Annotated in this window: 50 protein-coding genes and 1 other RNA gene (2 of these 51 only partly in view); 15 read left to right on the top strand and 36 right to left on the bottom strand. The window is 72.2% G+C overall.

Annotated elements, in window-relative coordinates; all coding sequences use genetic code 11:
• The 4 genes from EDF47_RS01295 to EDF47_RS01280 all read right to left on the bottom strand — a co-directional run.
• On the bottom strand, positions 1-1,276 hold the 5' portion of the coding sequence (locus EDF47_RS01295) for a glycosyltransferase family 2 protein (protein WP_133936652.1). It extends 326 nt beyond the left edge of the window; the window shows 1,276 of its 1,602 coding nt (coding positions 1-1,276); the start codon lies at positions 1,274-1,276; its stop codon lies off the left edge, out of view.
• Between the two features lie 503 nt (positions 1,277-1,779).
• Complete coding sequence (locus EDF47_RS01290; RefSeq protein WP_133936653.1) at positions 1,780-4,731, bottom strand: bifunctional [glutamine synthetase] adenylyltransferase/[glutamine synthetase]-adenylyl-L-tyrosine phosphorylase; 2,952 nt, start codon at positions 4,729-4,731, stop codon at positions 1,780-1,782.
• Positions 4,732-4,744: 13 nt separating this feature from the next.
• Positions 4,745-6,082 carry a type I glutamate--ammonia ligase gene (gene glnA / locus EDF47_RS01285; RefSeq protein WP_111087010.1) on the bottom strand — a complete coding sequence of 446 codons (1,338 nt, stop codon included), beginning with the start codon at positions 6,080-6,082 and terminating at the stop codon, positions 4,745-4,747.
• Positions 6,083-6,202: 120 nt separating this feature from the next.
• Positions 6,203-6,382: an SPOR domain-containing protein gene (locus tag EDF47_RS01280; protein WP_111087009.1), complete on the bottom strand. Its 180-nt coding sequence runs from the start codon at positions 6,380-6,382 to the stop codon at positions 6,203-6,205.
• A gap of 149 nt (positions 6,383-6,531) precedes the next feature.
• On the opposite strand from EDF47_RS01280, the gene map reads away from it, so the two are divergent.
• From map to rnpB, 3 genes are all read left to right on the top strand, one after another.
• Positions 6,532-7,395, top strand: a complete 864-nt coding sequence (gene map / locus EDF47_RS01275) for a type I methionyl aminopeptidase (protein WP_123292854.1) — start codon at positions 6,532-6,534, stop codon at positions 7,393-7,395.
• Between the two features lie 58 nt (positions 7,396-7,453).
• Complete coding sequence (gene ppgK / locus EDF47_RS01270; protein WP_111087008.1) at positions 7,454-8,203, top strand: polyphosphate--glucose phosphotransferase; 750 nt, start codon at positions 7,454-7,456, stop codon at positions 8,201-8,203.
• A 258-nt stretch (positions 8,204-8,461) separates the two neighbouring features.
• Positions 8,462-8,822, top strand: an RNA gene (rnpB, locus tag EDF47_RS01265) — RNase P RNA component class A.
• A 297-nt stretch (positions 8,823-9,119) separates the two neighbouring features.
• Here rnpB and EDF47_RS01260 read toward each other — a convergent pair.
• The 11 genes from EDF47_RS01260 to EDF47_RS01210 form a co-directional block, all read right to left on the bottom strand.
• Positions 9,120-9,854: a hypothetical protein gene (locus EDF47_RS01260; RefSeq protein WP_123340505.1), complete on the bottom strand. Its 735-nt coding sequence runs from the start codon at positions 9,852-9,854 to the stop codon at positions 9,120-9,122.
• A gap of 2 nt (positions 9,855-9,856) precedes the next feature.
• Positions 9,857-10,702: a Nif3-like dinuclear metal center hexameric protein gene (locus EDF47_RS01255; protein ID WP_131920338.1), complete on the bottom strand. Its 846-nt coding sequence runs from the start codon at positions 10,700-10,702 to the stop codon at positions 9,857-9,859.
• A gap of 71 nt (positions 10,703-10,773) precedes the next feature.
• Positions 10,774-11,874, bottom strand: coding sequence for a hypothetical protein (locus tag EDF47_RS01250; RefSeq protein WP_133936654.1), 1,101 nt, complete (start codon positions 11,872-11,874; stop codon positions 10,774-10,776).
• Between the two features lie 118 nt (positions 11,875-11,992).
• Positions 11,993-12,619, bottom strand: coding sequence for an alpha/beta hydrolase (locus EDF47_RS01245; RefSeq protein WP_133936655.1), 627 nt, complete (start codon positions 12,617-12,619; stop codon positions 11,993-11,995).
• A gap of 28 nt (positions 12,620-12,647) precedes the next feature.
• Positions 12,648-13,607 carry an AraC family transcriptional regulator gene (locus EDF47_RS01240; protein ID WP_133936656.1) on the bottom strand — a complete coding sequence of 320 codons (960 nt, stop codon included), beginning with the start codon at positions 13,605-13,607 and terminating at the stop codon, positions 12,648-12,650.
• Between the two features lie 113 nt (positions 13,608-13,720).
• Entirely contained in the window at positions 13,721-14,134 is a 414-nt protein-coding gene (locus tag EDF47_RS01235) for an ATP-binding protein (RefSeq protein WP_123292662.1), read from the bottom strand.
• Positions 14,134-14,469 (bottom strand): STAS domain-containing protein, encoded by a 336-nt coding sequence (locus EDF47_RS01230; protein WP_123292661.1) that lies wholly within the window; start codon positions 14,467-14,469, stop codon positions 14,134-14,136. The genes EDF47_RS01235 and EDF47_RS01230 overlap by 1 nt, the downstream gene beginning before the upstream one ends.
• A 60-nt stretch (positions 14,470-14,529) precedes the next feature.
• Entirely contained in the window at positions 14,530-15,738 is a 1,209-nt protein-coding gene (locus EDF47_RS01225) for a multidrug effflux MFS transporter (protein ID WP_235036022.1), read from the bottom strand.
• Positions 15,739-16,062: 324 nt separating this feature from the next.
• On the bottom strand, positions 16,063-18,720 hold the full coding sequence (locus EDF47_RS01220) for a phosphoenolpyruvate carboxylase (RefSeq protein ID WP_133936657.1): 2,658 nt from the start codon (positions 18,718-18,720) through the stop codon (positions 16,063-16,065).
• A gap of 292 nt (positions 18,721-19,012) precedes the next feature.
• Positions 19,013-19,306: a DUF2470 domain-containing protein gene (locus EDF47_RS01215; protein ID WP_133936658.1), complete on the bottom strand. Its 294-nt coding sequence runs from the start codon at positions 19,304-19,306 to the stop codon at positions 19,013-19,015.
• Positions 19,303-19,986, bottom strand: coding sequence for a biliverdin-producing heme oxygenase (locus tag EDF47_RS01210; protein WP_131920346.1), 684 nt, complete (start codon positions 19,984-19,986; stop codon positions 19,303-19,305). Before EDF47_RS01210 ends, EDF47_RS01215 begins: the two co-directional genes overlap by 4 nt.
• A 58-nt stretch (positions 19,987-20,044) precedes the next feature.
• Here EDF47_RS01210 and EDF47_RS01205 point away from each other — a divergent pair, with 58 nt between their 5' ends.
• Together EDF47_RS01205 and EDF47_RS01200 are read left to right on the top strand one after the other, a co-directional pair.
• Positions 20,045-20,890, top strand: coding sequence for a siderophore-interacting protein (locus tag EDF47_RS01205; protein WP_133936659.1), 846 nt, complete (start codon positions 20,045-20,047; stop codon positions 20,888-20,890).
• Positions 20,891-21,222: 332 nt separating this feature from the next.
• Positions 21,223-21,789 carry a GIY-YIG nuclease family protein gene (locus EDF47_RS01200; RefSeq protein WP_132100490.1) on the top strand — a complete coding sequence of 189 codons (567 nt, stop codon included), beginning with the start codon at positions 21,223-21,225 and terminating at the stop codon, positions 21,787-21,789.
• An 80-nt stretch (positions 21,790-21,869) separates the two neighbouring features.
• Here the strand turns inward: EDF47_RS01200 and EDF47_RS01195 are convergent, their stop codons facing one another.
• The 4 genes from EDF47_RS01195 to EDF47_RS01180 all read right to left on the bottom strand — a co-directional run bounded on the left by EDF47_RS01195 (position 21,870) and on the right by EDF47_RS01180 (position 26,217).
• Positions 21,870-23,420, bottom strand: coding sequence for a GMC family oxidoreductase (locus EDF47_RS01195; RefSeq protein WP_133936660.1), 1,551 nt, complete (start codon positions 23,418-23,420; stop codon positions 21,870-21,872).
• Positions 23,417-24,871, bottom strand: coding sequence for an alpha/beta hydrolase (locus EDF47_RS01190; protein WP_133936661.1), 1,455 nt, complete (start codon positions 24,869-24,871; stop codon positions 23,417-23,419). Before EDF47_RS01190 ends, EDF47_RS01195 begins: the two co-directional genes overlap by 4 nt.
• A 76-nt stretch (positions 24,872-24,947) precedes the next feature.
• Positions 24,948-25,916, bottom strand: coding sequence for a hypothetical protein (locus tag EDF47_RS01185; RefSeq protein ID WP_123292853.1), 969 nt, complete (start codon positions 25,914-25,916; stop codon positions 24,948-24,950).
• A gap of 49 nt (positions 25,917-25,965) precedes the next feature.
• Positions 25,966-26,217: a DUF4287 domain-containing protein gene (locus EDF47_RS01180; protein ID WP_123938199.1), complete on the bottom strand. Its 252-nt coding sequence runs from the start codon at positions 26,215-26,217 to the stop codon at positions 25,966-25,968.
• 131 nt (positions 26,218-26,348) lie between these two features.
• Between EDF47_RS01180 and EDF47_RS01175 the strand changes: the two genes are divergently transcribed.
• From EDF47_RS01175 to EDF47_RS01165, 3 genes are read left to right on the top strand one after another with little or no spacing between them, the layout of a single operon-like run.
• Complete coding sequence (locus EDF47_RS01175; protein ID WP_243833984.1) at positions 26,349-27,542, top strand: amino acid ABC transporter permease; 1,194 nt, start codon at positions 26,349-26,351, stop codon at positions 27,540-27,542.
• Positions 27,542-28,315 carry an amino acid ABC transporter ATP-binding protein gene (locus EDF47_RS01170; RefSeq protein WP_133936662.1) on the top strand — a complete coding sequence of 258 codons (774 nt, stop codon included), beginning with the start codon at positions 27,542-27,544 and terminating at the stop codon, positions 28,313-28,315. Before EDF47_RS01175 ends, EDF47_RS01170 begins: the two co-directional genes overlap by 1 nt.
• A 52-nt stretch (positions 28,316-28,367) precedes the next feature.
• A complete protein-coding gene (locus tag EDF47_RS01165; protein ID WP_133936663.1) occupies positions 28,368-29,393 on the top strand; it encodes an ABC transporter substrate-binding protein in 1,026 nt (341 codons plus the stop codon).
• A gap of 381 nt (positions 29,394-29,774) precedes the next feature.
• Here EDF47_RS01165 and EDF47_RS01160 read toward each other — a convergent pair whose 3' ends face one another.
• From EDF47_RS01160 to EDF47_RS01100, 13 genes are all read right to left on the bottom strand, one after another.
• Positions 29,775-30,962, bottom strand: a complete 1,188-nt coding sequence (locus EDF47_RS01160; protein WP_133936664.1) for an LLM class flavin-dependent oxidoreductase — start codon at positions 30,960-30,962, stop codon at positions 29,775-29,777.
• Positions 30,959-32,632, bottom strand: coding sequence for an ABC transporter substrate-binding protein (locus EDF47_RS01155; protein ID WP_133936665.1), 1,674 nt, complete (start codon positions 32,630-32,632; stop codon positions 30,959-30,961). Before EDF47_RS01155 ends, EDF47_RS01160 begins: the two co-directional genes overlap by 4 nt.
• Complete coding sequence (locus tag EDF47_RS01150) at positions 32,629-34,263, bottom strand: ABC transporter ATP-binding protein (protein ID WP_133936666.1); 1,635 nt, start codon at positions 34,261-34,263, stop codon at positions 32,629-32,631. Before EDF47_RS01150 ends, EDF47_RS01155 begins: the two co-directional genes overlap by 4 nt.
• On the bottom strand, positions 34,260-35,153 hold the full coding sequence (locus EDF47_RS01145) for an ABC transporter permease (RefSeq protein WP_131878790.1): 894 nt from the start codon (positions 35,151-35,153) through the stop codon (positions 34,260-34,262). The genes EDF47_RS01150 and EDF47_RS01145 overlap by 4 nt, the downstream gene beginning before the upstream one ends.
• Positions 35,150-36,220 (bottom strand): ABC transporter permease, encoded by a 1,071-nt coding sequence (locus EDF47_RS01140; protein ID WP_133936667.1) that lies wholly within the window; start codon positions 36,218-36,220, stop codon positions 35,150-35,152. Before EDF47_RS01140 ends, EDF47_RS01145 begins: the two co-directional genes overlap by 4 nt.
• Positions 36,217-37,239 (bottom strand): LLM class flavin-dependent oxidoreductase, encoded by a 1,023-nt coding sequence (locus EDF47_RS01135; protein WP_111085630.1) that lies wholly within the window; start codon positions 37,237-37,239, stop codon positions 36,217-36,219. Before EDF47_RS01135 ends, EDF47_RS01140 begins: the two co-directional genes overlap by 4 nt.
• Positions 37,236-38,672 (bottom strand): NtaA/DmoA family FMN-dependent monooxygenase, encoded by a 1,437-nt coding sequence (locus EDF47_RS01130; protein WP_133936668.1) that lies wholly within the window; start codon positions 38,670-38,672, stop codon positions 37,236-37,238. The genes EDF47_RS01135 and EDF47_RS01130 overlap by 4 nt, the downstream gene beginning before the upstream one ends.
• Positions 38,669-39,874, bottom strand: coding sequence for an LLM class flavin-dependent oxidoreductase (locus EDF47_RS01125; protein WP_133936669.1), 1,206 nt, complete (start codon positions 39,872-39,874; stop codon positions 38,669-38,671). Before EDF47_RS01125 ends, EDF47_RS01130 begins: the two co-directional genes overlap by 4 nt.
• Before the next feature lie 10 nt (positions 39,875-39,884).
• Entirely contained in the window at positions 39,885-40,271 is a 387-nt protein-coding gene (locus EDF47_RS01120; RefSeq protein WP_133936670.1) for a carboxymuconolactone decarboxylase family protein, read from the bottom strand.
• Positions 40,272-40,551: 280 nt separating this feature from the next.
• Entirely contained in the window at positions 40,552-41,829 is a 1,278-nt protein-coding gene (locus tag EDF47_RS01115) for an NtaA/DmoA family FMN-dependent monooxygenase (RefSeq protein ID WP_208320935.1), read from the bottom strand.
• Positions 41,826-42,662, bottom strand: a complete 837-nt coding sequence (locus EDF47_RS01110; protein WP_166673170.1) for an LLM class flavin-dependent oxidoreductase — start codon at positions 42,660-42,662, stop codon at positions 41,826-41,828. Before EDF47_RS01110 ends, EDF47_RS01115 begins: the two co-directional genes overlap by 4 nt.
• Positions 42,663-42,833: 171 nt before the next feature.
• Positions 42,834-44,054, bottom strand: coding sequence for an acyl-CoA dehydrogenase family protein (locus EDF47_RS01105; protein ID WP_133936672.1), 1,221 nt, complete (start codon positions 44,052-44,054; stop codon positions 42,834-42,836).
• A gap of 95 nt (positions 44,055-44,149) precedes the next feature.
• Entirely contained in the window at positions 44,150-45,634 is a 1,485-nt protein-coding gene (locus EDF47_RS01100) for a reverse transcriptase family protein (RefSeq protein ID WP_133936673.1), read from the bottom strand.
• Positions 45,635-45,696: 62 nt separating this feature from the next.
• Here EDF47_RS01100 and EDF47_RS01095 point away from each other — a divergent pair, with 62 nt between their 5' ends.
• A complete protein-coding gene (locus EDF47_RS01095; RefSeq protein WP_133936674.1) occupies positions 45,697-46,257 on the top strand; it encodes a histidine phosphatase family protein in 561 nt (186 codons plus the stop codon).
• Between the two features lie 180 nt (positions 46,258-46,437).
• Here the strand turns inward: EDF47_RS01095 and EDF47_RS01090 are convergent, their stop codons facing one another.
• Complete coding sequence (locus EDF47_RS01090) at positions 46,438-47,247, bottom strand: DUF1684 domain-containing protein (RefSeq protein ID WP_132100515.1); 810 nt, start codon at positions 47,245-47,247, stop codon at positions 46,438-46,440.
• A gap of 93 nt (positions 47,248-47,340) precedes the next feature.
• Positions 47,341-48,621: an ROK family transcriptional regulator gene (locus EDF47_RS01085; protein ID WP_166673169.1), complete on the bottom strand. Its 1,281-nt coding sequence runs from the start codon at positions 48,619-48,621 to the stop codon at positions 47,341-47,343.
• Positions 48,622-48,755: 134 nt separating this feature from the next.
• Between EDF47_RS01085 and EDF47_RS01080 the strand changes: the two genes are divergently transcribed.
• The 5 genes from EDF47_RS01080 to EDF47_RS01060 are packed head-to-tail and all read left to right on the top strand — an operon-like array spanning position 48,756 to position 54,206.
• The gene (locus tag EDF47_RS01080; RefSeq protein ID WP_111085648.1) at positions 48,756-49,754 is read left to right on the top strand and encodes a sugar ABC transporter permease; all 999 of its coding nucleotides are present in this window, start codon (positions 48,756-48,758) and stop codon (positions 49,752-49,754) included.
• 3 nt (positions 49,755-49,757) lie between these two features.
• The gene (locus tag EDF47_RS01075) at positions 49,758-50,702 is read left to right on the top strand and encodes a carbohydrate ABC transporter permease (protein ID WP_133936676.1); all 945 of its coding nucleotides are present in this window, start codon (positions 49,758-49,760) and stop codon (positions 50,700-50,702) included.
• Positions 50,699-52,090: an ABC transporter substrate-binding protein gene (locus tag EDF47_RS01070; RefSeq protein WP_166673168.1), complete on the top strand. Its 1,392-nt coding sequence runs from the start codon at positions 50,699-50,701 to the stop codon at positions 52,088-52,090. Before EDF47_RS01075 ends, EDF47_RS01070 begins: the two co-directional genes overlap by 4 nt.
• A gap of 44 nt (positions 52,091-52,134) precedes the next feature.
• Positions 52,135-53,139 (top strand): Gfo/Idh/MocA family oxidoreductase, encoded by a 1,005-nt coding sequence (locus EDF47_RS01065; protein WP_123292635.1) that lies wholly within the window; start codon positions 52,135-52,137, stop codon positions 53,137-53,139.
• 44 nt (positions 53,140-53,183) lie between these two features.
• On the top strand, positions 53,184-54,206 hold the full coding sequence (locus EDF47_RS01060; RefSeq protein WP_131878818.1) for a Gfo/Idh/MocA family oxidoreductase: 1,023 nt from the start codon (positions 53,184-53,186) through the stop codon (positions 54,204-54,206).
• A gap of 113 nt (positions 54,207-54,319) precedes the next feature.
• Here the strand turns inward: EDF47_RS01060 and EDF47_RS01055 are convergent, their stop codons facing one another.
• Positions 54,320-55,327 carry a transporter gene (locus tag EDF47_RS01055; protein WP_131878820.1) on the bottom strand — a complete coding sequence of 336 codons (1,008 nt, stop codon included), beginning with the start codon at positions 55,325-55,327 and terminating at the stop codon, positions 54,320-54,322.
• A 79-nt stretch (positions 55,328-55,406) separates the two neighbouring features.
• Here EDF47_RS01055 and EDF47_RS01050 point away from each other — a divergent pair, with 79 nt between their 5' ends.
• A complete protein-coding gene (locus EDF47_RS01050) occupies positions 55,407-56,633 on the top strand; it encodes a cobalamin-independent methionine synthase II family protein (RefSeq protein WP_131878822.1) in 1,227 nt (408 codons plus the stop codon).
• Between the two features lie 121 nt (positions 56,634-56,754).
• Here the strand turns inward: EDF47_RS01050 and EDF47_RS01045 are convergent, their stop codons facing one another.
• On the bottom strand, positions 56,755-57,356 hold the 3' portion of the coding sequence (locus EDF47_RS01045; RefSeq protein WP_165901398.1) for an SDR family NAD(P)-dependent oxidoreductase. It continues 361 nt past the right edge of the window; the window shows 602 of its 963 coding nt (coding positions 362-963); its start codon lies off the right edge, out of view — the gene reads right to left on this strand; it ends in the stop codon at positions 56,755-56,757.

The following is a 57,356-nucleotide window of genomic DNA, read 5'->3' as shown; positions in this document are numbered from 1 at the left end:
CGGCATCGGACGGGTCCTCCTGCATCGGACCGCCGGCGTAGGCACCGGCGCGGGTCCCCCAGCCGGACGCGTGCGCCAGGCGGAAGAAGCCGATGAGCCGGATCGGCATGAGGAAGAACGTCGACACGATGATGAACATCGGCAGGCGGAAGAAGTCACTCGGCTTCTCGGCCAGGTGGCGCATCTGCCGGATGGCCATGCTGAGCACCGACGAGACGACCATCAGGGCGGCGACGTAGACGAAGCCCGTCGAGAAGCCGTACTGCGACAGGATGCCCTGGTACAGGTTCTCGCCCTGCCCGGTGAAGGCCCGGTAGATCCAGCCGGCGATCACACCGAAGAGCATGAACGGCAGGATGATGTCGGTGATGAAGAACGCCGCGAGCACCGGGGCGTGGCCGAGCATCCACGGCAGCATGCGCAACGTGTTGTACTGCGAGCCACGGGCCCAGCGGAGCTGCTGCTTGAACAGCTTCTTCACCTGCAGCGGAGCGTCCGTATAGACCAGCGATGTGTACTGGTAGACCGTCCGGTACCCCTCCTTGAGCGTGAGGTTCGTGAGCGTGCGGTCGTCGGAGACCTCGAGGAACACACCCATGAACTTCTCGTGCATGAACTTGTCCATGACGCGCATCAGGATGCTCCGCCGGAAGGCGATCGTGCGCCCGGGCAGGCAGCCGATCTGCCCGAGGACGCTCTGCGCGGGCATCGAGTAGAGCGCCCGCGAGTTCTCGAGCCAGTCGGCCCAGCGGGTGATCCAGCTGCGCTCGGGTTCGAGGATGCGCTGTCGGGTCGTGACACCGCCGACGGACTCGTCGGCGAACGGCTTGAGGAGTTCCTCGAGCGCGCCGGGGGTCCAGACGGTGTCCGAGTCGACGAGCACCGTGATGTCGCCGTTGGACATCTCGGTGCCGACCTTGACGGCGTTGCGCTTGCCCGGGATGGGCGTGTGCGTCCAGCGGACGAGCGGGGCGAACTCGTCGCAGACGGCTTCGAGCGCCTCGTTGCGGGCGCCGTTGATGACGACGATGATCTCGCCGGGTCGCTGCTCGACCATGCGACCGATGACGTCGCGGAACAGGTCGAGCGGTTCGTCCACGACGGGGACGACGACGCTGGTGGTACCGACGAAGGTGCCGGTGAACGGGCGGTAGCGGGCGGAGATGACGACCTTGACCAACCAGAGCAACCAGATCACCGCGGAGTACACGGCGAACAGGTAGAACTCGGGGTGGCCTTCGACCATCTGCCTGATCTGCAGAATGAAGGTGAACACTGATCCCTGCTTCAACGTTCGAGGTGGAGATTCCGCGACGTTGGGGAATCAGGGTCGGTTCGGGTGACCCCATTGACGCAGAAACCTGAACCCCCGCGCAACGCGACCCCCGTCCGGGGGCGTTTCGAACGCGTTACGGGGTACACACTTGTCCTCATCTCGACCGGGACCGGTGGTCCCCCCTCGTGCTGACAGCACTCCTGCGGACCGCGTTCACCCTGCCACTCACCCTGGTGGGCGGCGATCGCTGCCGGGAGGCGCGGATCACCACCTCGGGAAACCCCTGTTCAGGCCAAGGTGACCGGGCGAGTCGGCGCGGACCTCTGGCACGTCTGCCGGCGGCCCGGCGCGTGGTGGTCACGGCGAAGTAACGACTGACCCGTCTGTCCGGATCGGGGTACAGTCCGAAACGAACGGGGGACGGTGCGCGACACGGGGAATTAACCTGCGACGACTCGTCATCTTCGCGTCCGGGGAGCACGCCCGGGCGTGTCGGTGCGGCGTCAGGCGCCGTAGAACTCGCGCTCGAAGACCTGCCGTGCACGTCGGGTGACGCCGAGGTAGTCCTCTTCCAGCTCGCTTGCCGAGCCGGGCGGGTACTCCATCAGCCGCGCGACGCCCTCGAGCTGGACGCGGTCGACGGGCAGGACGTCGGTGGTCTTCCCCGACCAGAGCACCAGCGCACTGCGCGTCCGCGAGGCGAAGCGCCAAGCAGCCCCGAGACGCTCGCCGTCGTCGGCACTGACGAACCCGGCGGCCACGGCGCCGTCGAGCGCCTCGAGCGTCGAGGTCGTGCGGAGCGCGGGGAACTCGAGGGCGTGCTGCAGCTGCAGGAGCTGGACGAACCACTCGACGTCGCTGAGCGATCCGCGACCGAGCTTCAGGTGGCGAGCCGGATCGGCCCCGCGTGGCAGCCGCTCGGACTCGACGCGGGCCTTGATGCGTCGGACCTCGCGCACCTCGTTCTCGTCGATCCGCTCCGGGTAGCGCGTCCGGTCGGCCAGGTGCTCGAAGTCCCGGAGCAGCTGGGCATCCCCCACGGCGCCACGGGCACGGAGCAGCGCCTGCGCCTCCCACGTCAGCGACCACCGGGCGTAGTAGGCGCCGTAGGACTCGAGCGTGCGCGCCACCGGACCGTTCTTCCCCTCGGGGCGCAGGTCGATGTCGAGGTCGAGCGGGTGGACGGTGTCCTCGGTGAGCCGGTTCAGCTCGCGCACGATGGTCTGTGCCGTCCGGGAGGCCACCTCGGTCGCCAAGTCCGGCGCGCGGTACACGTAGAGGACGTCGGCGTCGGAGCCGAAGCCGAGCTCACGCCCGCCGTAGCGGCCCATCGCGATGATCCCGAACTCGAAGTCCGCGGGGGCGTCCCGTCGGGCGAGCGCGAGGGCCCCGGCGAGCGTCGCCTCGGTCACGTCGCTGAGTGCAGCACCCAGGGCGTCCACGTCGAGGTGGCCGAGCACCGCAGCCATGCCGAGGCGCAGGGTCTCGCGGCGGCGCGCCGAGCGCAGCAGGCTGGCCGCACCGTCGACGTCGTTGCCGTGCCGCGCGGTCGTCGCGGTCATCTCGGCGAGCAACGAGTCCATCGGGCGGGCACGCAGGAGCGACTCGGGCTCGTCGAGCCAGGCGACGGCCTCCGGGAACCGCTCGAGCAGACCGGACAGGAACGCCGACTCCGACAGCACGGTGGTCAGCGAGTGCGCAGCCCCGGACGAGTCGCGGAGCATCCGGAGGAACCAGCTGGACTCCCCCAGGGTGTCGCTGAGCCTTCGGAACGCCAGCAGGGCCCGGTCCGGCGCCGGCCCCTCGGCCATCCACCGCAGGAGCACCGGCAGCAGGTTGCGCTGGATCGCCGCACGCCGGCTCGTGCCCTGTGTGAGCGCCCGGATGTGCCGCAGCGCACCGGGCGGGTCGACGAACCCGACGCCTGCGAGCCGGTCGACGACCTGGTCGTCGGTCAGCACGATCTCACCCTCGGTCGTGGCGACGGCGGACAGCAGCGGACGGTAGAACAGCCGCTCGTGCAGGCCGCGGACCTCGAGCTTGACCGCACGCCACCGGGTCTCGAGGGCCGAGGCCGAGGTGGCCAGACCGCTCGACCGGGCGAGGACGCGGAGTTCTTCCTCGTCGGTCGGCATCAGGTGCGTCCGCTGCAGTCGGCGGAGCTGGATACGGTGCTCGAGGACCCGGAGCAGCGCGTAGTCCGGACCGAAGTGGGCGGCCTCGGCGCGTCCGACGTACCCGGCCGCGGTCAGGGCGTCCATCGCCTCGAGGGTGGAACGGACGCGCACGGACTCGTCGTCACGACCGTGCACGAGCTGCAGGAGCTGCACGGTGAACTCGACGTCGCGCAGGCCGCCCGGACCGAGCTTGAGCTGCCGGTCGACCTCGCCGTCGGGGATGTGGTCGGTGACGCGCTCGCGCATCCGCTGCACCGACTCGACGAACCCGGGGCGCGCCGACGAGCTCCAGACGAACGGTGCGACGGCCTCGGCGTAGCGCGCGCCGAGGTCGGCCGAGCCGGCGATCGGCCGGGCCTTGAGGAGCGCCTGGAACTCCCACGACTTCGCCCAGCGCTCGTAGTACGCGACGTGCGAGTCGAGCGTGCGGACGAGGGCGCCGTCCTTGCCCTCCGGTCGCAGGTTCGCGTCGACCTCCCACAGACCGGGTTCGGCGGCCAGGTCGGTGATCGCGTGGGTCGCGGCGATCGCGATCCGCGTCGAGATGCGGACGGCACGGTCGGTGCCGATGTCGTCGGTGGCCTCGGTGACGAAGATGACGTCGACGTCGCTGACGTAGTTGAGCTCGCGTGCACCGGCCTTGCCCATCGCGATCACCGCGAGCGGGGTCGCAGCGACGTCGGCGGCCGGGAACGGCACCTCGCGCCGGGCGACGTCGACCGCGGCGTCGAGCGCTGCCCCGGCCAGGTCGGCCAGTCCGGCAGCGACGGCCGGGAACGCCTCGGTCGGCGACGAGTGCAGCACGTCGTACAGGGCGATCTGCGCGAGGTGCCGGCGGTACCGCACCCGCAGGCGCATCCGTGCGTCCTCGCCGGTGGCGCCGTCGATCGCCTCGAGCAGGGACGCCGTGTACCGCTCCTGCGACCACGGCGCGACGACGGGCTCGAGCAGCAGTGCGAGTTCGGCAGGACGACGGTGCAGGAACTCGCCGAGGCCGACCGAGGCGCCGAGCAGGCGGATCAGCCGCTCCGTCGCCGCCTCGTCCGTCAGGACGGGGCGGAGCTCATCCGGAGCACGCTCGAGCAGCCGTTCCAGCAGCCGCAGCGCGCCGTCGGGATCCGCGGTGATGCCCCAGAGCGCCGGGGTGCCGCTGACCGGCAGCGGCACGACGGAGCCGAACCGCGCCTCCAGGTCGGCAATCCGCTCCAGGCTCTCCGACAGCTCGGCGAAGCCCAGGCGGGCCAACTCGGAACGCGACGACGTCGTCCGACCGGTCATGTGGTGCGCTCGCTCAGAGGGCGCCGAGGTTGGTGTCGAGCTCGAACGGCGTGACCTGATCGCGGTAGCGCTTCCACTCCTGGCGCTTGTTGAGGAGCACGAAGTTGAACACGTGCTCGCCCAGCGTCTCGGCGACGAGCTCGGAGTCCTCCATCAGGCTGAGGGCGTGGTCGAGGCTCGACGGCAGCTGGCTGTACCCGAGGGCACGACGCTCGGCGTCGGTCAGGCTCCAGACGTCGTGCTCCGCCTCGGCCGGCAGCTCGTACTCTTCCTCGATGCCCTTGAGCCCCGCAGCGAGCAGCAGCGAGTACGCCAGGTACGGGTTCGCCGCCGAGTCGATGCCGCGGTACTCGATGCGCGAGGACTGCCCCTTGTTGGGCTTGTACAGCGGCACGCGCACGAGCGCCGAACGGTTGTTGTGGCCCCACGTCACGAAGGACGGGGCCTCGTCGCCGCCCCAGAGGCGCTTGTACGAGTTCACGAACTGGTTCGTCACCGCGGTGATCTCGGGTGCGTGCTTGAGCACACCGGCGATGAAGTGCTTGGCGGTTCGGGACAGCTGGTACTCGCCGCCGGCCTCGTAGAACGCGTTCTGGTCGCCCTCGAAGAGCGAGACGTGCGTGTGCATGCCCGAACCCGGCTGACCCGAGATCGGCTTCGGCATGAACGTCGCGTAGACGCCCTGCTCGATCGCGACCTCTTTCACGACCGTGCGGAAGGTCATGATGTTGTCCGCCATCGTCAGTGCGTCTGCGTAGCGGAGGTCGATCTCGTTCTGGCCAGGCCCGGCCTCGTGGTGGCTGAACTCCACCGAGATGCCGAGGTCCTCGAGCATCCGGACGGAACGGCGACGGAAGTCGTGGGCGCTGCCGCCGGGGACGTTGTCGAAGTAGCCGGCCTGGTCGACGGGCTGCGGCCCGCCGTCCTTCCACTCGCGGCTCTTGAGCAGGTAGAACTCGATCTCGGGGTGCGTGTAGAACGTGAAGCCACGCTCGCTCGCCCGGGCCAGCGTGCGCTTCAGCACGTTGCGCGGGTCGGCGACGGCGGGCTGGCCGTCCGGCGTCGTGATGTCGCAGAACATCCGCGCGGTCGGGTCGACCTCGCCGCGCCACGGCAGGATCTGGAACGTCGAGGGGTCCGGGTGCGCGAGCACGTCGGCCTCGTACGAGCGGGACAGGCCCTCGATCGCGGAACCGTCGAACCCGATGCCCTCGGCGAAGGCGCCCTCGACCTCGGCCGGGGCGATCGCCACCGACTTCAGCGTCCCGATGACGTCCGTGAACCAGAGTCGGATGAACTTGATGCCGCGCTCCTCGATGGTGCGGAGCACGAAGTCCGTCTGCTTGTCCATGCACGACCTTTCCGTGTATCGGGTGGCCGCGGGCGGGCCTCGTCCCAGGCTAGTGGTCCCGCGGCGTGCGCGGGGCCGTGCGACGCGTCAGTGGTCCGTCACCGTGCCGTCACCGGTGCGTCACTGGTCGTCGGCGTCCCACTTCTCGTTGTTCGCCGCGATCCGGTCGAGCGCGTGCTGCGCTTCCTCGCGCGTGTCGAACGGGCCGATGCGGTCGCGCTGCGGGGACTGCGGACCCTGCTCGACCTGGCCGGTCTTGTCGTTGAACCACCACTGGGACTCGATGCGTTCGTCGCTCATGTCGCCCACCGTACCCAGGTGACGGCCTGGAGGCCCGGTGCCGGCCCGGCGGACCGGCGCCGGGCCTCCAGACGGTCACGCCCACCCCGTCGGGCCGCACCGTGGGGCGGTTGCGCTCGGCGCGTCGCGCCGCGGCTAGAGTGGTCGGCATGCCCCGGGACGAACACGGACACCTGACCGCCGGCCGCGTCTCCCCGCTCCGGACCGTCCCGAAGGACATCGAACGCCCGGAGTACGTCGGCAAGGTCGAACCGCACGAGCACGGCCTCGGTGACACGTACTCCCCCGACGAGGTCGAGCGCATCCGCACCGCCGGCCGCATCGCGTCCCAGGCCATCGACGCCGTCGGCGCGGCGATCCGTCCCGGCGTGACCACCGACGAACTCGACCGCATCGGCCACGATTTCGTCGTCGCACACGGCGCCTACCCGTCGACGCTCGGGTACCGCGGGTACCCGAAGTCACTGTGCTCGAGCCTCAACGAGGTCATCTGCCACGGCATCCCGGACGACACCGTCCTGCAGGAGGGCGACCTCGTCAACATCGACATCACCGCCTACAAGGACGGGATGCACGGCGACACGAACCGCACGTTCATCGTCGGGCAGGCGTCGCAGGAGGTGTCGGACCTGGTGACGCGGACCGAAGAGGCGCTCCGACGCGGCATCAAGGCCGTCGCCCCCGGCCGGCAGGTGAACGTCATCGGCCGCGCCATCGAGGCGTACGCGAAGCGCTTCGGCTACGGAGTCGTCCGCGACTACACCGGCCACGGCGTCGGTCGTGCCTTCCACTCCGGCCTGATCATCCCGCACTACGACGCGCCGCAGTACGACGACGTCATCGAGCAGGGCATGGTGTTCACCATCGAGCCCATGTTGACCCTCGGCGGGATCGAGGCCGACATCTGGTCCGACGACTGGACGGTCTCGACGCGCGACAAGTCGTGGACCGCACAGTTCGAGCACACCCTCGTCGTCACCGAACGCGGCGCGGAGCTCCTCACCGTCTCCTGACCGGACACCCCTTCCTGACCGGGCACTCCGGCAGGCAACCGAAAGGCACGACAACCTCATGACCTCCCTCGCAGTCGGCGTCGACATCGGTGGTACGGGCATCAAGGGCGCGATCGTCGACGTCGCGTCCGGTGAACTGACCACGGACCGCATCAAGAAGGCCACCCCGGAAGGCGGGAAGCCCCACGACATCACCGCCGTCGTCGCCTCGATCCTCGACGAACTCGCACCCGCGGCCGACGTCCCCGTCGGCGTGTGCTTCCCCGCGATCGTGCGGGACGGCAAGACCATGTCGGCCGCGAACGTCTCGAAGAAGTGGATCGGCTTCGAGGCCGAAGCGCTGTTCGAGAAGGAGCTCGGCCGCGCGATCCACTTCGTCAACGACGCCGACGCCGCCGGGTTCGCCGAGCAGCAGTTCGGCGCGGCGAAGGGCAAGGACGGCCTGGTGATCGTCACGACGCTGGGCACCGGGATCGGCAGCGCGCTCATCAACGACGGCGTGCTCATCGTGAACTCGGAGCTCGGACACCTGGAGATCGACGGGCACGACGCCGAGTCGCGCGCGTCCTTCGCTGCCAAGGAGCGCGACGACCTGTCGTGGAAGCACTGGGCGAAGCGCCTGCAGACCTACTACTCGACGCTCGAGGCCCTGCTCTCCCCCGAGCTCTTCGTCGTCGGTGGCGGCGTGTCGAAGCAGTACGAGGAGTTCCTGCCGCTGCTCGACCTGCAGGCGGAGATCATCCCCGCGACGCTGCGCAACAACGCCGGCATCATCGGCGCCGCGACCCTGGCTGCCCGGAGCGCCTGACCCGGCGGTCGGACGGTCGGACGGTCGGACCTGCACTGGCCTGCACCGTGCGGCGCGGGAGGTGTTCGGTGCGGTTCGACGCGCCCGGCCGCTGGCGCCGAGGTTCCACGACTCGCCGTCTGCGGTGCGCCGAGGTTCGACGGAGCCCCCTCGTGCGCGCCGACATGCCGAGATTTCGGAACCTCGGGGCACGGGAACGGACACGGGCGCGGGTGGGGGCGGGCAGGGACGCGGGGCCGGTAGACTCGGACCTGCGAATGGGTCGGTGAGACGGTCGCGTCACTCCCCCGGGAGTGCCGAGGAACGTCCGGGCTCCACAGAGCAGGGCGGTGGGTAACACCCACCCGGAGCAATCCGCGAGACAGTGCCACAGAAAGCAGACCGCCGGCGGCAACGTCGGTAAGGGTGAAACGGTGGTGTAAGAGACCACCAGGGGTCCGGGTGACCGGATCCGCTCGGTAAACCTCGCCCGGAGCAAGGTCAGACAGAGGACGCTGAGGCTGCTCGCCGAGTCCTCGGGTAGACCGCTGGAGGCCGACGGCAACGTCGGTCCGAGAGAGATGGCCGTCACCGCCGTGCAAGCGGCGGGACAGAACCCGGCGTACGGCCGGCCCATTCGCCCCACTTGCAGCGCTCGCGATCCCGTGCGAGGTTGACCACTCCGTGCGCCGCAACAACGCCGCACCGAGCGTGCAAGCTCGCACCAGGCGAGAGACCCCGCACCGTGCACCGCCACACCCCGAGCCCGCGCCTGCGCCGACAGACCGGCACGGTGCGACGTTCGCGAACCCGTGCGAGGTTAACCACTCCGTGCGCCGCAACAAGCTCGCACCGAGCGTGCAAGCTCGCACCAGGCGACAGACGGGAGGCGCGGTGCCAGCTGGCACCGCGCCTGCCGTCGGCAGCGTGCGAGCGCCTACAGCCCCGACTCGGCGGTCCGCACCAGGATCGCGTCGCTGTCCGGGCACAGCACGACGTCGTCCGGCGCGGCCCGGCGGATGTCCTGCAGGTCCGAGTTGTTCAGCGCCACGCCCGAGGCCGTCGACACCCCACCCTGCAGCAGCGACGCACCGAAGCCGTAGCGAGCACGCTGCCGGTCGTAGAGCGCGAGCAGCTCGGCCGGCACCTTCGCGGCGACGTCGGCACGGGCCTGCTCGGCGGATGCACGGTCGGACGACAGCCGCGCGATCTCGGCGTCACGCTCGGCGACCAGGCCGGAGCGGGCGGCCTCGACGTCGGCGAGCTGCGCCTCGATGTCGCCGACCCGGGCGCGGAGGCCGTCGAGGTTCTCCATGACCTCGAGCTCGGCGGTCTCGAGGCCACCGATGCGCCGCTGCAGCGACTCCAGCTCGTTCTGCAGCCCGGTCGCGTCCTTCGAGTTCGACACGTTCTGCAGCATCGTGGTGTCGCGCTCGACGCGGGCCTGCGCGGTGGCGGTGTCGGACTCCAGGCGGGCGAGTTCGCGTTCGGCGTCCTCGACCAGGCCGGTCGCGGCGACGAGTTCGCTGCGCAGCCCGGCGGCCTTGGTGCCGAGTCCGGTGAGCTGGTCGCCCTTCTGCAGCGACGTGATGCGGTGCGCGATGCGGGTGACGTCGTTGTCGAGTCGTTGGACGTCGAGGAGGATGACCTGGTCCTCGGGTGCTGCCTTCATGGTCAGACTCCTTCAGTGGGGGTGGTGGGTTCGGCCGCCGGCAGGACGGCGAAGTCCCACGGGTCGGTGCGGAGGTCGCTCACGGTGACCCGGACACCTGCGGCCTGGCGCAGTTGCGCGGCCGCGACGTCGAGCCAGAGCCACTCGGTAGCCCAGTGCGAGGTGTCGATGAGGGCGGGACCGCCGCCGAGCAGCGCCTGTTCGCGGAACTCGGACGCCGGGTGGTGGCGGAGGTCGCTCGTGATGTACACGTCGGCAGCGAGGACGGCGGGGTGGCCGAGCAGCGAGTCCCCCGCGCCGGCGCACAGTGCCACGGTGCGGACGGGCTGGTCGAAGTCGCCGGACACCCGGACCCCGGTCGCGGTGGGCGGCAGCAGGTCGACGAGTTTCCGTGCCAGGGCGCCGAGGGTCGTGCCCTCGGCGAGGACCCCGACGCGGCCGATGCCCGTCGCGGGGTCGGCGCCCGCGTCGAGCGGACGCTGGTCGGTGAGGCCGATCCGGTCGGCGAGCACGGCCGAGGTACCGGTGGTGACGACGTCGGCGTTGGTGTGGGCCGCGATCAGGGCGCTGCCACCGCGCACGAGGGTCGCGAGGACGCTGCCCTTGTACGTCGACTCGGCGATCGTCGTGACGCCGCGGAGCAGGAGCGGGTGGTGCGTGAGCAGGAGCCCGGCACCGAGCTCGACCGCTTCACGTGCGGTCGCGGGGACGGCGTCGACGGCCAGGTGGACGTGCTCGACGGTGGCGTCCGGGTCCCCGGCGACCAGCCCGACGGCGTCCCACGACTCGGCTCCTGCGGCGGGCCACAGGTCTTCGATCACGGCCTGGAGTTCGCGGAGCGTCGGCATCCGGTCAGTCTACCGAGGCGACCGCGTCGGCACCGGCAGCCGGTCCGCGCGGGGTGATCCGGGCCTCCCGGTCAGCGGCGACCGAGCGCACGGAGCAGGCCGGCGACGAGTCGCGACCACCAGCCGGGCCGGGCCGGCTCGTCGGTACCGGTTTCGGTGTCGGTGTCGACTCTCGCCGGTGCGGCCGTCGCGACGACGGGCACGGCGATCACGTTCGGCAACACGACGGGCGTGCTCGCGGTCGTGCCCTGGTGAGCGGTGAGAGCGGCCGCGAACGCGGCACGGTCGATGACCGTCGGCCCGGTGGCGGGCTGGACGAGCGGAGTGGGTCGCGTGTTCGCGGACACCGGTGACACGGCCGGGAGGCCCAGCACCGGTCGCACGGGCTCGTCGCGTTCCGGGGCGACCAGCGCCACGGCCGGGGTCGCCGTGACGACGTCGGCTCCCGGTGCGGCTGCTGCCACCGGTGCGGGGCGGACCACGGCCACCGTGGGAGCGGGGGCGACGCCGGTCACGACGGCGACCGGAGCGGTCGCGGCACGGCGGGCGGCTGCACGGTCGCGACGGTCCGACTCGGCGGCGGCGTCCTCGAGCAGGTCCGCGAAGACGGTCTGGGCGAAGGCGCGGGCTGCGGTGACCTCGGGGTCGTCCGCGCCGTCGACGGTGGCCTCCCAGGCGGCGAGGCGGGCGAGGTCCTCGTCGCGGCGACGGACCTCGTCCTCGAGCAAGACGATCCGCTCGATGGTGCTGCGACCGGTGGACGACGAGACCTCGATCGCGAGGTCCTCGATGCGCAGGGCGAGACGCTCCGGCGGTTCGGGGAACGACGGTGCGCAGACGGCGGCGTGCCGGGCGCGGTCGCGGCGGAACGCTGGGGCTGCGGGCGCGGTGGTGGCTTCGGGCGCAGTGCTGGCTTCATGCGCGGTGCTGGCTTCAGGCGCGGTGCTGGCTTCGGGCGCGGCGACTGCTGCAGCCGCGCTGCTGGGGTCCGGCGTCCGGACGGCGGTGGCGTCGGCCACGGCGCCGGGGCGCTGCACCGGGCCGGTGACGGGCGGGACCACGAGGTCCGCCACGTACGGCGTGCGCGTCGCCGGGGCGTCGCGGAGCCACTCCTCGACCTCGCGACCGAACGGGTCAACGAGGGGGGTGCGTGCACCGGACTGGGTCTCCATGTCCGAAGGATAAATATCGCGCGCGCCGAAACTCGGGACATCCGCGGTGTGTCGCAGCAATCCCTGCCATATCGCCCCGAACGTGAACGGCGTGTCGCCCGTCGCCCCGGGGGTCGGGTCAGAGCGTCCGCTCGAACGCGCCGAGGAGCTCCCGACCGGCGGGCCAGGCGCCGACACCGCTGGCGACGTTGACGTGGCCGAGCGGGCCGACCCGGAGTACCGCGGCCCCCATCGTCTCCGCGAACGCCAGAGAACGGTCGGCGGTGCAGTACGGGTCGTCGTCGCTCACCACCAGGCGGGTCGGAACGCGGGCCGCTGCGGTGCCGGCCGGGATCGGGCGGGGCGCGGCGAACCCGGAGGCGGCCACGGGGAAGCCCGGTGCCGCGGGGTCCGGCGGCGCGACGAGGAAGGCGCCGGCGACGGCGGGACCGGCGGCGCCGGCGACGGCGGGACCGGCGGCGCCTGCGACGGCTGCGGCGTCTGCAGCGTCTGCGGCGGCGGCGACGAGCCAGTCGGCGACGGCGAGCACGCCCAGGCTGTGCGCGACGAGCACCGGCGGTTCGGCGCACGACGCGACCGCGCGGGAGATGGCGTCTCGCCAGTCCCCCGGGTCCGGCTCACCCCAGGACGCCGGTGCGATGCGGACGGCGTCGTTGCCGCGCTCCCGCTGCCAGACGGACTGCCAGTGCTCCGCGTCGGAGTTCCAGATCCCGGGCACGATCACCCACGGTCGAGGTCTGCTCACCCGGGCAGCGTAGCGAACCCGGACGGACCTAGCGCTGCAGGGTGTCGCGCGGGTACTCGGAGAAGCGCGCTGCGTACGCCGCCGAGAACCGGCCGAGGTGTGCGAAGCCCCACCGCATCGCCACGCTCGCCACGGTCAGGTCGCCCGTCGACGCACGGCGGAGCTCCTCGCGCACCCGATCGAGACGTATCCCGCGCAGCATCGCGTTCGGGGCTGTGCCGACCTGCCGCTGGAACGCCTGCTGCAGGCCACGGACGCTCAACCCGACGTGCTCGGCGACGTCGGTGGTCGAGATCGGCGTGTGGGCGAAGGCGTGCATGTACTCGACGGCCTCGCGGACACGGCCCGTGGCGCCCTGCGGCAGGGGGATGTCCGGGGCCAGCAGCTTGTGCGGGAAGGTCCGGAGCAGGGACTGGGCGGTGTCCCGTGCGACCTCGGCCAGGGCGAGCGAACTGACCGACGCCCGACCGAGCACGACCGCCGCGGCACGCTGGACCTGCACGTTCCAGCCCCGCAGGTCGGCCGTGCGCGGCGTCGCCGTGTGGTCGAAGACGAGTGGGCCCGGCTGCGCACCGTGGACCTCGGCCGCGACGCGCTCCAGGGCGGTGCGGTCGAACTGCACCAGGCTCTGCCGGACGTCCTGCAGGTCGAAGGCGAAGGGACGGCCGGTCGGGAACATCATCGGGGTTGCGGGCGCGAACGCGACCTCTTGCCGGCCGATGTCGACGCGCCCGCCGCCGTCCGTGGTCCACATGACGACGTACTCGTCGCGGACGTCCAGCTCACCCTGCATCCGCGCGTCGAACCGGGTCGACCGGAACGACATCACGTCGTCGCCGACGACGCGGAAACGGTACGCGAACGGACGCTCCGTGCGGGTCGCGGTGAAGCCCACACTGGCGTAGGCGTCCTCGTACATGTGCACGGCAGCGTCGAGATCGGCCCCCGACGTCTCGAAGCTGATCCTGGGATCCGGTTCGGCTGTCATCGCGCGAATCGTGACACGGCGGCCAGGAACCCCGGGAATCCCCCGCGGCACCTTGCGGATTGTGGCCCACGGAGTGCGCGAGACGGACGAAGCGACGGGTCACGTGGTGGCGGTCAGTGACGGGCGCGCAGGACCGTCCACCGGTTCTCGTCGGCGATCCGCTCGTACCGCAGGTCGTCCACGACCATCCGGACCAGGGCGAGTCCGCGGCCGCTCTCGGCGAGTCCGTCGGGCAACTCGGCCGACTCGGTGTCCACGGCGGCGGCGACGCCGTCGTCGGAGAGCAGTGCGGCGAACCGGTCCGCTCCGATCTCGAGGCGCAGGCGGCAGGAGACGCCCTCCGGGCGTGTCCCGTGCTCGATCACGTTCGAGGTCAGTTCGACGATCGCGAGTTCGAGGGCCATCCGGTCCTCGACGGAGACCGTGGGCTCGTGCTGCCACACGCCCGCCAGGAACTCGTGCACGGCGGACACGTCGTCCGGCGGGCACGACAACGCGAGCGTGTGCTCGGCAGCCGGGGCGGTCATCACCAGTCGGTGACCGCAGCGTCCCCGTCGGGGTACGTGCGGAGGATCTTGTCGATGTTGGAGAGCTGCAGGACCATCTGCACCTGCTCGGACGGCGCTGCGATGCGGAGGTCGCCGCCCGCCTGCCGCGCGGTCTTCAGGCTGCCGACCAGCGCGCCGAGCCCGGACGAGTCCATGAACTCGACACCGGAGAGCTCGACCACGACGCGGGCACGTCCGTTGTCGACGACCTTCGCGACCGCCTCGCGGAACTCGGGGGCGGACACCATGTTGAGGCGCCCGCTGCACTCGAGTACCGCGGTGTCGGGCTGCGCTTCGTGTACGACGATGTCCATGCCGGGTGGTCTCCTCTGATCGGTGCGCCTTGCAACCAGCAACCTACCGGCTCCGCCGCGTCAGGTCCCGCTGCGGTCCCGACGCGTCGCGGTGACCTGCACCACGACAGCTGCGGCCATGAGTGCTGCCATGACTCCGCCCATCGCCAGCGCGGTCCCGCCGAGCGCGCCGGCGAGCGGTGTCCCGAGGCCGCCGATCCCGAACGTCAGGCCGCCCTGCAGGGCCGCGGCCGTCCCCGGGTGCGCCGCCCCGACGTGCTGCGTCCGGGTCATCGCCGCGGGCAGCACGAAGCCCCACGCACCCGTGACGACCGCGAGGGCGCACCAGACCGGCACCGGACCGAGGTCGAGCAGCGCCGAGACGAGGACCGCCGCCGCGCCCGCGGTGCCGACGAGCAGTCCGACGGTGAGCAGGGAGTCCTCGGAGAACCGTCCGACGACCCGGCCGAACACCAGCGTGGTGACGATCATCATCGAGGCGTTCGTGGCGAAGACCAGCGTGTACATGCCCTCGGAGAAGCCGAACTGGGTCTGGAACACGAACGAGCTGGTCGCGATGTACGCGAAGAACCCCACGGTGGAGAGCACCCCGCTCAGCACGTAGGCACGGAACCGCGGGATCGCCAGCAGTTCGCGGATGCGTCGACCGTTCGCGGCGAAGCCCACGCCCCCGCGTCGCTCCGGCGGCAGGGTCTCGCGGAACCGCAGCACCACCATCGCGAAGAACAGCGCGCCGAGCACCGCGAGCACGACGAACATGATCCGCCACGTGCCGAACGTCAGCACGGCGCCTCCGGCCAGCGGTGCCACGACGGGGCCGATGGCGTTGATCGCGGCGAGCGTGCCGAAGACCTTCGCCATCCGCGTCCCGCTCGCCACGTCCGACACCATCGCCCGACCGGCGACCGCTCCGGCCGCTCCGCCGAGCCCCTGGGCGATGCGGGCGAGGACGAGCGTGACGACGTCCGGCGCGAGCGCGCACCCGACCGAGGCGAGCGCGAACACCGCGGTGCCGACGACGAGCATCGGCCGCCGACCGACCCCGTCGCTGACGGGTCCGACGAGCAACTGCCCGACCGCGAAGGCGACGAGGAACGCCGTGAGCGACAGCTGCACGGCACCGGGGGTCGTGCCGAGGTCGTGGGCGATCTGCGGCAGCGCCGGGATGTACATGTCGGTGGCGAACGGCGACACCCCGACGATCAGGGCCAGCGGCACGATCGGCGGCAGGGTGGTCGTGGTCGGTTTCCGGGTGCGCTCCGTCGTCACGACCGACACGCTACGCGCACCCGAATCGATTCGACGGGCCCTGCGCGCCGCTCACGTCCGCCGACTGGTCGCGAACCGTCGCGCGGCGACCGGGCAGCCGACGTCGCGTGACCGCTCGACGGTGCAGCCCTGGACGTGCGCGGTGGCGGACGGGAGGCCCGGGACAGCGCCGCCACGGGCCTCCCGTCCGCCACCGCGCGCGGTCACGGCACGCCGCTCACGTCCGCCGAGTGGTCGCGAACCGTCGCGCGGCGACAACGGAGCCGACGGTTCGTGACCACTCAGCGGTGCGGAGCCGGGCCGGCCGGGGCGGACCGTCCGGCGTCAGCCGGTGTTCTGCAGGCCGGCGGCGATCCCGTTCACGGTGAGCAGGAGCAGACGGTGGTCGGCGTCGGTCGGGTCGGTGCTGCCCGTCGTCCGGATGGACCGGAGCGCGCGGAGCTGCAGGTGCGACAGGGCGTCGACGTAGGGGCTGCGCAGGCGCACGGCCCGGGCCAGGACCGGACGGTCCTCGAGCACGTCGCTGCCACCCGAGATCCGGAGCACCCAGTCACGGGTCCGCGTCATCTCGTCGAGCACCTTGGCGGCGAGGTCGTCGCGATCCGCGAGCTCGAGGTACCGGCGGGCGATGTGCTCGTCGGTCTTCGCGAGCGACATCTCGACGTTCTTGATCATCGCGCCGAACAACGGCCACTCGGCGTACGCGGCCCGCAGGACGTCGACGTCGCCGACCGCCTGGAGCGCGGAGCCGAGCCCGTACCAACCGGCCAGGTTGATCCGCGCCTGGGTCCACGAGAACACCCACGGGATCGCCCGGAGGTCCTCGAGCGACTCGACCGACAGCCCGCGGCGGGCCGGGCGGGAGCCGAGCGGGAGCAGACCGATCTCCTCCATCGGGGTGACCCGTGCGAACCACGGAGCGAACCCGTCCGCCTTGACCAGGTCGTAGAACGCGACGCGCGAGACGTCGTCCAGCTGCTGCGCGAGGTCGGCGAACCGGGTGGCCGCAGCGGCCGTGCGCGCCTCGTTGGACGGCGACGACGCGAACAGGGTGGCCGAGGCCATCTGCTCGAGGTGACGGGCCGCGATGTCCTGGTCGCCGTACTGCGCGAAGATGACCTCGCCCTGTTCGGTGAGCTTCAGGCGACCGTCGATCGATCCCGGCGGCTGCGCGAGGACGGCCTCGTTGGCCGGCCCGCCGCCGCGGCCGAGCGAACCGCCGCGACCGTGGAACAGGGTGAGCTCGACCTCGTTGTCCCGCGCCCAGTCGGCGATGCGGGCCTGGGCGTCGTAGAGCGCCAGGTTCGCGGAGACCGGACCGACGTCCTTCGACGAGTCCGAGTAGCCGAGCATGACCTCGAGCCGACGGCCGGTGGCGGCCAGACGACGCTGGAACGTCTCGGTGCGGACGGCCTCGTCGAGGATGTCGACGCTGGCGTGCAGGTCGGCGAAGGTCTCGAAGAGCGGGATGACGTCGAGCACCGGGGCGGCCTCGGGTGAGCCGAGTGCGGCGACGGCGAGCTCGTGCACGTTCGCCAGGTCCGCCGCCGACTGCGTGAAGGACACGATGTACCGACTGGCGGCACGGACCCCGTAGCGGTCCTGCAGGTCGGCGATGGTCCGGAAGACCGCGAGGACCTCTTCGGTGGTCTCGCTCAGCGCGCCGCCGGCCCGGATCTCCGCCAGGGCCGTGCGGTGCACCTGCGAGTGCTGCCGGACCTCGAGCTCGGCCAGGTGGAACCCGAAGGTCTCGACCTGCCAGATGAGGTTCTGCAGCTCACCGTTCGCCGGCCGGATCGCGCCGGCGGCGACGAGCGACGCCTGGATCGTCCGGAGGTCGGCGAGCAGGGCGTCCGGGCCGTCGTAGGCGAGCGGCGTCGTGCCCTGGCGGGTGGCGTCGATGCGCGCGGCGGTGAACAGGAGCGCGCGGCGGTGGGTCTCGTTCGGGGCGCGGACACCGATGCGCTCGGCGATGCCCGGGTCGAGCGACTCCTGCGCCGCCACGAGCGCGGCGAGCCCGGCGTCGGCCGGGGTGTCGCTCGCGTCGAGGGTCAGGGCGCTACCGATGCGGGTGGTGGCACGGGTGAGCCCGATCAGGATGTGCTCGGCCGCGATCTCCGCAGCCTGGCGCGTGATGTCGGCGGTCACGTGCGGGTTGCCGTCGCGGTCGCCACCGATCCAGGTGCCGAACCGCACGAACGCGGGTGCCGTCACCGGTGCGCGACCGGCGTCGTCGCCCTGCAGCCGGTCGTCGAGCAGGCGGTAGACCTGCGGGACGATCTCGAACAGCGTCTGGTCGAAGACGCTCATGGCGGTCCGGACCTCGTCGAGCGGGGTCGGGCGGGTCGTGCGGAGCGGCGAGGTGCGCAGGAGCGTCGTGATCTCCTCGAGCAGCCGTCGCTCGTTCTCGGCACGTGCCGTGGCGTTCTTCGAGCGGTCGCGCTCGTCGATGAGGTCCGTGACGCGACGCACGCCCGTGGTGACCGCACGACGGCGGGCCTCGGTCGGGTGTGCGGTCAGCACCGGGTGGAACCGGAGCGTCCGGAGTCGCTCGGCCGCCTCGGCCTCGCCGACCTCGGCCACGAGTTCCGCGTAGGTCGCCGGGAACGAGTCGCCGGCCAGGCCGCCGTCGTCGCCGCGCTGCCGGAGCACCCGCACGCGGTGGTGCTCCTCGGCCAGGTTCGTGAGGTGGAAGTACGTCGTGAAGGCCTGCGCCACCGCTTCGGCGCGCTCGGCCGACATCGCGGACACGAGGGTCTGCGCGCGGGCAGCACCCTCGGCGTGGTCGCCCTCGTAGGCGTCGATCACGGCCGCACGCAGCGACTCCACGTCACGCAGCAGCTCGTCGCCGCCGTTCTCGCGCAGCACCCGGCCGAGCAGGTTGCCGAGGTAGCGCACGTCGGCGCGCAGGTCACTGTCGACCGCGCCGCTGACGTCGTCCCGAGCGCGCTCATGGCGCGCCGATCCGTCGATCGCCGTCATGGGGTCCTTTCGGGGTCGTCCGGGAACACCGTCCCGGCTCCGAGCAGCGTATCGGCCCGCGGCCACCCGTGACGTCGACCGTCCGGACGGACCAGCGGGCAGGGCGCCCGGAACGCGGACGCGCGCGCAGCGCGGGCATGCAGGGGGGACGCCGGGATCGCGACGCGTGGCGGGAGCACCCCTGCAGTTGCGACGCGGTCCGCGATCCCGGCGGGTCTGTGGTCGGCGCGGATCGGCTCGGTTCAGCTCGGATCAGCGTGGATCGGCTCGGTTCAGCGCCGTTCGGCTCGGTTCAGCCCGGTTCGGCGAGCTGGGCCTGCGCGGCGGAGTGGACCTCGACGATCTGCACCCGCGCCGAGCGGCGGTCGGTCAGCGGCGACGTCCAGGGCACGATGACCTGTTCCTCGTCGCCGTCGTCGAGCCGGGCGAGCCAGACACCGGCGATCGCGTCGATCTCGGTCATCGTCGCGGCCACCGCGGTCGCGGCCCCGTTCGCGCGGACGATCGCCAGGTTGTCGGCCGCGTGGTCGGCGTTCATGTGCCGGAGGACCGCTCGGCGCGCCTCGTCGTCGAACGGCTCGGTCACGCGGTCACCGCCACGTCACCGGCCCCGTCGGTCACCGGGCGACGCCGAGCATCGAGCCCCTCGAGCAGGCCGTTGTTGAGCGAGTACGCCAGTTCGACCTCGGCGATGACCCGCTCCTGCTCCTCGGCCGTCCACGGCGCCGCGTCGAGCTGCGCACGGTAGGTGTCCTTGAAGGCACTCGGGTCCGCGACCTGGTCGAAGATGTAGAACAGGACGCCGTTCGTGTCGAAGCCGAACTGGTCGGAGAGCATCCGCCCGATCATCTGCCCGCCGGACAGATCACCGAGGTACCGCGTGTAGTGGTGCGCGACGAAGCCGCCCGGCCACTCGGCCGCGACCTCGTTGAGCCGCCGCACGTACGCCGTCGTGGCGGGGAGCGGGCAGACCAGCTCGGACCAGTCCGGGCCGATCAGGTACTCGAGGTCGGCGCGGATCGCCGGCATCCGGGTCAGCTGCGAGGTGACGAACGGCGCCGCCACCGGGTGGTCCGCCATCCGCTCGGCCGCACGTTCGAGGGCGTCGTACACGAACGAGTACTGTCCGAGCAACGCCGCGTAGTCGGCGACGTCGCACTTCCCGCCGAGCAGGTCATGCATGAAGCCGTTCCCGGCCGAGGAACCGTGCGAGCGACGCGTGCGCTTGCGCAGCAGCTCGGAGAACGGGATGACGGTCGTGTCCATGAGGTAAGGCTAACCTTAGTTCGACAAACGTCAAGCAGGAGAGAGGACGCTCGTACCGATGAGCTCCAAGCCCAAACGCCCCCAGCACGTCTTCGTCGTCGACCGCACCGAGCGACTGTCGCCCCACATGGTGCGCGTCCACCTCGGTGGCCCGGCCTTCGACGACTTCGTGGGCACAGCCGACCCGGACAAGCTGGCCGCCACCGACAAGTACGTCAAGCTCCTGCTCGCCAAGCCGTCGCTCGGCCTCGAGCCCCCGTACGACCTCGAGGAACTGCGCGAGACGCTGCCGAAGCAGGACCGACCGGCCCGCCGGACCTACACGGTGCGGGCTGTCGACCACACCGCGAAGACGATCTCCGTCGACTTCGTCGTGCACGGCGACGACGGGCTCGCCGGGCCCTGGGCCGCAGCGGCGCAGCCCGGCGACAAGCTCGCGCTGTCCGGTCCCGGCGGTGGCTACGCGCCCGTCGACGACCCGGACGTCACCCACGTCCTGCTCGGCGACGACAGCGCCCTGCCGGCCATCGGCGCCGCGCTGGAGTCGATGTCCGACACGGCCACGGGCGTCGCCCTGGTCGAGGTCGCCGGCCCTGCCGACGAGCAGGAGATCGCGCACCCGGCCGGGGTCGACCTGCGGTGGCTGCACCGCGACGCCACCGGCGCCCAGCCGGGCACGCTCCTGCTGGACGCGGCCCGGGCGCTGCCCCGTGCCTCCCGGCCGGTCCAGGTGTTCGCACACGGCGAGCGGACCGCGATGAAGGCGATCCGTCGGCTGCTGCAGGACGGCTGGGGGCTGGAGAAGCGCGAGATGTCGCTGTCGGCCTACTGGGCGCTCGGCCGCGGTGAGGACCAGTTCCAGGAGGAGAAGCGCGAGCCGGTCGGCGTGATCTTCACCGACTGACGGGTCTCGGCCTGCACGGTTCTTCCCAGAGCGGTTGCGGTGGGAAGCGGGAACGGGCGTACCTGGTCGTTCCAACCGACCAGGTACGCCCGGTTTCGGCAGGTATGCACCGGTCCGGCTCGGGCGCGCCCCGGTCCCGGTAGGTACGCCCGGTTCTTCCCAGAGCGGTTGCGGTGGGAAGCGGAAACGGGCGTACCTGGTCGTTCCAACCGACCAGGTACGCCCGGTCTCGGCAGGTACGCACCGGTCCGGCACGGGTGCGCGGGTGCGCAGGTGCGCAAGGCGGTCGGGAGGCCCGGGGCGCGTCGGTGGGTCCGGCTAGCGTTCCGGGCATGGTCACCTCGTCGTGCTGCGTGCCGGGTTGCGCGGGTCCCGCTGCGGACGCGCTCGCGGGCGTGCCCCTGTGCGCGACGCACGTCACGCTGGTGACCGAGTTCGCGGCCGAGCACGTCGGCGTCGAGGACACCCTGCCGGGCCCGTGCCCGGTGTGCGGATCCCGTGTCGGGGTGCGGTTCCCGACGGGCTTCGTCTGCGCACGGTGCGAGTGGCGGTGGGGCGACGTGCCCGACGGCGACCTCGCTCCCCCGCGGGTCGACGTCGTGTACTACCTGCGGATGCGCGACGACTTCGGCGACCGGGTGAAGATCGGCACGACGATGAACCCGAGGCAGCGGCTGGCCGCGATCCCGCACCAGGACCTCCTGGCGTTCGAGCGGGGCGACCGGTCACTCGAACGTCGGCGGCACGCGCAGTTCGCGGCCACCCGGTACCCCGGCACCGAGTGGTTCCGGGCGACACCGGACCTGCTCGCGCACGTCGACGCCGTCGCCGCCGGTGTGGACGACCCGTGGGACGTGCACGCCCGGTGGACGAGCGAGGCACTCGCCCTGCGCGGCTGACCGAGCGGACCGGAACGCGTCCGCGCCAGCGGCCCGCCCACGTCGGCAGCCCGCCCACGTCGGCGGCCCGCCCAGGCCGGTCAGGCCGCGCGGAGCATCCGGTCGGCGGTGCGCAGGGACAGCGCCATGATCGTCAGCGCCGGGTTCGCGATGACGGCGCTCGGGAACACCGAGTTGTCGGCGATCCACAGGTTCGGGACGTCCCACGAGCGGCCGTCCGGGTCGACGACCGAGGTCTCGCGGTCCGCGCCCATGCGTGCCGTGCCGATGGTGTGTGCGGTGCGCTCGAGGACCCGGACGTCCTTGCCGCCGGCGGCCTCGACGATGGTCGTCATGGTGCGGACGGCGTGGCGGCGGATCGCGTCCTCGTTCGCGCCCGGGGTGAACGAGACCCGGGCTCGTGGCACGCCGTGCTCGTCGACCTCGTCCGCGAGGACCAGCCGGTTGTCGTCGTACGGCAGGCACTCGGCGTTGATGCCGACGCCCGCGGAGTGCGGGTAGTCCTGCAGCGCCCGCACGAGCTCCGCGCCGCGCAGGCCGCCGCCCCGGATGAGCGTGTTGGCGAAGGTCTGCGGCTGCACGCCGAGGCTCTGGATCAGGTACCCGCCGGCGAAGTCCGCGTCGGCGGGGCGGACGAAGTCCTCGGTGATGATCGACGACGGGTAGCCGCGGTAGGAGCGCATCGACTCGTCGAACCGTGCCCAGACCTGGGTGGCGCCGTGCGCGGTGAAGTTCCGGCCGACCTGGCCGTTGCTGTTCGCGAGCCCGGTGTGCAGCAGCAGGCGCGGGGTCTCGATGCCGCCGGCGGCGAGCACGAGGGCCCGGCAGCGCTGCCGGTACTCGCGGCCGTCGTGGGTGTACAGCACGGCGCTGACCTCGCCGGAAGCATCGAGCTCGATGCCGTGCACGAAGGAGTCCGGCCGGATCTCGGCGCCGAACGCCACCGCGGCGGGCAGGTAGGTGGTGTCCATCGAGACCTTCGCGCCGTTGCGGCAGCCCTGGTGGCACGAGCCGCAGGAGACGCAGGCGTGCCGCAGGCCGTGGTGCTCCTGGTGGCGGTCCTCGGTGGTCAGCCCGACGGGGGCATCGGTCGCGGTGATGCCGGCGGCCGCCGCCCCGCGCATCATCATGTCCGACGAGGCGTTGCGCGCCGGCGGACGCATCCGGTAGCGGCGCGACGGGTCCCACGGGTAGTGCTCGGGTCCGGCGACCCCGACGTCGTGTTCGACCTGCTCGATCCAGCCGGTGAGCTCGGCGTGGCTGATCGGCCAGTCCTCGCCGACACCGGACGCGGAGCGGAGCGACAGGTCGTGCGTGCTCGGACGCGGGGTGAACGCGCCCCAGTGCAGCGTCGAACCACCGACCCCGGTGCCGCTGTTGTTCGGACCGAACGCCGTCGGTGCGCCGCCGCCGCTCAGCCGCTCGTCCATCCAGTTGATGTCCCCGGGGGCGGCGACTTCGTCGGGCACGTGGTCGCCCGGCTCGGTGTTGCGACCGGCCTCGATGGCGACGACCCGTAGGCCACGTCGGGCCAGGGATGCCAGCAGGGGCGCTCCGCCGGCTCCGGTGCCGACGACCACCACGTCGACGACGTCGTCCGTGCCGTAGGTGCGCTGTCCGTCGAGTCTCATCGTGCTGCTTCCGTCGTCGTGGTGCCGTCGTGCGTGTTGTCGTGCGTGTCGTCGCGGGTGCGCTCGCGACGGTCGGGTGCCGCTGGCTCCCAGGCCTCGCGCTGGTCGGCGGCGAGCAACTCGAAGCCCTGCTTGCGGACGCCGTCGCCGCCGTTCGCGAAGCCGTCGAAGTCGATCGCCGCCATCGTCGCGGGGTGCGCGAGCCAGTGCTTCACGAGGTCGACGCTGGCGTCCTCGTACCAAGCGCGCAGCTGCGCTGCATCCATCTCGGTGTCCAGCACGGCGTCCACCACGGCGTCGCGTCCGGCATCGGGCACACCGTCGACGCCGTACCGACCGGCGGCCACGTCCTGCAGGGCGCCGTCGAGCACGCCGTCCTGCGCCGGCCCGGCGAGCACGTCGAGCGCTGCCCGGTACGCCTCGAGGTCGGTGGGCATGCCGTCGACGCGCCATCCGTCACCGAGCCCCGCGGCGAGCTGGTCGTCGACGCGCAGGGCGAGGTCCACCTGACCGTCGCCGGGCTGCGGCACGACGATGCGCGCGATCGCACGGAGGGTGTCGAGTTGCCGAGCAGTGAGCGCTCGCGGTTCGGCGGTCGGGTCATCGGGCAGCGCCCGAGCCGCCAACAGGGAGCGCATGCGCGCGCTGACCCGCGGCGAGGCGATCACCCGTGCCTGCTCGACGGGCACGACGGGAGCCCCGGTGAACCGACGGGTCCAGAAGTCGCGGATGCGGTCCGCCACCGCCTCGGGCTGCTCCCACGGCAGCAGGTGGGCAGCACCCTCGACGACGTGGAGCTCCGAGTCGGGCCAGTGCGGCAGCGTCAGGCGCCGCTGCGCCTCGGCGTCCAGATCGCCGTCCTCGGCACCGGCGAGCACGAGTGCCGGCACGGGGTTCGTGGCCGCGTCGGACCAGTCCTCGCGGCTGCCGCGCGTGAGCCACGCCGTCCACGCACCGGGATCGGCGCGCTCGACGTCCTGCACGGCCGTCGTGTGTCGCTCGGGCGCCAGGGTGGACGCGGTGTTCGCGTCGACGAACTCGGCGGCGTGCGCCGCGCTGATCGGGCCGTCCGCCGCCCAGGACAGCATCGCGGCGCGGCGGTCGTCGTCCATCGGTTCGGGCGCCAGCGGCGAGGCCGCGAGCAGCACCACGGCGCGCAACCCGAACAGGCCGTTCGCGCCGGCCATCGTCCGGTCCGCGACGACCGTGGCGACCTTGCCGCCCATGGAGTGACCGACCAGTACCCACTCGCTCGCGCCACTGGCGCCGATCGCGCGCTCGACGAGCACGGCCATCTCCTCGACGGTGGTGCCGGACGACGCCGGGCTGCGGCCGAAGCCGGGCAGGTCGATCCCGATGAGTTCGAGGTCGTCGCGGATCAGGGCGCGGCGGAGCAGGGCGAACTCCTCGGAGCTCGCCCCCAACGCGTGGAGGCAGAACGCAGGGGTCACCCCTCTTGCCTACCGGTCGCTCCGCGGTGGACCCAGGCGGGGTGTACCCCGTCGGCGGATCCTGTACCCCGATCGGTCACCGTGCGTACGCGTCCACGAAGAGGTCGCCGCGGATCTCCCGCAGGGTGTCGGCGAGCCGGTCGACGGTCCGGCCGGAGATGCCGGACACCTGCAGGTCGTACGGCCCGAGCGCCGGCAGGCGTCCGGTGCGGATGCGCACGACCTCCCAGCCGACGGCGCGGACGGCGCGGTCCTTCCTGCGGTCGGTGTCCTGCCGCGGGCCGACGTGCTCGAGGCCGTGGCGGCCGGTCGAGTCGTACTCGATCGCGACGCGCAGCTCGGGCAGGATGATGTCCGGCCAGACCTCGACGTGGTCGAAGAACGGCCGGTCGAGGCGGATCGCGGAGTGGTCGTAGGTGAACGCGAACCGGTCGGACAGCGCCGCGCGGAGCTCTGCCTCGACCGCGGAGGCCGTCGCCGGGGCGCAGACGCTCGTGAAGGACTCGCCCGAGGGCAGCCGCGGGGTCTTCGGGCAGATCGTGCGGGGCACCGGCTGACTCGGACGTCGCGGCGTGCCCGGCGCCGGTCGACGTGCGCGGGTGCGGCTCGAGGCGACAGCACCGGCCGGGGTCCCGCGGGAGGGCGCGGCCGGCAGGGTCTGGCGACCGGTGGCCCGGACCACCCGCTGCGGGACCGGCACCTGCGACGGCCAGTCGGACGGCAGGACCGGCCAGCGCTGGGGTTGCGCCTGCACCGCGCACTCCGGGCACCACACCGAGCGTCGGCGTTCACGACCCGGCCGGGAGCGCTGTTCGGACGGCGTGGCGACGAAGACGTGGCCGACGTCGCACTCCCACGTCAGCAGGACCTCGGCCGCCGGCGGGACCTGGGTCAGGACGACGCCGTGGTTCCAGTCCGGGTGGTACTGCCGGATGAGCACCGGGTACGGCGCCCAGTCGGCGCGGAACTGCCCGACGGCGTACGGCACCGCCTCGCCGCGCGACCACTGTCGGCGGCGCCACCACGCGTCGACGGGTTCGGCCACGTCCACACGCTAGGCACCGCCACCGACACTGCGGGAAACCGGGGTGCACTCAGCCCGCGAGGGCCTGCTTCGCGTACGCGACGAGCGCGTTCGCGTGGCCGTGGCCGAGCCCGTGCTCGGTCTTCAGCCAGGCGACGACCTGCATGTGCGGGTGGTCGTCGAGCTGCTCGGCGACCAGGTCGAGCCACTCCTGGACCGGGCGGCCGTACGTCTTCTCGATGCTCGGGAAGTACGACGCCGGCCCCTTCGCCGTGCTGCCGTCCGCCGGGGGCGCTGGAGCGGTCACGCGGTGCGCTGTCATGGCAGAACAGTACTGCGCACCGGCCGTCACGGAACGTCATGCGCGCGGCGACTGTGACGCAGCGTTCCGCCCCGTAGCGGTGTGTTTCACGGTGCGTTGTCCAGGCACCGCGACCCTTCTACGGTCGCGACATGACCGACACCAGAACGGGACTGCCCCGCGACGCGACCAGCGCCGTCGCCGGCACCGACGGGGTCGACGCGACCGGCGTCGACCACGCGGCCGGAACGCCGGGCGCACCACGGGCCTCCCGGCCGACCGTCGCGACCGACGCGAGCGACGCGCCCGACCCGGCCGACGCGACCGACACCTCCGTCGACGCCGCCGGACGCGCCGCGCTCGACCGACCCGTCTTCCCGCTGCGGCACCCGCTGCGCTGGATCGCCGCGGCCGTCGTGCTGGTGGTGCTCCTGAACTTCGTGGAGACACTGTTCACGAACGAGTCGTGGGGCTGGCCGGCCGTCGGGAAGTGGCTGTTCAGCCCGGCGATCCTGACCGGCCTGCAGCTCACGCTCCTCGCGACGGCGCTCAGTGCGGTCATCAGCTTCACCGGCGGCATCGTCGTCGCGATCGCCCGGCTCTCGCGCAACCCGGTGCTGTCCGGGTTGGCGTGGGGGTACGTCTGGCTGTTCCGCTCCGTGCCGCTCATCCTGGTGCTCGTCTTCCTGTACAACCTCGGGTCGCTGTACCCGACGATCGGCATCGGGATCCCGTTCGGGCCGCAGGTCGAGGTCACCACGGCCAACGTCCTCGGCGACCTGGCCATCGGGGTGATCGGCCTGAGCCTGAGTGAGATCGCCTACGCCTCCGAGATCGTCCGCGCCGGCGTGCTCGCCGTCGACCACGGCCAGCACGAGGCCGCGCAGGCCCTCGGACTCCCCCGACGACGCCAGTTCGTGCGGGTGATCCTGCCGCAGGCACTGCGGTCGATCGTGCCGGCGTTCGTGAACCAGGTCGTCGGGCTGCTCAAGGCGTCGTCGCTGCTGTTCTACGTGTCGCTGCTCGACCTGTTCGGGGTGGTGCAGAACCTGTCGAGCACCTACCCGACCGACATCATCCCGCTGCTCGTCGTCGCGACGCTCTGGTACCTCGCGCTCACCAGCGCGGTGTCGGTCGTGCAGTACTACGTCGAGCGGTGGACCGCCCGCGGCTCGGTCCGGGCGTTGCCGCCCACGCCGTTCCAGCGGGTGCGGGCCGCCGTGCGTCGCGGTTCCGGACGTGGGTCGGGACGGCCTGGAGGCCCGGATCGCCCCCGGCAGGCCGCCTCCGCCGCGCGCGTGGTCGCGTCCGGCCCCGCTTCGACCATCGACGACAGGACCATCTGATGAGCGCAGCGATCAGCATCCACGGAGCCGTCAAGGCGTTCGGCGACACGGTCGTGGTCGACGGCGTCGACCTGTCGCTGCCGTCCGGGAGCGTCACCGTGGTGCTCGGCCCGTCGGGGTCCGGGAAGTCCACGCTGCTGCGCGCGATCAACCACCTCGAACCGCTCGACCGCGGGGTCGTCACGGTCGGCGGCGAGACGATCGGCGTCCGGCTCCGGACCGGGCGCGACGGGGTCCCCCGCTACAAGGGGCTGCCCGAGCGCCTGATCCTGCGGCAGCGGTCACGGATCGGCTTCGTGTTCCAGCACTTCAACCTGTTCCCGCACCTGACCGCGCTCGAGAACGTGGCCGAGGGGCCGATCGCCGCCGGGGTCCCCCGTGCCGTGGCGCGCGACCGTGCGGCGGCCCTGCTCGAGCGCGTCGGACTCGGTGACCGTGGCGACACCCGGCCGCGGCAGCTCTCCGGCGGGCAGCAGCAGCGCGTGGCCATCGCGCGGGCACTGGCACTCGAGCCGTCGGTCGTCCTGCTCGACGAACCGACCTCGGCGCTCGACCCGGAGCTCGTCGGCGAGGTGCTCGGGGTCATCCGGGGGTTGGTGGACACGGGCACCACGCTCGTCATCGTCACCCACGAGATCGCCTTCGCCCGCGAGGTCGCCGACCACGTCGTGTTCCTCGACCACGGCCGCGTCGTCGAGCAGGGCTCCCCCGCCCAGGTGCTCGACGATCCGCAGCACGCTCGCACGCGGGACTTCCTGTCCCGCGTCCGCTGACGCCGTCCCCTCGACGTTCCTTCTTCCCCTTCCACCCGATCCCAGGAGAACCATGTCCCCCACCACCCCCGCACGCTGGCGGAACCGCGCCGGCGCCCTCGTCCTCGCCACCGGAGTCGTCGTCGCCCTCGCCGGGTGCGCCACGTCGGCGACGGCCGGCTCCGGCTCTGGCTCCGGCGCGTCGGACGGCACGGTCACGATCGGCGCCGCGTCGAACGGTGCCGCCACCGAGACCAAGGTCACCGTCGACGCGGACGAGAAGCTGCACGACGAACTCCCCGCGTCGATCAAGAAGTCCGGCAAGCTCGTCGTCGGCATCGGTGCGCTGCCCGCCGGGTTCCCGCCGCTCGCGTTCACCGGCGACGACCAGAAGACGCTGACCGGCTCCGAGCCCGACCTCGGCAGGCTCGTCGCCGCGAAGCTCGGCCTCGAGGCCCAGGTGCAGAACGCGACGTGGGACAACCTGTTCGTCGGGATCGACGGCGGCAAGTACGACGCCGGGTTCTCGAACATCACGGTGACCGAGCAGCGCAAGGAGAAGTACGACTTCGCCTCGTACCGCCAGGACAACCTCGCGCTGCAGGTGCCGGAGGACTCCTCGTTGACGTTCGACGGCGACCCGTCCGTGCTCGCCGGCAAGACCGTCGCCGTCAGTTCCGGCACCAACCAGGAGCTCATCCTGCTCGGCTGGAAGGCCGACCTGGCGAAGCAGGGCAAGACGATCTCGATCAAGTACTACCCGGACGGCAACGCCGTGAAGCTGGCGCTCGACTCCGGCAAGATCGACGCCTACTTCGGGCCGAACCCGACGGTCGCGTACCAGAACACGTTGAGCGCGGACGGCGCGAACCCCACGAAGACGGCTGGCACGTTCTCCGGCGCGGGCGGGGACCTGCAGGGCCTCATCGCGGCGACGACGAAGAAGGACAGCGGGCTCGCCGAGCCCATCGCGGACGCCATCGACGAGCTGATCGACGACGGCACGTACGCGAAGTGGCTCAAGTCGTACAACCTGTCGAACGAGGCCGTGGAGCACTCCGAGGTCAACCCCGAGGGGCTGCCGCTCGACGCGAGCTGAGCCGGGTTCGGGCGGGGTGGGCTCGGCTCGTCCGACTCGGAACGACTCCCTCGATGTCGCACGACGTCGAGGGAGTCGTTCTGTGCGCGCGCATCGTCCGACATTCCACGAGGTGATCGACGCGTGCATCGTCGGAACATGCACGCGCACTCGATGCATGCGCAAGGGACGACGATCCACCTGACGATCAACGCGTGCATCGTCGGAAGATGCACGCGCACCGACCGCACACGCACCGACCCCGAACGACATCGTCGACGTCGCACGACGACCACGATGTCGCTCGTTGCACGCGCCACCGGTTGCACGCGCGCACGAACGACGAGCCCGATGTCGTGCGACATCGAGCTCGTCGTTCCGGGTCGGCACGGACCAGTACGGTCAGCGCACCCCGGCACCCACCGCGGCACCCACGCCAGCCCCCGCACCCGCACCCGCACCACCACGCGCACCCCGCGCCGCCCACTCCGCCGCGAGCAGCTCGTACGAACGCACCCGGGCGTCGTGGTCGTGCGTGATCGTCGTCACCAGGAGCTCGTCCGCGCGGGTCGCCCGCTGCAGGACCTCGAGGCGGTCCGCGACGGCCGCAGCGTCGCCGACGAACCGGGTGGCGAGCCGATCGGCGACCGACGCCGCCTCTGCCGCAGCGAGCGGCGCAGCTCGTGCCGCGGACGGCGTCGGGTACTCGATCGCCCCGACGCCGGAGCGGATCGAGTGCACCCACTCCGCGTACCCGAGCGACAGCTCCGCGGCCTCGGCCTCGGTGCGCCCGACGACGACGTCCGCCGACACGATGACGTGCGGTGCGTCGAGCACCCCGGGGCGGAACGCGTCGCGGTAGGCCTGCACCGACGCCAGGACCGTGCCGGGCGACGTGTGGTAGTTCGCGCCGTACGGCAGTCCGAGTGCTCCGGCGACCCGGGCGCTCTCACCGCCGGTCGACCCGTGGATCCACAGTTCGACGGACGCTCCTGCTGCCGGCGGCGCCTCGACCACGGTGCCGTCCCGCGACCAGGTGCCGGCGAACAGCCCCCGGATGAGCGACAGTTCGCCCTCGAACCGGTCGACGTCACCGGGGACGCGTCCGAGCAGCTCCCCTTGCAGGGCGAACCGGCTGCCCGGTGCAATGTGGAAGTCGAACGGTGCGGGCACGAGCAGTCCGTCGACGACCTCGTCCGAACGGGGCGCGAGCGACGGCGGCTTGGGGGTGCCGGGTGCCGGCGCCCCGGAGCGGCCGAGCCCGAGGTCGATCCGCGGCCCGTACAGCGCCGCGAGGGTGCCGAAGGTCTCGGCGATCTGCAGCCCGCGGACGTTGCCGACGAGCGTCGCCGCACTGCCGACCCGGATCGTCGACGTGGCCGCGGCGACCGCCCCGATCACGATGGTCGGCGCGCTGCCCGCGACACCGGGGTTGAGGTGGTGCTCCGCGAGCCAGTAGCGGGCGTACCCGGCACGTTCGGCAGCGACGGCCAGGTCGACGGTGCGGTGCAGCGCCGTGGCTGCGGACGACCCGGCGGTCACCGGCACCAGGTCGAGCACCGAGAGCGGGACGGAGCGAGCGGCGCTCACGAGGCGTCCTTCCACGCGCCGGTCAGCTGGTCGAGCCGGGTGTCGGCCCCGAAGACGATGCCGTGCACGTCCGTCGCCGGCGCGATGATGCTGGTGAGTTCGTGGACCGGGACGAAGTCGACCTGCGACGCGATGCGCCGCTGGATCTCCGCGAAGGTGGCCGACCGGTCGGACGCCGACGACTGCGACAACTCCTTGGTGAAGAGCGCGTCGAGCGTCTTGTCCGACGCACCGATCGACTGAGCACCCGAGCTGGAGAACTTCGACCGCAGGACGTCGCCGTCCGCGCGCGAGCTGTTGTCCCACGACAGGTCCCAGTCGCCGCTCGTCAGGTTGGCGAGGTACTGCGGCACGGTCCCGCTCTCGAGCGTGACGCCGACGCCGACCTTCCCGAGCTCCTGCTGGATCAGCTCGAGGGACGTCTGGTTCGGTCCGAAGTTCGTGATCCAGACGAGCTTGAGCTGCAGCTTCGTGCCGTCCTTCGAGCGGATGCCGTCGGAGCCCTTCTCCCAGCCAGCGGCGTCGAGCGCCTTCTTCGCTGCGGCGGGGTCGTACGCGGCCGAACCCGACGACGTGGCCGAACCCGACGACGTGGACGAACCCGACGACGTGTCCGCGTACCCGGGCGTCGTCGACCCGAGGACCGAGTCCGCGACCTTGAACAATTCGTTCAGCGAGGTGTCGCGGACCGCCTTCGGGTCGACGGCCTGTGCGATCGCCTTCCGGACTGCGAGGTCCGACACGATCGGCCGCTTCTGGTTGAACGTCAGGCCGAACACCTGGCCCGGGTTGGCCCGGGTCACGAGGTCGTACTGCGCCTGCAGGGTGTCGACGTCGCTCGGCTGCACGCTGCTGATCGCGTCGAGCTGCCCGGACTGCAGGCTGCCGGTGCGGACGCTCGCCTCGGGCACGACCTGGAACGTGACCTTCGACAGGTGCGCCGCCCCGGAGCCGCCGCGGGCAGCGGGACCCCAGTCGTAGTCCTTTCGCTTCGTCAGGATCGTGGACGTGTTCTTCGTGTACGACTGCAGCGTGAACGGTCCGGTCCCGATCACGGCCTTCCCGTCGGCGCGGTCCTCGAACGGGGTCTCGGTGGTCTTCGGGGCGACGATGCCGAGGGCGACCGACGACGTGGCGTTCGGGAACGCGGCGTTCGGCGTCGAAAAGTCGACCTCGACCGTGTCGTCGTCGACGACCTTCGTCCCCTCGTAGCCGGAGAAGTACGCGGCGGCCGTGCTCGATGCGCCGGCCGAGGCGATGTCGTCGAAGGTGTCCTTGACGGCCGTCGCGTCGAACGCGGTGCCGTCCGAGAACGTGACACCGGAGCGCAGGTCGAACGTGAACGCGGTGGCGTCGGCGTTCGTCGAGTACTTCGTCGCGAGCCACGGCTTGAGCGAGCCGTCGGACGGGTCCTGCCAGAGCAGCGAGTCGACGAGCTGCCGCGTGATCGCGAGCGTGTCGTTGCCCGCGCCGGTACCCGTCGGGTTGAGCGTGATCGGGTCGTTCGCGATGGCGTAGGTGAGCGAGCCGCCGTCCACGGGCTTCGACGACGAAGACGACGAGGACGTCGACGCGGTACCGCCCGACGAGCAGCCCGCCATGACCAGGGCCGCCGCGGTGCCGGCCGCGATCGCGGCCACCAGACGGAACGGGGTGCGGTGGGTGGTCATGAGACTCCTTCGGTGGTGGGGACGCGCCGGGATCGTCCCGGGATCGCGTCGAGCAGTGCGCGCGTGTACTCGTGCTGCGGGTCGTGCAGCACCTGCGCCACGTCGCCGTGCTCCACGACGCGGCCGCCCCGCAGGACTGACACCTCGTGCGCGATGCGACGGACGACGGCGAGGTCGTGCGAGATGAACAGGTAGGAGACGCCGAGCGTCGACTGCAGCTCCGCGAGCAGGTCGAGGATCTGCGCCTGGACGGACACGTCGAGTGCGGAGACGGGTTCGTCGAGGACGATGAACGACGGGTCGAGTGCGAGCGCGCGGGCGATCGCCACACGCTGCCGCTGTCCGCCGGACAGCTCCGCCGGTCGACGACCGAGCACGGACGACGGCAGCGCGACGAGGTCGAGCAGCTCCGCCGCCCGAGCCGTACGGGACCGCCGGGTGCCGATGCCGAAGGCCGCGAGCGGGTCCGCGATCACCGCCCCCACCGACAACCGCGGGTGCAGCGCCGCGTACGGGTTCTGCTGCACGATCTGCGCCTGCCGCCGGTACGCCCGCAGCGCCGCACCGCGGGCTCCGCCCACGTCGGCGCCGTCGAACCGCACGCTGCCGGCGTCCGGGCGTTCGAGTCCGAGCACGAGGCGCGCGGTGGTCGACTTGCCCGACCCGGACTCCCCCACCAGCGCCAGGGTGCGGCCCCGCGGGACGGTCACGTCCACCCCGTCGACGGCGGTCACGCGGTCGAAGGACTTCCGCAGTCCGGTCGCGACGACGAGTGGGTCGCCGTCTGCCGGGAGGCCCGTGCGGACCCCCACGGACGCGGTCACGTCGTCGAGACTGGGCGCCGCTGCGATCAGCGCGCGCGTGTACGGCTCACGGGGTGCGCCGAGCACCTCGGCCGGGGTGCCCTGCTCGACGATCCGCCCCTCGGACATCACGACGATGCGGTCGGCCCGGTCGGCGGCGACCCCGAGGTCGTGCGTGATGAACAGCACGCTCGTGCCCCGTTCGGCGACGAGCCGGTCCAGGTGGTCGAGGATCGTCCGCTGGACCGTGACGTCGAGCGCGCTCGTCGGTTCGTCCGCAACGAGCAGCTCGGGGTCGCCGATCAGGGCGATCGCGATGAGCACCCGCTGCCGCATCCCGCCGGACAGCTCGTGCGGGTACTGCCGCGCGCGGAGCTCGGGACGGTCGATGCCGGCACGGCGGAGCTCCTCGACGGCGCGTTCCCGGGCCTCGGCGCCGGTGGCGAGTCCGTGGATCCGGAGCACCTCGGCGACCTGGGTGCCGATCCGCGTCACGGGGTTGAGCGACACCGTCGGGTCCTGCGGCACGAAGCCGATCCGGACGCCGCGCACGGACCGCACCTGGCGGTCGGTCGCGGTGACCAGGTCGAGGTCCCCGGAACCGTCGGCCGCCCCGGAGAGCCGCACAGTGCCTCCCGTCAGGTCCGCCGCTGCGGGCAGGAGCCGGAGGACCGCGTGCGCCGTCGTCGACTTGCCCGAACCGGACTCGCCGACGATGGCGACGCGCTCGCCGCGGCCGACCTCGAGCGAGACGCCGTGGAGCGCGGTGCGCGCACTGCTCCCGCGGCCGTAGGTGACGGTCAGGTCCTGGATGCTGAGCAGGCTCATCGGACGGCCCTCCGTTCGGTGTCGAGCGCACGGGCGACGCGGTTGCCGGCGAGCACCGTGACGGCGATCACCAGGCCGGGGATGGTCGTGAGCCACCACGAGGACGCGATGTAGTCGCGCCCGGTGGCGACGAGGGAACCCCACTCGGGCTGCGGTGGCTGCGCGCCGTAGCCGAGGAAGCTCAGGCTGGAGACGGCGAGGATCGCGGTGCCGAACTCGAGGGCGGCGAGCACCAGGACGGGACCGGCCGCGTTCGGCAGCACGTGCACGAGCAGCACGCGCCACCAGCGGTTGCCGTTCGCGCTCGCCGCCTCGACGTACGGCGCGGTGCGGACCCGGACGACCTCGGAACGCATGATGCGGGCGATCGTGGCGATGCTCGCGACGCCGACCGCCACCGCGACGTTCACGGTGCCGAAGCCGAGCACGGTGACGATCGTCAGCGAGAGCAGCAGGCTCGGGATCGCGAGCAGGACGTCGGCGACGCGCATGAGCACGGCGTCGACGACCCCGCCGACGAAGCCGGCGACGAGCCCGATGAGCGAGCCGCCGACCAGGCCGATGACGATCGCGAGGACCGCGGCCTGCAGCGTGAGCGCGGTGCCGTGCACGACGCGGGCGTACAGGTCGCGGCCGAGCTGGTCGGTGCCGAACCAGTGCGCGGCGTCGGGAGCGGTGAGCTTGGCGGCCGGATCGGCGGCGAGCGGGTCGTGGTGGGTGAGCGCTCCGGGCAGGAGCGCGGCGAGGACGACGAGGGCGAGCCAGACGATGGCGATGGTGAGCGTCGGACGGGCGACGAGCGCGCGGAGCGCTGTCGTCGTGCTGCCGGGGACGCGGTCGCTGACGAGCGACGCGGGGCGGCCGATGGCGAGCTGCGTGGTCTCGGTCATGCGGGGACCGCCTTCGGTTCGGTGGCGCTGGACGGGGTGGTGCCGGGCGGGGTGGTGCCGGGCGGGGTGGTGCCGGGCGTCCCGCCCGGCGTCGCGCCAGGTGTCGCTCCGTCGTGGTCGCGGAGCTTCCGACGGCTGCCGGCGACGACGACGCGTGGGTCGAGCAGCGGGTACACGAGGTCGACGACCAGGTTCACGACGACGAAGACCGCGGCGGCGAGCAGCACGATGCCCTGCACGACGGGGATGTCCTGCTGCTGCACGGCGGTGGCGGTGACCCGGCCGAGGCCCGGGCGGGAGAACACCGTCTCGGTGACGACGGTGCCGGAGAACAGCTGCCCGACGATGAGTCCCGTCACGGTGAGTGCGGGCAGCGCAGCGTTCTTGAGCGCGTGCCGGAGCTGTACCCGCCACCGTCCGGCACCCTTGGCGTACGCGGTGTCCACGTACGGCTCACGGAGCGTCTGGACGAGGGACTTCGACAGCAGCTGGGCGATCGTGGCACCGGTCGGCAGCGCCAGGGTGATCGCCGGCAGGACGACCGACGCTGGGCCCTCGCCACCGAACGCCGGGAACACGTGCAGCCCGAACGAGAACCACTGCACCAGCAGCAGCGCGAACCAGAACCCGGGGACGGCGACGCCGATCGGGGGCAGCTGGAGCAGGAACTGGCCGAGGGCCCGGTTCCGGGTCCACGTCGCGAGGACCGCGATCCCGCCGCCGAACACGATCGCGAGCACGAGGCCGGCGACCGCGATCTGGGCGGTCGGCGCGATCGCTTCGCCGATGACGTCGGCGACCGGTCGACCGACGCCGATCGAGCGGCCGAGGTCGCCGGTGAGCAGGGCGCCGAGGTGCTGGACGTACTGCACGAGCACCGGCTGGTCGAGGCCGTACTGGTGCCGGAGCGCGTCGAGCTGCGCCGCCGTGACGTCGGTGGCGTCCGGGCCGACCATGATGCGGGCCGGGTCGCTCGGCAGCACGTAGAGGACGAAGAACGAGATCGTCCACGCCGCCCAGAGCACGAGCACGGCCTGGCCGATGCGGGAGAGCACGTAGCGGGTCATGCAGCCACCGCCGTCCGGGCGCGCGTCCACCCGAGCGCCGGTGCGACCTTCGCCACGACGTCCGAGACGATCTGCTCGTACTCGTCACCGGCGAACTCGTAGGGCAGCTCGACCCGGAACTCGTCGACCTCGGCGAGCGTGGCGTCGTGCACGAGCTGCTCGACGATCTGCTCGGCGGGCCCCACCAGGTCGGCCGAGAACAGGGTCCGCCGCGGTCCCTGGGGCGCGGTCTGCCGTGCGAGACGGGACTCGTACCAGGTGCGGTACCGCTCGCGCGAGACCCGGTCGGCCGAGTCGGTCGGCACGACGCACCGGCCCCAGGCCACGCGGGGCGTTCGCCCGGTCGGCAGCGCGGCGCGGTACGCGGCGAGCTGGTTCCGCTGGGCGGTGCCGTAGTCGTCGGTGCCCTCGCCCGAGGTGAGGTTGCCGAGCAGCAGGTTGAGCCCGGAACTGCCGGCGAAGGAGGCCGACCGGAGCGACCCGCCGCCGTACCAGACCCGGTCGACCAGACCTGGCGCGTAGGGCTGCAGCCGGGGGCGCTGGACGTTCCCGGGGCTCTGGATGACGGTGTCGTCCGCGCCGAGGAACGCGCCGCGGAGGTTCTCCACGAACCGGGAGACCCGCCCGTACCCACGGTCGAAGGCGCGCCAGTCACCGTCGAACACCAGGTCGCCGAGGATCTCGGCGTGCGGCGACCCGGTGGACAGCCCGACCTGCAGCCGACCGTGCGACAGGACGTCGGCGAGCGAGAAGTCCTCGGCCAGGCGGAAGGGACTCTCCCACCCGATCGGCACGACGGCGACGCCGAGCTCGATGGACGTGGTGCGCTGCGACGCCGCCGCCAGGAAGACCGCGGCCGAGCCGATGCCGTGCTCGAGGTGCCGGTGCCGGACCCAGGCGCCGTCGACGCCGAGCCGCTCGGCCGTGGCGAACAGGTCGAGGGTGGCCTCGAGACCGTCGGCTGGGGCGTCGTCCTCGAAGTTGCCGGGGACCAGGATCGCGAGGCTCGAGATCGTCACGCGAGCACCCCGGCGGACGCTGCCGCACGCGCCGGACCCGCCGCAGCGGCCGTGCGTGCGGCGGCCGAACGGTCGCGGATCGTGCCGGGCAGGTCGAGCGTCTGCCGGAGGGTCGCCCCCTCGTCGTAGGACTTCCGGTAGACGCCACGCTCCTGCAGCAGCGGGACGACCGTGTCGACGAACTCGTCGAGGCCGTACGGGTTGGTGTGCGGCACGACGACGAACCCGTCGGTGGCGCGCTCCTGCACGTACCGGTCGATCTCGGCGGCGATGTGCGACGCCGTCCCGACGAACCCGCCGCGGGTCGAGGCGCGGATGACGAGGTCGCGGATGGACAGGTGCTCGGCCTCGGCCAGGTCCCGCCAGGACTGCACCAGGGCGGGGACGTCGCGGGTGTGCCGTGCGCGCCCGCGGGTGATCGCGGTGCCCTCGTAGTCGGGCTCGATCGTCGGCAGCGGGCCGTCGACGTCGTACGACGACAGGTCGCGGTTCCAGACCTGCTCGAGGAACGCGATCGCCGTGGCCGGGCTGACCTGGGCGCGACGGATGGCGTTCGACCGTTCTTCGGCGTCCTCCGCCGACGACCCGATCACGAACGTCGCGCCGGGCAGGATCTGCAGCTCGTCCTTCGATCGTCCGACCCGTTCGAGCCGCTCGGTCACGTCGCGGTAGAACGCCTGCGCGTCGTCGAACTCGGTGTGCAGCGAGAAGATCACCTCGGCGTTCGTGGCGGCGAGGTCGCGCCCCTCGTCGGAGTCACCGGCCTGCACGATCACCGGGTGCCGCTGCGGACTGCGGGGCACCGGGAACGTGCCGGTGACGTCGAACTGCGCGCCGTGGTGGTCGACGTCGCGGATGCGCGACCGGTCGGCGAACACGTCGTCCGCCAGCGCGCCGCCCGCGGCGGTGCCGGCGACGACGGCGTCGGCCTGCCACGAGTCCCAGAGCTCGCGGGACAGCCCGATGAACTCGGCTGCGCGCGTGTACCGGTCGGCGTGGTCGAGGAACCCGCCGCGGCGGAAGTTCGCGCCGTGGAACGCGTCCGAGCTCGTCACGACGTTCCACCCGGCACGGCCGTCGGTCAGGTGGTCGAGCGTGGCGAGCTGCTTCGCGAGCTCCACGGGCTCGTTGAACGTCGTCTGCAGGGTGCCGACCAGACCGATGTGGTCGGTGACCCCGGCCAGGGCGGCCAGGACCGCGAGGGTGTTCGGGCGTCCGACGACGTCGAGGTCGTGGACGCGGCCCTTCTGCTCACGGAGCCGCAGGCCCTCGGCGAGGAACAGGAAGTCGAAGAACCCGCGCTCGGCGTTGCGGGCGAAGTGCTCGAACGACGAGAACGCGATCTGGCTCTCGGCGCGGTCATCACTCCAGATCGTGGTGTTGTTCACGCCGGGGAAGTGTGCGGCGAGGTGGACCTGACGCTTGGTGCTCATGCTGAGACCTCCACGGAGACGGAACCGGCGGGTGCGGACGCGTACCGGCTGACCGCCGGGGCGATGCCGAGCCGCGTACGCAGGTCGGCGGTGGGACGGGACGCCACGTCGGCGCGGAGCCCGGCGGTGACGAGGGCGGGGACGAGCTGCCTCGCGATGGCGGTGCTGTCGATCGGGATGCGCAGCGGGCGGAGCCGGACGCCGGCGAAGCCGAGGCCCCGAAGGTCCCCGATCAGCGACACGAGTTCGGGCACCGTCGTCGCGAGCACGGACGTGTCCGACCCCGTCCCGACGGCGTACGGGGCACCGGCAGCGGCGTCGAGCGCGGCGAGCTCGTCGGCCGCGGCAGCGGTCGAGGACCCGATCAGCACCGCGAGGTCGGCGAGGACCGGACGACGGACGTCCGACCCGGCCACCTGCTCGAGGTGACGGACCTCGTCCACCAGGTCCCGCGCCTCCCGGCCCTGGTACCCGGGCGTGACGAGCACGACGTCCGCAGCGTCCACGGCGAACGCGGCAGCGTCGGCGCGGTGGGCCAGAGCGAAGACCGGCGGCCGGCCCTGCGGCGACCGCGGCACGATCGACGCGCCGTGCACGGAGAGGTGACGGCCCGCGTACTCGGCGTTGTGGATCCGGTCGCGGTCGATGAACCGGCCGGTCGTGACGTCGCGGATGATCGCGTCGTCGTCCCAGCTGTCCCAGAGGCGCGACACGACCTCCGCCGCCTCGCGGGCCTCGTCGAACAGGTCCGCGGCGGTGTCGCCGCCGGGGCGGCGGCCGAACAGGGCCGCCTCGCGGGTCGTCGGGCTCACCTGGATCCGCCACCCGGCTCGCCCGAGCGAGACGTGGTCGAGGGTCTGGAGGCCCGTGGCGACGTGGAACGGTTCGGTGTGCGTCACCGAGACGGTCGGCACCAGACCGACGGCGCGGGTCGCGGGGGCGACCGCGTTCGCGACGAGGAGGGCGTCGAGCCGTCCGGCGACGGTCGTGGTGTCGAGGTCGTGGTCGGCAGCCGTCGGGCCCGCGGTGAACGAGTCCTCGATGGTGACGGCGTCGATGCCGAGCCGGTCCTGCTCGACGACGACGTCGCGCCAGTGCCGGAGGCTCGACAGGCGCTGCGCGGCCGGGCCGGCGACGCGCCAGGCGGCGGGGTGCCAGCCGGCGCCCTGCAGCGCGGTGACGAGGGTGATGCGGTCGGGCATGGCAGTCCTCCTAGTGGGTGTGCGCGGCGTGGTCGGCGGCGGCCGGTGCGGGGTCGGCGGGGGCCGCGCCGGCGCCGAACTTGAAGCCGAGCCGGCCGTGCGCGAACCCACCGCCGGCGCGGATGGCCGTGGCGACCCAGGCGGCCTCGGCGAGTTCAGCCTCGGTCGCACCGGCCGTCACGGCGCGCTGGCTGTGGCCGTCGATGCAGTAGACGCACTGCGTGGTGATGCCGACGGCGAGGGCGATGAGCTCGCGGTACTTCAGCGGGATCGCGCGGCGATCGGCCTGGAACACCGACTCGTCGAACTGGACGAAGGCCTTGAGGATGTCCGGGGTCTGCTGCTTGTAGACCTTCGTGAAGGTCTTGTCCTGTTCGCGGTCGAGGTAGTCGGTCATGTCGGCGACGCTAGGGCGGTCGGGGCCCCGAGGCGACGGGTGTTGCGGACCGTGACCGGCGGTGTCGTCGTGTGACACGGTGCCGCCGGCCGGCCGTCACACGGCGTCACGCGGGGCGCGGGCGCGGCCGCGCGGCGGCGGCGGCGGTCGGCCGGCGGCGGCGGGGTTGGCCGGCGGTGCGAGGTTGATCACCTGGTGCGGGGCTGCAAGCCCGCACGGGGTGACCAACCTCGCACCGTGCGGCAGCGCGGCCGTACCGCGGACCGCGCACCGTGCGGCGTCAGAGCCCCCGGGCGCGCGCCGCGAACCGCCCGCGCAACGTCACGTCCTCGTACGACCGGTGGAACACCCCGCGGCGCTGCAGGATCGGCACGAGTTCGTCCACGACGGTCTCGAGGCCCCGCGGGAACTCGTCGATCATCAGGTTGAAGCCGTCGGCGGCACCGGTGCGGTACCAGTCCTCGATGGTGTCGGCAGCCTGTTCGGGCGTGCCGACCACGATGCGGGCGCCGTACCCGCCGAAGCCCCGCAGCACGTCCCGCAACGAGGTGTTGTTGGCCCGCACCCACCGCACGACCGTCTCGTGGTAGCCGAGCGAGGGCCCGTAGGTGACCGGGTCGACCTCGCGGTCCAGGATCACCGACGGGATCGGCGCGTCCGGGTCGAGCCCCGACAGGTCGGCGTCGAGGTGCGTCCCGAGCGCCCGGAGCGAGTAGCCGTCCGGCGCGAGGGCCTCGAGCTCGTCGAACCGACGCTGCGCCTCGGCCTCGGTGCTGCCGAGCACGAGCGACAGTCCGGGCACGACGGCGACGTCGGCTGCGCTCCGGCCGTACGTCTCGGCGGCGACCTTGACCGCGCGCCGGTGCTCGCGGGCGGGTTCCGGCGTCAGCTCGACGGCGAAGACGCCCTCGGCGACCCGCGCCGCCAGGTCACGACCGTGCGGCGATCCCCCGGCCTGGAACACGACCGGGTGCCCCTGCGCCGACGGTGGGACCCGGAGCACGCCTTCGAGGTCGAGGAACTCGCCGTGGTGGACGACCGGCTCCCCCGTCGCGGCGGACCGCCAGAGCGCCGTCACGAGGTCCACGAACTCCCCCGCGCGGGCGTACCGCTCGGGCCGGTCGGGGTTCGTCGCGACACCGAAGTTGGCGGAGACCGAGCGGTCGTAGGTGGTGACGGCGTTCCAGGCGACGCGCCCGCCGGACACCGTGTCCAGCGACAGCAGCCGCTCGGCGACGTCGAACGGGTCGTTGTACGTCGTCGATGCGGTGCCGACCAACCCGAGGTGGCTCGTCGCGTCGGCGATCGCCCCGAGCGCCACGAACGGCTCGAGCAGTCCGTAGGCGCGGACGTTCGGGTCGCCGAACGCCGGGTGGTCGGCGAAGAAGACCATGTCGAGCAGCCCGCGTTCGGCGGTGCGCCCGAGGTCGCCCCAGAACTCGGCCGTGAGCAGGTCGGTCGGGTCGACGTCCTGGGTGCGCCAGGCCGCCGGACGCTGCCCGAAGCCCTGCAGGTTCACGCCGAGGATCAGGCCGGCGTCGCCGCCAGCGCCCGTCACGCGGTCACCGCCGCGGCGTCCGGCACGGCCAGCCCGAGCAGGGCGCGGAGCGTCGGACGTGTCGGTCGCGTTGGTCGCGTCGGTCGTGGAGGTCGCGTCACGGTCGACCGGGAGGCCCGGTGCGACTCCGCCCCGTCCGTCGCCCCCGGCAGCGGTGCGAGCGGGTGCGCCGCACCGCCGAGCACCAGGTCCGCTCCTGGCACGTCGACGTCGTGCCAGACCGCGAGGACGGGTTCGCCCTGCCGACTCGAGGGCGTCGTGAGCGGTCCCCGGACGCGGTAGCCGTCCGGTCCGCCGTCGTGGTCGAGCGGTCGGATCCGGTCGGTGTGCGCGAAGACCCCCGACGTGCGGTCACCGACGATGCTGTCGAGCGGCCAGGTGCGCCACAGCCCGCGGAGCACCCGGGCGAACTCGGCAGGGTCGTGCGGTGCGCCGGCGCTCGGGGCTCCGGTGCTCGGGGCTCTGGTGCTCGGTGCGCCGTGGTCCCGGGCGCCGACGACGATGCCCACCCGGCCGTCCAGGACGTGGTCGAGCGAGAGCACCCGACGGGCGACGTTGTACGGGTGCTCGCGGGTCGGTGCCACGGCGACGAGGAACCCGTGCTCCGGCAGGGCACGGCCGAGGGTGAGCGCCGCGGTCGTCGGGTCGAGTCGGTGGCCGGTGCTCGTCGCCGCGTCGAGGCGATCGGTGCCGATCGCCACGACGGCGGCTCCGGAACCGACGATGCGGACCGAGAGTCGGGCGATGCCGCCGGGTGTGGCGGCCGCCGCTGCGAGGTCCGCGTCGGGCACGGCGACGATGAGCGGTGCGGGGGTGCTGGGCGCGGTGGTCACGGTGGTCCTCCCGTTCGAGGTGCGCAGAACGGCCCGCCACGGTCACCTCCCCAGCGTCCGTGGCGAGCCGGTGCACCGACCGTAGGTGCTCACCTCGGCACGCTGCACGCAGGTGTCGGCGGGTTGCGCCCCGTGACGGTCCGTTACGGCGGAGCGCTCAGCGGTCTGCCGTCAGCGGTCGAGTGGACTCGCACCGTTGACGAGCAGGTCGGCGACGATGCGGCGCTTGTGCACGCGCGGGTTGTGCGACGCCAGGGTGCGGGCGTTCCGCCAGTGCCGGTCGAGGCCGAGCGAGCGGAACGTCCCCGAGGACCCGAGCGCGTCGAACACGAGCGTCGTCGCGTCGAGCACGGCGTCCGTGACGATGGTCTGCGCGCGCGCCACCGCGACCCAGCTGCGCTCGAGCGCCGCACGCAGCGCCGGGTCCGTCGACGGGTCCGCACCGGCTGCACGCAGGGCGGTGTGCCGGTCGACAGCCGCGTCCACCGGGCCGAGGCTCGCGGCGAACGCGGCGTCGGCGGCGTGCACCCGGGCGTCGACGGTGCCGATGACGCCCAGCAGCTCCGGATCGTGGGTCGGATCCGCCGCGGTGCCGTTGTGGTGTCCGCGCGCCCGGGACCGCAGCGCCTCGACGCCCTCGCGCAGGGCAGCGCGGCCGATGCCGACCAGGATCGCGTGCATCACCGTCTGGTAGTACTGCTCCTGGTACGGGTACCGGGTCGCGTACGGCAGCACCCGCTCGTCGGGCACCGGCACGTCGGTGTAGGTCACGCTCCCGCTGCCGGTGATCCGCTGGCCGAAGCCGTCCCAGTCGTCGCCGATCAGCACACCGGGGTCGGAGGCGTCGACGAGCGCGACGGACTTCGCGCCGGTGTCGTCGACCGCCAGCACCGTGATCCACCGGGCGTACACGCTGCCCGTCGAGTAGAACTTCCGACCGGTCAACCGCCAGGACCCGTCCGGGTCACGGACGATCCGCGTGGTGAGGTCGACCCCGGTCGTGTTCGGCGACTCGCTCCACCCGCCGCCGACGAACTCGCCGTCGCCGAGCCGCGTGACGATCGCACGGTCGAACGCGGTGCCCTCGGCGTGCACGCGGTCCTCGACGAACGAGAAGTGGTTCCGCCACACGTGCGCCAGGTTCGGGTCGACCTCGGCGATCTCGGCGATCGCCCGGAAGACGTCGGACAGACGGGCACCGACGCCTCCCCACGCGACCGGCGTCCGCCACCGTGCGAAGCCGGCGTCGACGAGCCAGCCGAGCTGTTCCGTGGCGAGACGCTCCTCGCGTTCCCGCTGGCGGGCGTCGAGACCGATCCGCTCGATCACGGGCCGGAGCGGCGCGATCAGCGCGTCGTAGCGGTCGTCGGCCGGGAGCTCACTCGGACACATGGCGGCACGCTACCCAGGTGCGCACGGCGCGCGGCAGGGCACCGCAACGCGGGGCAACCGAGCGCAACCGGACGTCACACGGTGCGCCGACGGCCTCACCACACGATGCGCGCGAACTCCTCGCGGAGCCGTCGGGCCCGGCCCGGGTTGACCTGCTCGACCCACCCGATGCGCCCGAGCAGGTGCGCCCGGAACTCGGGGTGTCCCGCACGGTTCTGGGAGGCCGGCCCGTGCACCGCGGCGTTGTGCAGGACGGCGTGCAGCCGGTCGACCTCGCGGCGCCCGGGCGAGGTCCGCTCGTTGACGACGACGCCCGTGACCGACTGCTGGTCCCCGCGGCGCCGCACCCGGGTCTTCGACGGGTTGAGGCGGTGCCCCTGCTCGGTCACGATCCGGTCGACGCCCCGCAGGAACGCGTCCGGTCGCGCGGCGAGCTGGTCGCCCCCGCTGAACGTCAGGTCGTCGGCGTAGCGGGTGTACACCGCGTCGACGGCGCCGGCCCACCCGGCCAGCCGGGCGTCGAGCTGCCGGAGCGTGGTGTTCGCCAGCGCGGGCGACGTCGGTGCGCCCTGGGGCAGGTGCGCCGTCGCCAGCGCCTGGCGGAGCGCGTGGCGTTCCTCCGGCGAGCCGCCGGCGGGCATCGTGCTGAGCACGTGCACCGGAACCCGGTGGGTGCACAGGCCGGTCAGCACGTGCGCGAGCGGTTCAGCGAACCCGGCCTGCCGGAAGACGCCGTAGACCGTCGGGGCGCTGACGCTCGCGAAGAACGTCGTGAGGTCGGCGGTGACCACGACCTGCTGGCCGGTGTGGACGGCCGCTCCCGTGACGACGCTCCGCCCGGTCACGAACCCGTGCGCGGCGTCGTGCACGGGCAACATCGTCAGGAGTTCGTCGAGGATCGTCCGGTGCGTGCGGCGGAGCATGTCCATCGGCTTCTCGAGCAGGCGCGGTGCGCGACCGGGTCTGGTGATCCACTCGTGCCGGTAGTGGTGGAGCGGGCTCGAGGGCCCGGAGCGACGGTTCCACGCGCGGGTGTCGGCGAGCCAGAGCAACCGGCCGACGGTGAGGTCGAGGGCCCGGGCGAGCTCGGGCAGGGTGTCGACGAGCAACGGGCTCGCGGTCTCCGGACGGGCACGCACCGCGGTGGCCCGGCGCACGAGCACACGGACCGGCCGGCGGTCTTCGCGCGACCGGTGCAGCGCCACGAGCCGGGGTGCGACGGCGAGCACGGCGGCGAGCTGGCGCGGAGCGTCCACCGGTGGCCGGGGGTACGCCTCGAGCGCAGCGGCGACCGCGAGCCCGACGTACGCGCGCTCGACGCCGACGACCACGTACCCGGCGGCCGCCAGCTCGTCCGCCGCCCACCGCTCGGCCGTCAGGAACGCATCGGCCAGCGCCGCGGTGACGACGGAGAGGGGCGTGGGGTTCCCGGAGGACCTGTCGGTGCCTCCGTGCAGCGTCGCGCGCGGAGCGCGCTCGCCTGCTCGGGGCGTGTCGTCCTGCTGGTCCTGCGTGCCCCGGGGTGACCCCGGAGAGGTCGACGCGTCACGCGCGCCGGCCGCCTCCCCCGGGAACTCCACGCGCTCACCCTACGGCTGGCCCCCGACGCGCGCACCACCCCGGTCCGTGCCAGGATCGCCGGATGGTCTCGTACTTCCTGAGCCACGCCGAGGTCGTCGTGGAACCCGCCGAGCCGATCGAGTCGTGGGGGCTCTCCGCCGCGGGACGCGCACGCGCAGCGCGGTCGGGTCCGCTGGCCTGGGAGCCGGGCGTCCGGACACTCGTGTCGAGCACGGAACGCAAGGCCGTCGAGACCGCCGAGCTGCTCGGGGCCGCGGTCGGGCTCGTGCCCGCGCAGGATCCCCTGCTCGGCGAGATCGACCGCAGCGCGACGGGCTACCTGCCGCCGGCCGAGTTCTACGGTGTCGTCGACCGGTTCTTCGCAGAACCGACCCGATCGGTCCGCGGATGGGAGCGGGCCGTCGACGCCCAGGCCCGCATCGTCGGAGCGGTCCGGCGGCTCACTGCGGCGGGCGACGCGACCATCGTGTCGCACGGTGCGGTCGGGGCGCTGCTCCTCGCCGCCCTGACGGGAGCGCCGGTGTCACGCACGCTCGACCAACCCGGCATGGGCAGCGTGTTCGCGTTCGATGCGCGGGCGTGGCGGGCGACGAGCACCTGGCAGCGCGCGCCCTCACGCTGACGCGCACGCCGACCGCCGACGCCGAACGACACCGTGGACGTCGCACGACATCGGCCCTGTCGCTCCCGCGCGGCTGCAACGACCCGCGCGCGCAACGAACGACGTCCTCGACGTCGTACGACATCGACCTCGTCGTTCGGCGTCGACCGGGCCGGGAGTGCGCGCCCCCAGCGACACCGGTCAGGCGGGCAGCCGCTCCCCCGCCTCGACCGCGACGTCGAGCCGGTTCTCGGCCGGTGGCAGCGGGCACGTGGCGTGCGCGGTGTACGCGCACGGCAGGTTCGTGGCGCGGTTGAAGTCGATCCGGGTCGCGCCGGCGGCATCCGGGGCGGCGATGTCCAGGCTCCGGTTCGCGGCGTAGGTCGTGACGCCGCTGGTGCGGTCGGTGAACAGGACGTGCAGACCGTCGCCGTGCCCGTTGAACGCGAGGAGCGACCGCGGCCCGTCGAGGTCGAAGGTGAGGACGCCCGGGGCCGAGTACACGTGCTGCAGCCCGTCGACGACCGAGCCGACGGTGACCTCGCGCGGTTCGTCGAACGGTTCGAAGTGCGCGTCGACGACGAACCGGTCCGACGGCTCGTACGTCGGGGTGCCGGGGTACTCGGTCCGGGTCGGGTTGCCCGGGTGCCGGGGCCGGATGACGTCACTGCCGCCACGACGGGCGACCTCGATCACGACGGTCTCGTCGCCGTCCTGCCACACGACGTTCGTGCTCGAGCGCTCGGGCAGTGGTCCGAAGCGGTGCGTCCCGGTGACCGGCTGCCCGTCGACCGTGATCGTCTCGCCGTCCGCGAGCTCGACGACGGGGCCGTCCTCGCCCGTCGACCAGGTGCCCGGGGCGTCGTCGAACCGCTCGGGCGTGCTCGTCAGCCACCGGATGCTCGTGATGGCGAGGAAGCCGTGCTCGCTCGCCCGGGCTCGTTCGTGGGCGTCGTGCCAGGCCGCCCACTCGGTGGCGGATTCGGGTGCGGTCGGCGTCGTCGTGCTCATGCCCCCGACGCTACGACGCCCGGGCCGCGAACGCGACGTCCCCGTCGCGCGACGTCACGCGCACGGCCGACCCGACGCCCTGGACCCTCCCGCTCACCAGGGGTGGGCGATGCTGCGGACGTGCACCGGGCCTCCCGGTCGACGCCCCGTACCGACGCTGGCGCCGCGGCCGACGGGGGCAGGCACGGCGAGGTCGGCCTGCAGCACCGCGCAGGCGGCGCCACGGGCCACTGAGGCCTCGCCGAAGGCGGTCGCCGCGACCGTCGGGAACGGCCCGTTCGGCAGGCGGACCGCGAGCCGCTCACGGACGGCCGCGATGAAGACGTCGCCGCCGGCGAGGGCCGCGCTGCCACCGATCACGACGCGTGGCACGTCGAGCAGCTCGACGACGTGGGCGAGCGCGGATCCGAGGGCGGCGCCGGCCTCGGCGACCAGCGGCGCCGCGGACGGCGTCGCGCAGAGCCGCTCGAACGCGTGCCGGACGTCGCTGGCGCGGTCGAGCGGGATGCCCCTGGGGAGCAGCCCGGCATCGATCCCGCGCCGGACCTGCTGCAGGGGCTGGCAGGCTTCCCAGACCTCGGTCCAGCGGCCGTGCGCCTCGACGGGCATGCCACCGAACTCGCCGGCGTTGCCGGTCGCGCCGCGGACCACCTCGCCCGCGGCGACCGTCGCGGCGCTGATGCCGTGGCCGAGGAACACGGAGACCAGGTCGTCGGCACCGGCAGCGGACCAGACCTCGCCGAGGGCGCTCGCGACGCCGTCCTTCTCGAGCCGCACGGGCAGCCCCGCCCGGGCGGCGAGCTCGTCGGTGACCGGCAGCGACCACCAGGCGGGCAACTGCGCGGGGGTGCCCATCCGGACGCCGTCGGGGTCGATCGAGCCGGGGACGGCGAGGCCGATGCCGGCAGGGGCGGGCACGCCCGTGCGCGAGCGGGCCCGACTGCCGTCGCCGCGGACCCGGTGCACCGCCGCCGCCATCGTGTCGAGCGTCCGCGCCGGGTCGTCCGTCGCGTCCAGGTCGACGTGCTCGACGGCCAGCACGGCGCCGGTCAGGTCGGTGCGCACGACGACGACGTGCGCCGGGTCGAGGTGGACCCCGATCGCCGACCGCGACCGCGCGACGACCTCGAGTCGTCGCCCGCCGCCCGGTGCTTCGCGCACGAGTCCCGCTGCCACGAGTCCGGCTGCGATGTTCGACACCGTCTGCGCGCTGAGCCCGGTCGCACGCATCAGCTCGGCGCGGGCGAACGGTCCCCGGCGACGGACGAGATCGAGCACCAGCGCACGGTTCTGGACCCCGACGCGCACGAGGTTCGTGCCGCCCGTTCTGCCCTGCACCACGGTGTCAGGAAGGGGTTGACGCGGCTCGGACATGGTCCCTAGCATCTCTGGTCATACGAATTTGTCAATCAATTGGATTGAAACCGCGACGGTGCGATCGGTTCGCCCGTCCGACGACGGATTCGCCCGTGCCACACCGGCGTGGCACGGGGTCGGAAGGGACGCTCGTGACGACGACCGCACGATCCGGAACCACTGCACCACCACGGACGCGCACGGGCGGTGACGTCGCGGTCCGTCGACGACCACGCGAGAAGCATCCGTGGACCCCGGCCGAGAAGCGCCGGCTGCGCGTCGGCATCGCGTTCATCTCGCCGTGGATCCTCGGCGTGCTGGTGTTCATCGCCTACCCCCTGATCTACTCGTTCGCGATCAGCCTGACCCGGTACTCGGGCATGGCCGACATCACCTGGGTCGGGTTCGCCAACTACGTCGCCGCGTTCATCGACCCGCTCGTGCACACCGCGGTCGGCAACACCCTGTTCTACGCCGTCATCGCGGTGCCCGTCGGGATCGTCATCGCCATCGTGATCGCCATCGCGATGAACCAGGACGTCCGCGAGATCGGCTGGTACCGGACGGCGCTCTACATCCCGTCGCTCATCCCGACGTTCGCGCTGGCGTTCATCTTCGTGGTGCTCGTCAACCCGCAGACCGGCCTCGTCAACCAGGTCATGAAGCTCGTCGGGATCCCGGCGACGAACCTGCTCGGCGACCCGACCACGGCGAAGCTCGTCATCGTCGCGCTCGCCCAGATGGGTGCCGGCAACGCGGCGCTGATCTTCCTCGCCGGGCTGCGCGGGATCCCGAAGACCCTGTACGAAGCCGCTCGCGTGGACGGGGCCGGACCGCTCCGGCAGTTCTTCGCGCTGACGCTGCCGCTGCTCTCCCCCGTGATCCTGTTCAACCTGATCACCGGCATCAGCAACGGCCTGCAGGTCTTCACCGAGGCGTACGTGATCTCGTCCGGCACCGGAGGACTCGGCAGCCCGGACAACGGGACCTTGTTCTACATGCTCTACCTCTACAAGAACGCGTTCAGCTACGCGCAGCTCGGTTTCGCCAGCGCCATGGCCGTGCTGCTGTTCCTGGCCGGCATGATCCTGTCCGGGCTCGTGTACTGGCTGTCCAAGCGCTTCGTCAACTACGACGTGACCGGGGAGTGACCGATGACACTGCGCACTGAACGACACCCGGACCGCGACACCGTCACCTCGTCGATCGAGTCCGTCCGGCCCCGCGGTCGCAAGGGTGCCGACGACCGCTCCCGGAACGCCGACGGCTCGATCCGCTCACCGTGGTCGTCCGTCCTCGCCCGCGTGCTCCTCATCGCGATGAGCCTGCTGTTCCTCATCCCCATCTACTGGATGGTCATCTCGGCGCTGAAGGGCAACTCCGAACTCGGCGCCTTCCCGCCCACCTGGTTCCCGCAGTGGCTCGACTGGTCGAACTTCGGCAAGGCGATCGACGCGATGCCGTTCTTCACGTTCTTCCGGAACACGCTCATCATCACGGTCTGCGTGACGCTCTTCTCGATGGTGTCGAACCTCGTGATCGCGTACGGGTTCTCGTGCATCGAGTGGCGCGGCCGCGACAAGGTGTTCTACGTCGTGCTCGCCACGCTGTTCATCCCGTTCCCCGTCACGCTCATCCCGATGTTCGACCTGTACGCCCGACTCGGCTGGATCAACACCTTCCTGCCCCTGATCGTGCCGAGTCTGTTCGGGTCCGCGTTCTACGTGTTCCTGCTCCGGCAGTTCCTGCTGCAGATCCCGAAGGACCTGCTCAACGCAGCGCGGATGGACGGCGCCTCCGAGTGGGGCATCCTCTGGCGGATCGTCTTCCCGCAGGCCAAGGCGGCGCTCGTCACGGTCGGGATCTTCGCGGCGGTGGGTGCCTGGAACGACTTCCTCGGGCCGCTCATCTACCTGCAGGACGAGAACGTGCAGACGCTGTCCATCGGCCTGCAGATCTTCCGCCTCAACAACTCGCAGGACTTCCAGTTCAACCAGCTGATGGCGGCATCGGTGCTCATCATCCTGCCGCTCGTGGTCCTGTTCTTCGTGTTCCAGCGGACGTTCATCAAGGGCGTCCAGATCGGGAGCTTCAAGTGAGCAGCGCATTCGACCGACGAACGTTCCTGCGCGGTGCGGCCGCGACCGGCGGTGCGGGGGCGCTCGCGCTCCTCGCAGCATCGTGCGCCTCCGGCTCGAGCGGCCGGAGCAACCCGAACCAGGTCACGATCTGGGGTGTCACCGGCACGTTCGTGCCGTTCCAGACGAAGGTGATCAAGGACTTCAACAAGATCCACCCCGAGGTCGACGTCAAGGTCAACGTCGTGCCGTCGCAGGGCACCGGCGACGCCACGAGCATCATCACGGCCGTGCGCGGCGGCACCGCCCCCGACCTGTGGCTCCTCGACCGGTTCAGTGCGGCGCAGTACGCGGCGATCGGGCTCATCGAACCGATCGACGACATGATCGAGGAGTTCGAGGACCAGCCGAAGGACGAGTTCCTGGCGCAGTGGCTCGGGTTCACGATCGGCGAGGTCAGCTTCCAGGGCAAGACCTACGGTCTCCCCCACGACACCGACGCCCGCGGCATGTTCGTGAACCGGAAGATGCTCACCGGCGCCGGGATCGACCCGGACGAGTTCGACTGGGAGCACAACGGCCCGGTGAGCATGGACCGGATGTGGGACGTCAGCGAACGCATCACGAAGAAGTCCGGTGGCAACTACACCCACATGGGACTGCTCCCCTGGTACGGCGAAGGCTGGCCGTTCACGTGGGGGCTCGGCCTGGGGGCGTCGTACTTCGACCAGCAGGACTCGAAGATGACGATGGACTCGAAGAGCGTCCGCAGCATCTTCGAGTTCTACGAGGACTGGGCGAAGCGGTACGGGTACAAGGACGCCGACACCTTCATCGCGACCTACGAGCCGACCGGGCACCCGCCGGGACAGACCGCGTTCATGGCGGACCGGATGGCGTTCATGGTCAGCGTCCCCTCCACCATCCAGACGTTCGACAACTACGGCCCGAAGGACCTCGACTGGGGCACCGCGTACCTGCCGACCCAGCGGGACGGCGGCGACAAGTACACGTGGTCCGGTGGCTTCGCGCTGTGCGTGCCGAAGGGCTCGAAGAAGAACAAGGCCGTGTGGGAGCTCATGAAGTACTTCACGAGCAAGCAGGGCCAGGAGACCTACATGGTGCCGGCCACCAGCGTGCCGTCGAACATCGCGGCGCTGAAGGACCCGAAGGGCTCCGCGAAGTCGATCCGCTTCTTCACCGAGTCGATCGGCGCGTCCACCTGCCGCCCGCCGCTGCCCGTCGGCGGCGCGTGGTGGGACTCCCTCGCCGACGCGCGGTCGAGCGTCCTGCTCGGCACCGCGAGTCCGCAGGAAGCCGTCGAGCGGGCGCAGAACCGCGTCGACCCGATGATGCAGACCTACTCGCCGTTCAGGCTGCCGAAGGACTACGACAAGGTCCAGATCTGAGCGGGACCGCTCTGGTCGTCCCCCACGAAAGGAACCACCGACACATGCCCTCCACCCCCTTGCGCGTCGCCGTCCTCGGCTTCTGGCACGTCCACGCCGGCGACTACGCACAGCAGACCGTCGACCACCCCGGCACCGAGCTCGTGGCCGTCTGGGACGACGACACCGAGCGCGGCCGAGCCGGCGCCGAACGGTTCGGCGTCGAGTACACCGACGACCTCGATGCGCTGCTCGCCCGCACCGACGTCGACGCCGTCACCATCACGACCTCGACCGACGTCCACCGTGACGTGATCGAGCGCGCGGCAGCGGCCGGCAAGCACGTCTTCACCGAGAAGCTCCTCGCCCCCACCGTCGAGGAGTGCGACGCGGTCATCGCCGCCTGCGACGCCGCCGGGGTCACGCTCGTGGTCTCGCTCCCGCGGCTGTACCACGGCTACACGGCCGCGATCCGACGCGAGCTCGACGCGGGCCGCCTCGGCGACGTCACGTACTCCCGTGTCCGGCTCTCGCACGACGGTGCCGTCGCACCGTGGCTGCCGGAGCGCTTCTTCGACCCGGCGACGGCGATCGGCGGCGCCCTCACCGACCTCGGCTGCCACCCCGTCTACCTGACGCAGCTGTTCCTCGGCGCCCGCCCCGACACCGTCGAGGCCGTCTACCGCTCCTACACCGGCCGCGCGGTCGAGGACCACGCCGTGGTCACCGTCGGCTACGCCTCGCAGGCGATCGGCGTCATCGAGGCCGGCTTCGTCGCGGGCACACCGTTCACGATCGACGTGGCCGGCACCCGGGGCTGGCTCGCCTACTCCGACCAGGAGGCCCGGCTCACCGCCGGCGGACCGGCCTACGGCGACGAGCCGGTCACCCTCGACGTCCCCGCCGACGCCCAGGACGCCTTCGGTCAGTGGGTGGACCACATCGCCGCCGACACGCGTGCCGACGACAACCTGGCCCGCGCCGTCGAGCTCACCCGCCTGGTGGTCGCCGCGAACGACGCCGCGGGTCAGCCCGCGACCAGTGACGCCCTCGTCGGCGCACCCGCCTGACCGTCCCAGCAGTCCAGCACCTCGAACCAACCACAGGAGTCACCATGTCCAGCGACATCATCCGCGTCGGCCTCATCGGCGGGGGCGGCATCGCGTCCGCGCACATCGCCGGCTACGCCGAGCACCCCGACACGATCCGCATCACCGCGGTCGCCGACGCGTTCGCGGCCACGGCCGAGGAACGCGGGGCGGAGCTCGGCGTCCCGTTCTTCACCGACTACCTCGCCATGCTCGAGCAGGCGGACATCGACGCCGTCGACATCTGCCTGCCGCACCACCTGCACCGCGACGCGATCGTCGCCGCGGCGAAGGCGGGCAAGCACGTGCTGTGCGAGAAGCCGCTGTGCCTGAGCCCCGACGAGGCCGCCGACGTGCAGCGCGCGGTGTCCGAGTCCGGCATCACCCTGATGTGCGCGCACAACCAGCTGTTCATGCCCGCGGTCGCCAAGGCCAGGGAACTCATCGACGGCGGGGCACTCGGCACCGTCTACGAGGTCCGCACCACCGACTCGTTCCGCAACGAGTTCGACCCGACGAACATGGGGTGGCGCGCCCACGCGTCGACGAGCGGCGGCGGTGAGCTCATCGACACGGGGTACCACCCGAGCTACCTGCTCATGCACCTGGCCGGTGGTGTCCCCGTGCAGGCCACCGCGATGCTCTCCACGCACCGGTTGGCGTTCATGGAGGGCGAGGACTCGGCGCAGGCCCTGTTCCGGTTCGACAACGCCGCCGTGGGCCAGCTCGTGACGAGCTGGGCGTACGACCCGGCCGCCGGCACCGAGCGGTTCAGCGTCGTCGGCGAACACGGCGCCCTGACGAGCGACGGCACCACGCTGCGGTGGGACCTGCGCGACGGCACGAGTGAGTCGGTCACCTTCGACGAGGTCGACACCTTCGCGGCCGAGATCGGCGCGTTCGGGGCGTGCCTGCGCGACGGCACGCGGCCGATCCACACGGAGCGAGAGGGCATCGCGGTGCTCGGCATGATCCTGGCGGCGTACGAGGGCGCCCGGACGGGGACCATCGCCCCGGTGCTGACGGCGGACGAGACCGTCAGCGCCTGATCCGCGCGGATCGCGTCGCACTGCGCACCCGTTCTGCGACGACCCACGAGTCGTTCGACGCGTGGTTCGTCGCAGAACCGGTGCTGACGCACCGCGCCACCGTCACCGCCACGTCAGTGCGTCGCGGGTGCCGCGTCCTCGTCGTCGGCGGCGTGCAGCGCCGACTCGGCCTGCCCGAGCAGGTGCCGCGCGGCCAGGCTCAGCGACCGCGCCCCGACCACGACGACGAGCAGGGTGAGCAGCACGAGCAGCACGGTCGTGGGCACCCACGCCACCGGCAGGTCGAGCACCCGGAACCACTCGATCGCCGCCGTCGCGACCGCCGCAGCCGGGAACACGAACGACCAGAACCCGAGCGAGAACCCGAGCCGGACGTACCGGGGCAGCAGGGCGAGCTGCACGAGGAGCATGAGGACCCCGAGGCCCGCGATGGCCTGCACGGGCAGGGTCCGGGCGTCGTCGGTGAGCGCGAACAGGGACACCGTCGCCACCGCGGGCGGAGCCACGAGGATCGCCATCGTGGGGACGAGCGGGTCGGGCAGTGCGGGGCGGAACGACAACCGGATGAGGAGCAGTCCGGTCATCACGCCCCAGAAGAACACGCCGACGCCGAAGCACGCCCAGGACAGCCAGCCCACACCGACCTCGTGCGTGGCGACGGAAGCGACGAGGGCCGCGGCGACCGTCGGCAGCAGGTAACCGCCGTGCACGGCCTCCAGGGTCAGGCGCCCCTCGAACCACGTGCTCAGCAACCACGCCGCGAACCCGGCGGCGACCGCCACCGCGAGCACCACGAGGACCTGTCCCCCGATCTCCCAGAACCGCGCGAGGTCGACGCCGAGGAGCATCGCCGTCGCGGGGACCAGGGCGGCGATCGGGCCCTGCGCCGGGTGGCGGAGCTGGTCGACCAGGCGTTCGTCGACCCGGACGCCCCGCAGGACGTGCGCGCCGAGCAACCACGACCAGGCCACCGCCGCGACCACCCAGAACACCTGCGGGACGACGGGCGGCACGCCGAGGACGGGTGCCGCGTACGACCACGTCTCCGCGAAGCCGGCCAGGCCGAACGGTGCGGCGAGGGTGTTGAGCGGGATGCGGGAGGTCGGGCGTGCGCTGGGCATAGGGGTTCCATTCTCCCCGGCTCGCGTCGCGCCGCGTAACGCCCCGGCCACCGTGACGCCACCGTGGCAGATTGGGCCGATGCCCTTCGAGAACAGCGACCACGTCCAGGCCACCACCGCCGGGTCGCTCCCGCGCACGCCGGAGCTCATCGCCGCGAACGCCGCCCGCCCCGTGGGCGCCGACGGCTTCACGCTCGAGACCACCGACGAGGTCCGCGCGATGACGAGCGCGGCCGTCGACGACGTCGTCGCCCGCCAGACCGCCCTCGGCATCACGCAGCCGGGTGACGGCGAGTTCGGCAAGGCGATGTCGAACAGCGTCGACTACGGCGCGTGGTGGGGCTACTCGTTCCAGCGCGTCAGCGGACTCTCGCTCACGGACGCCGACATCTTCACGCAGGAGCCGGTCCGCTCGAGCCCGGGCAACGTGCAGCTGACCAGCTTCCCGGACCGTCGCGACTGGACGATCTTCCGCGAGGCCTACACCGACCCGGCGTCGGGCATCGGCACCGGCAAGAACGCCACCGCCTTCCCCACCACGACCGGCCCGATCGCCTACACCGGGCACGAGGCCGCACGCACCGACGCCGCCAACCTCGGGCACGCCGTCGAAGCGGCCGGTGCCGAGAACGGCTTCATCACCGCGCTCTCCCCCGGCTCCGCGGCCCGGGTCGCGAACGAGTACTACGCCACCGACGAAGAGCACATCTGGGCCTGGGCCGACGCCCTGCGCGAGGAGTACCGGATCATCCTCGACGCGGGCCTCGTGCTGCAGATCGACGACCCCTCGATCGCCGAGAACTGGGACCAGATCAACCCGGAACCGAGCCTCGAGGACTACCGCGCCTTCACCCGCATCCGCGTCGAGGCGCTCAACCACGCGCTCGAGGGGCTCGACACCAGCCGCGTCCGCTTCCACCTGTGCTGGGGCTCGTGGCACGGCCCGCACACCACCGACATCGAGCTCCGTCACATCGTCGACCTCATGCTCGACATCGACGCCGGCGCGTACTCGTTCGAGGCCGCGAACGCCCGCCACGAACACGAGTGGACCGTGTGGCAGGACGTCACGCTGCCCGACGGGAAGGTGATCGTCCCCGGCGTCGTCAGCCACGCCACGAACGTCGTCGAGCACCCCGACCTGGTCGCGCAGCGCATCGAGCGGTTCGCCTCGGTCGTCGGGCGCGAGCGCGTCATCGCCGGCACCGACTGCGGCCTGGGCGGCCGCATCCACCCGCAGATCGCCGCGGCGAAGCTCCAGTCGCTCGGCGAGGGGGCACGCCGCGCGAGCGCGAAGCTCTTCTGAGCCGCACGTTCCTTCCCAGAACGGCTGCGGTAGCAAGCGAGAACGGGCGTACCTGCCACGAAGATCACGGCAGGTACGCCCGTTTCGGAGCGGTACGCCCGGTTTCGGCAGGCCTCAGGGGCTACCGCCGTGCGCGGCCGAGGACGATCGCGCCGACCGCGGCAGCGCCCCCGAGCCACACGAGCGGACGCGTGACACGCCGTCGCTTCGCGACCCAGCCGCCGTTCGTGGCGTTGCCGGCGTCCGCCGGGGCGTAGAGGTTGCCGTCGGTCGGGTCGCCCTTCCCGCGCAGCGCGAAGGTCTCGACCATCGGCTTCGTGATCTTGTGGAACAGCCCCGGGAACACGTACTGCAGCGGGACGAGCGACGCCTGGATGCGGCCGACGTAGCGGTACCGCTTCGGGTGCGTGGCGGCGGTCACGACGGCACGACCCGCGCGCTCGACCGAGACCGTCGGCGGCAGCGGGTGCGAGTTCTTGCCGGTGTAGTTGGCGCCGTTCTGGTAGATCGGCGTGTCGATCGTCGACGGCAGCAGCGTGGTGAAGCGGATGCCGGTGTGCGCGAACTCGTCACCGAGGACGTCGACCAGGCCGAGCGCCGCGTGCTTGCTCGTGACGTACGCCGACTGGTAGGGCGCGGACAGCAGTGACTGGATCGAGCCGACGAGCACGTACGTGCCCGTGCCGCGCTGCTTCCAGTGCGGGAGCAGGTGCGTGATCGCGT

Origin of the sequence: Curtobacterium sp. PhB190, from assembly GCF_004365385.1 — a bacterium.
Taxonomy (GTDB): domain Bacteria; phylum Actinomycetota; class Actinomycetes; order Actinomycetales; family Microbacteriaceae; genus Curtobacterium.
This window is presented reverse-complemented; position numbering and strand designations above follow the sequence as displayed.

Excerpts from the sequence above, each read along its gene's own strand:
- EDF47_RS01290 (WP_133936653.1), bottom strand. The coding sequence starts at position 4,731 with ATGACCGGTCGGACGACGTCGTCGCGTTCCGAGTTGGCCCGCCTGGGC.
- glnA (WP_111087010.1), bottom strand. The coding sequence starts at position 6,082 with ATGGACAAGCAGACGGACTTCGTGCTCCGCACCATCGAGGAGCGCGGC.
- EDF47_RS01280 (WP_111087009.1), bottom strand. The coding sequence starts at position 6,382 with ATGAGCGACGAACGCATCGAGTCCCAGTGGTGGTTCAACGACAAGACC.
- map (WP_123292854.1), top strand. The coding sequence starts at position 6,532 with ATGCCCCGGGACGAACACGGACACCTGACCGCCGGCCGCGTCTCCCCG.
- ppgK (WP_111087008.1), top strand. The coding sequence starts at position 7,454 with ATGACCTCCCTCGCAGTCGGCGTCGACATCGGTGGTACGGGCATCAAG.
- EDF47_RS01260 (WP_123340505.1), bottom strand. The coding sequence starts at position 9,854 with ATGAAGGCAGCACCCGAGGACCAGGTCATCCTCCTCGACGTCCAACGA.
- EDF47_RS01255 (WP_131920338.1), bottom strand. The coding sequence starts at position 10,702 with ATGCCGACGCTCCGCGAACTCCAGGCCGTGATCGAAGACCTGTGGCCC.
- EDF47_RS01250 (WP_133936654.1), bottom strand. The coding sequence starts at position 11,874 with ATGGAGACCCAGTCCGGTGCACGCACCCCCCTCGTTGACCCGTTCGGT.
- EDF47_RS01240 (WP_133936656.1), bottom strand. The coding sequence starts at position 13,607 with ATGACAGCCGAACCGGATCCCAGGATCAGCTTCGAGACGTCGGGGGCC.
- EDF47_RS01235 (WP_123292662.1), bottom strand. The coding sequence starts at position 14,134 with ATGACCGCCCCGGCTGCCGAGCACACGCTCGCGTTGTCGTGCCCGCCG.
- EDF47_RS01230 (WP_123292661.1), bottom strand. The coding sequence starts at position 14,469 with ATGGACATCGTCGTACACGAAGCGCAGCCCGACACCGCGGTACTCGAG.
- EDF47_RS01220 (WP_133936657.1), bottom strand. The coding sequence starts at position 18,720 with ATGACGGCGATCGACGGATCGGCGCGCCATGAGCGCGCTCGGGACGAC.
- EDF47_RS01210 (WP_131920346.1), bottom strand. The coding sequence starts at position 19,986 with ATGGACACGACCGTCATCCCGTTCTCCGAGCTGCTGCGCAAGCGCACG.
- EDF47_RS01205 (WP_133936659.1), top strand. The coding sequence starts at position 20,045 with ATGAGCTCCAAGCCCAAACGCCCCCAGCACGTCTTCGTCGTCGACCGC.
- EDF47_RS01200 (WP_132100490.1), top strand. The coding sequence starts at position 21,223 with ATGGTCACCTCGTCGTGCTGCGTGCCGGGTTGCGCGGGTCCCGCTGCG.
- EDF47_RS01195 (WP_133936660.1), bottom strand. The coding sequence starts at position 23,420 with ATGAGACTCGACGGACAGCGCACCTACGGCACGGACGACGTCGTCGAC.
- EDF47_RS01180 (WP_123938199.1), bottom strand. The coding sequence starts at position 26,217 with ATGACAGCGCACCGCGTGACCGCTCCAGCGCCCCCGGCGGACGGCAGC.
- EDF47_RS01175 (WP_243833984.1), top strand. The coding sequence starts at position 26,349 with ATGACCGACACCAGAACGGGACTGCCCCGCGACGCGACCAGCGCCGTC.
- EDF47_RS01170 (WP_133936662.1), top strand. The coding sequence starts at position 27,542 with ATGAGCGCAGCGATCAGCATCCACGGAGCCGTCAAGGCGTTCGGCGAC.
- EDF47_RS01165 (WP_133936663.1), top strand. The coding sequence starts at position 28,368 with ATGTCCCCCACCACCCCCGCACGCTGGCGGAACCGCGCCGGCGCCCTC.
- EDF47_RS01155 (WP_133936665.1), bottom strand. The coding sequence starts at position 32,632 with ATGACCACCCACCGCACCCCGTTCCGTCTGGTGGCCGCGATCGCGGCC.
- EDF47_RS01150 (WP_133936666.1), bottom strand. The coding sequence starts at position 34,263 with ATGAGCCTGCTCAGCATCCAGGACCTGACCGTCACCTACGGCCGCGGG.
- EDF47_RS01145 (WP_131878790.1), bottom strand. The coding sequence starts at position 35,153 with ATGACCGAGACCACGCAGCTCGCCATCGGCCGCCCCGCGTCGCTCGTC.
- EDF47_RS01140 (WP_133936667.1), bottom strand. The coding sequence starts at position 36,220 with ATGACCCGCTACGTGCTCTCCCGCATCGGCCAGGCCGTGCTCGTGCTC.
- EDF47_RS01130 (WP_133936668.1), bottom strand. The coding sequence starts at position 38,672 with ATGAGCACCAAGCGTCAGGTCCACCTCGCCGCACACTTCCCCGGCGTG.
- EDF47_RS01125 (WP_133936669.1), bottom strand. The coding sequence starts at position 39,874 with ATGCCCGACCGCATCACCCTCGTCACCGCGCTGCAGGGCGCCGGCTGG.
- EDF47_RS01120 (WP_133936670.1), bottom strand. The coding sequence starts at position 40,271 with ATGACCGACTACCTCGACCGCGAACAGGACAAGACCTTCACGAAGGTC.
- EDF47_RS01105 (WP_133936672.1), bottom strand. The coding sequence starts at position 44,054 with ATGTGTCCGAGTGAGCTCCCGGCCGACGACCGCTACGACGCGCTGATC.
- EDF47_RS01095 (WP_133936674.1), top strand. The coding sequence starts at position 45,697 with ATGGTCTCGTACTTCCTGAGCCACGCCGAGGTCGTCGTGGAACCCGCC.
- EDF47_RS01090 (WP_132100515.1), bottom strand. The coding sequence starts at position 47,247 with ATGAGCACGACGACGCCGACCGCACCCGAATCCGCCACCGAGTGGGCG.
- EDF47_RS01085 (WP_166673169.1), bottom strand. The coding sequence starts at position 48,621 with ATGTCCGAGCCGCGTCAACCCCTTCCTGACACCGTGGTGCAGGGCAGA.
- EDF47_RS01075 (WP_133936676.1), top strand. The coding sequence starts at position 49,758 with ATGACACTGCGCACTGAACGACACCCGGACCGCGACACCGTCACCTCG.
- EDF47_RS01065 (WP_123292635.1), top strand. The coding sequence starts at position 52,135 with ATGCCCTCCACCCCCTTGCGCGTCGCCGTCCTCGGCTTCTGGCACGTC.
- EDF47_RS01060 (WP_131878818.1), top strand. The coding sequence starts at position 53,184 with ATGTCCAGCGACATCATCCGCGTCGGCCTCATCGGCGGGGGCGGCATC.
- EDF47_RS01055 (WP_131878820.1), bottom strand. The coding sequence starts at position 55,327 with ATGCCCAGCGCACGCCCGACCTCCCGCATCCCGCTCAACACCCTCGCC.
- EDF47_RS01050 (WP_131878822.1), top strand. The coding sequence starts at position 55,407 with ATGCCCTTCGAGAACAGCGACCACGTCCAGGCCACCACCGCCGGGTCG.